Here is a 57,671-nt window from a genome sequence, read left to right as displayed (position 1 = left end):
ATCTTCCGCAGCCTCGCCTCCGACGGCGTCGAGGTGATCAACGGTGGCGGCGGCACCGACACGATCCTGCTTTATGGCACCGCGAACCCCGACACGGTCACGATCGGTCAGAAGCCCTCTGACTCCGGCATCCTGCAGGCGCTCGACGCCGATGGAAGCGGGTTCGAGGCCGACGGGGTGGAGGACCTGATCATCCACCTGCTCGGCGGCACCGATACGCTGACGGTCAATCCGCTCGGCCAGACCGATCTCAACACGATGCGGATCGATGACGATCTGGTCGTGGAATCCGCCGATCCCGCGAAGGACGTGGCCGAGATCGACGGCACGAGCGATGGTGTGGCCGATGCGGTGATCTTCAACGGCACCGGCGGCGTCGATACCTTCACGCTGAAAGCGGGCGCGGTGGCCGATCAGGAATTCATCCTCGTCGCCGCCTGGTCGACCGGCACCGTGACCGTCACCTTCGACGACACGATCCGCGCCAAGGGCGACACACTGCGCATCTCGGCGGCGGGCGGCAATGACAAGATCACTGCGGGCCCGGCCGTGGCGGCAGGCGATCCGACCAACGCGGCCCCGCTGACCCATGACCTGATCGCGCTGACGCTGGAGGGGCAGGGCGGCAACGACCGGATCATCGGCTCGATCTTCAACGACGTGATCGATGGCGGCGAAGGTTCGGATACCGTGACGGGCGGCGAAGGGCTCGATGTCTTCCGCGACACCGACGAGGCAAACGAGACCGACACGCTGATCGAGGTCTTCGCGGGCGAGGATATGGGCCTCTACGAGAACCTGTTCCTCGTCGGCAAGGTCTTCCAGGCGGACGGCTCCACAGCCTATGCGGACGGCACGACCGACAGCGCGATGGTGCCGGGCGACGCCGATCTGTGGAGCACCTCCGGTATCGGCGCGGGCCAGACCACGGTGGAACGTCTGAACGGCATCTTCGAGGCGGTCGATCTGACCGGCGGCGACGGCGTCAACAACACCTTCGTTGTCAACGACCTGAGCGGCTCGGTGACGGTGGGCGGTCTCGCGATCGGCGTCAGCGCCTTCAACGGCACCGTGACGCTCGACAATGCGGGCTCGGATGCGAGCGGCGATCTGGAGCATTACATCATCGCAGCCCCGCTCGGCTCGGGCTTCACCGTCCATATCGCGGACTCGAGCACGACCGACGCCGACAAGCTGGTCTATCTGGGCTCGCAGGGTGACGACTATGTCGCGATGTCGGTGGGCCTGATGGCCGCCTCGCGCTACACCAATGCGGCTGGCAAGGTGCTGGGCGCGGCCGCCGTCAGCATCGATCACAGCAATCTCGACGTGATCGAAGTCGATACCCGCGAAGGCGCCGACGTGATCGCGGTCACCGCGACCGATCTGCCGATCTACATCAACAGCGGCATCGGCGACGACGTGATCAACATCGGCTCCGCCGCCTCGTCCGAGCCGGGCACGGCCCCGCTGGGCGGCACGCTCTCGGGCATCGCCGCGCTGATCCAGATCGACGCCTATGACACCTATAGCGGCCCGATCCTCGCCGATCGTGGCAATGACACGCTCAACATCGACGACAGCGGCAATACCGGCGCGACCACCGGAGTGATCGGTCTGGAAGATCGCACCGCGGTCGAGGGCTTCATCTTCGTGGATGGCTTCACCGCTGCGACTGCGGGCATCCGATACATCGCGCTTGAGAACGTCAACGTGGATCTGGGCGACGGCGTGAACGACGTCACCCTCAAGTCGACCGGAAAGCGCGACGTGACCACGCTCGAGACCCGAGACGACGCCGACATCATCAAGGTCTTCGCGATCAACGGCCCGACCACGATCGACACCGGCGCGGGCGACGATGCGGTCACCGTCACCGATGACGATCCCGACACGCCGCTGGCCAATGACGGCACGCTGAACGCGATCCTCTTCGGCTACCTGACGATCGATGCGGGCGCGAACGATCCGGTCACCTACGAGGTCGACGGCACCATCGTGAACCATGGCGACACGCTGGTCGTGTCGGATGCGGGCGACACGCTGCCCGATCAGGGTGGCTATCTCAGCGGCACCGAGATCGTCGGCCTCGGCATGACGCTGGGTGTGGTCTACGCGGGCTTCGAGGAGCTGGAACTGTCGCTCAGCAACGGCAATAACGGCTTCCACGTCTCCGACACCCATGCGGGCATCACCACGCTGAACACCGGCGACGAGACCGCGACGGGCGATGCCACTTCGGATGCGATCACCATCGAGAAGATCTCGGGCCGCACCTTCCTCAACCTCGGCGCGGGTAACGATCTGGTGCAGGTCAACTACTACGCCGACGGCACCCAGACCTTCCTCAACGGCATCGACGGGTTCGAGCTGGATATTGACGGTCAGGCGGGCAGCGACCTCTATGACATCGGTCTGGCGAGCGCGGGCAACTCCACGATCCGCATCCTCGACACCGGCACCGCCTTTGACGGCATCGACCGCGCCGAGATCCGCGGCACGGACGGGCGCGACCTGTTCCTGTTCCGCGCCAACCAGGACCTCGATGTGGGCGTGGTCGCGGCGCTGCCGATCGCCGAGGACGGCACGATCCTCAACACCGTGGTCGAGCGGGTGGAATACAACTCCGCCATCGACGCCGATCTGCGGGTCTTCGGCCGCGCGGGCAATGACCTCTTCGTCTTCGACGACACGCTCGCGGGCGTTCAGGCCTTCGGCGATGCGGGCGACGACACGTTCCAGATCGGCCAGCTCTTCGCCTCCTTCCGCGACGAGCAGAACCCCTATAACGGCCTGAGCGGCATCGACTATTACGAGACGACGCAGGTCACCGTCGGCTTCCTGTCGAACGGCGTCAGCTTCGACACCACGATCCGTGGCGGCGACGGTGAGGACAGCTTCACCGTCTATTCCAATAAGGCCGAGCTGTTCCTCTATGGCGAGGCCGACGACGACACGTTCCAGGTCCGCTCCTTCGTTCGCGTCGACCCGAACGACCCGGCCGCGCCATTTACCAACATCAATGGCGGGCAGGGCGCCGACTTCATCCAATACGCGGTGAACGCGCCGGTGCGGATCGATGGCGGGGACGGCTTCGACACGATGACCGTGATCGGCACCGAGATGGGCGACGACTACGTCATCACCAAAGACGGCGTCTATGGCGGCGGGCTCTTCATCTCCTACACGGGGATGGAGAAGCTGGTGGTCGACGCGCTGCAGGGCAACGACACCTTCTTCATCGAGAGCACCTCCGAGGGCGTGCTGCTGGAGATCGTGGGCGGTCTGGGCTCGGATAGCGTGAACCTTGGCGGCTCCGATCTCGACGGTGTCACCGAGGGCGGCGCGATCACCGTCGTGTCGAACGGTCTCAACGGTCACAGCGGGTTGATCCAGACCACGGTCGACAGCACCGATCCGCGCTATCAGGCGATCTGGGCGCAGGATCCGGTCTCGCAGATCAAGGACAATGACGCGCCCGATCTGGTCTTCTTCAACGCCGATGGCGAGGCGGGCTCCAGCGTGCTGCGCGTCTTCGAGGCCGCGACTGCCGATCCGACCATGTCGGTCACCCGCTACGCGATCGCTCTGTCGCGCGCGCCGGACGAAGACGTCTACATCACGATCTCGCCGACGCTGGGCACTGAGGGCGATGTGGCCGCGGGCGCCGAGGGCGTGCTGGTCAACGGCTCGGCCTCGGGCACGGTGCTGCACTTCACGGCGGCCAACTGGGATACGCCGCAATACGTGACCGTCACCGCGATCAACGATCTGGTGGCAGAGGGTCGCGGCATCGTGCAACTGCGCCATACCGTGACCCAAGGCGACAGCCGCGCCGACGATACCGGCTTCGACAATCTTGCCGTGCCGAACATGCTGGTCGATGTGATCGACGATGAAGTGGCCGAGCTGCTGATCTTCCCGGTCGACAATTCCTCGGCCATCGATCTCGCGGGCGACACGATCGTGGCCGAGGCCGCATTGCTTGCCGCGAATGACCGCTTCGCCGTGATGCTGAGCCGCGCGCCGACCGGCCCGGTGCAGGTGAACTTCGCCGTCGATGGCAATGTGACGCTGTCCTCGAATGTCGTGAACTTCGACGGCACCGACTGGAATACCGCGAAATTCGTGACGATCACCGCAGTGAACGACAGCGCCGACGAGGGTGTGCATTACGCCCGCATCCAGCCCACGATCTTCGAAGACACCCGTGACGCCTTCCTCGGTGCGACCTATGCGGATGTGGCCGGCGGGGTCGCGGCGAATATCAACCGCGATATCAGCCAGCCGCGCAGCGCCGAGGTGCTCTATACCGCTGCCGATCTGACGATCCTGCGCCCGAATACGGCTGAGACCGAGCTCTACACGCTCACGCTGGGTGGCATCGACTATGTGGTCGGCGTCGGGATCGGCGAAGTGGTGGCGGACCTCTCGACCGTGACCGAGGGCACGATCGTGGTCGATGCGCGCCTCGATCAGACCGCGACTGCGACGGATATCGCAGATGCCTTCGCGACGCTGGTGAACGCGGACCCCGAGCAGGCTGCGACGATGACGGGCACGGGTGCCACGCGCAGCATCGCGGCAGCGGCGGGGGTCTCCTTCAAGCTGCTCATTGAAACCAGAGATCCCGCGTCCGGCTATCTCTTCACGCCCACCGGCGACATCTATGTCTCGATCTCGGGCGACGCGTTCGAGTTCTCGAGCGATGAACTGAGCGTCGATGCGGCCACCAGCAAGCGCGCCTATGACATCGTGGCCTTCCGCCTCGGCGCGTCGCTGGCCGACGGCACGCTCGCCGCCGATGGCACGCTGGTCGATGGCGCGACCTGGATCATCAAGCTCGACGGGCTGCAGGTTCAGGCGACCGCCGAGTTCGGCGACACCATGAGCGATATCGTCAACAAGCTGGTCGCGCAATTCGCGGGCGCCGATTACTCGGCCTCGGCGGGTTATCTGCAAGCGACGCTGCTGCCCTCGGTCGAAGGCGCGATCTACTCCAATGCCGGGGCGAAGACCTGGACCATCCTCGTCGATGGTCAGCTGATCAGCTACACCTCGCAATCGGGCGACGAGCTGGGCGGGATCGCGGGCATCTCCGACGAACTTGCAGCGCAGATCAACGCGGCCAATCTCGGGGTCACGGCGGTGGTCGATGCCAACGGCGCGATCACGCTGACCTCGGCCACGGCCTTCTCGCTGCTGCCGCTCGATAGCGAAGACGCTTCGATTGCAATCGCGAGCGATGCGAGCCTGACGCCGCCGAGCTACGATTTGGGCGAGATCTTCATCTTCCGCACCCCGGGCGCGGGCGGCATCGAGTCCTTCTCGATCGAAGTGCTGCGCAAGACGAGCCCCGACGCGGCGAACACCCGGACCGGCGGCGCCTATGTCAGCGCGGATGCGGTGAAGTCGCAGACCCATTGGCAGCTTGCCCGCATCGCCTTCGCGGCGCCGCTGACCCCGATCGTGATCCCCGAGGGCACGAGCCTCGCCTATGAGATCGGCACCAACATCACCAATGCCGAACTCGCGCAGCAGTTCACGCCCTACAGCTATGTCGTGGGCAGCAACGGCGACAATCTCGCGCCCGCGCCGCTCGACGTCACCGTGCTCGATGACGACGCGCCGACGGTGGAGATCATCCAAACCGGTGGTTCGACCGATCTGGCCGAGCGGGCGCCGGGCGATGTGCAGGTCGTGGACAGCTTCTCGGTCGTGCTGACCGGTGCGCTGAGCGGCGACAACACCGTCCGCGTCGATGTGACCCCGCTGCCGACCCGTACTTACAATTCGCAAGAGGCGTTCAACGCGGATGCGAACTTCGGCGAGAACGAACTCGTGCAGGTTCAGGTCGCTGCCCCGCTTGCAGCCCTGTCGCTGGCAGGGGAGGCGGTCGCGGGTGAGACGTGGCAGGTCACGCTGTTCGACGATGTGGCCCTGCGCGCAGGCGCCCAGACGGTCGGCTACACGGTTCAGGCGGGCGACGATCTGGATGCGGTGGCGGCAGGCCTGATCGACGCGATCAACGGGGTGTCCGGCTACAACGCCACGCTCACCGCCGATGGCGCGATCGAAATCTCGGTCGATGCCGCGGCGACGTTCACCCGCTTCTTCGTCGAGGTCGGCATCGCGGGCGACAGCAAGGGCAGCATCGACACCCGCACCGTGCAGGACTTCAACTTCGCCAATGTCCTCGAATTCGAGATGATGGGCGTGCCTGCGGCGGGTGAGGTCTGGACGGTCAACTTCGACGGCCAGAGCTTCTCGCATACCGTGAGCGCCGGTCAGTCGCTCTCGAACATCGCCGCTGCACTTGGTGCGAAGATCAACCTCGCGAATGATGCGAGCACCGCGAATGGCGATCCGCGCGCCTATGAGGTGATCGTCGATGGTCGCGTGATCTCCATCCGCGAACTGGCTGATCCGGCGGCGGATTACCAAGCCTCGGCTTCGGTCAGCGGCCAGAAGGCGGGCGAGATCGCGGCGCGTCAGTTCGTCGAGTTCGATAACACCAACTGGATGACCCCGCAGCAGATCACCGTGATCGCGATCGACGACACCATCGTGGATGGCGGCGACGCGCAGGTCTTCGGCGCCTTCAATGACCGCGTAAATTCGATCCGCGGCCCGGTCTCGATCATCGGCGGCGAGAGCGATACCGACGTGTCGCTGCGCGTGCCGGTGCTGCTGCCGGGCGAGACGAACATTCCGCTCGCCGATGGCGTGACCGGGACGGTGACCGGTGGCGGCACCGTGATCACCATCGATCCCGAAGAGCTGACCCATGTGAACGGCGATTACGGCGAGCGTCCGGGCTTCGATCCGCGCATCAACGACACCGCCACGATCTACGATATCGCGACCATCGACCCCGATGGCACGCTGAGCGGCCGTGTCGACGTCGCGAGCGTCTCGGAAGATATCCTCTCGCTCGTCAACGATGCGGGCATGACGCTCACGCTGATGGTCGGCACGCAGGATGCGGTCGAGGCGGGCTATGTCTGGTTCTTCGGCACCCCGGATCAGAGCGATCTGTCGCTGATCGACTGGCTGACGGCTTCGGTCGATCTGGCGGGCGACGTGACCGCCTTCGAGACCGTGACCGTGACGCTCGACGGCACCGACTTCAGCTACACGCCGGATACCGAGCACGCCTACCGCTCGATCGTGCTGCGCGAACTGGCCGCGCTGATCGACGCTTCGGCCGAATATGAAGCGGTGGCGACGGTGAACCTGCTGGGCGAGACCCGCCTGCATGTGAAGCGCGCCGATGCAGCCGCCTTCGATATCGCGGTGACCACCTATGCCGGTCTGACCTCGACCATCGGCGGCGCGCCGGTGCAGAGCCTCTACAACGACGCGAATATCCACTGGACCGCGGCCGCGTTCCACCTCATCCAGCCGCCGGCGAGTGGCGCGAGCTGGGCGCTGACGATCAACGGTGCGGCCACGCCGGCTTCGGTCACCTCCGATGGCAGCTTCGGCTCGGTCACCCAAGGGTTGGCGGCGCGGATTTCCTCGGTCTATGCGCCGGTCGTCTCGGGCAGCCAGATGGTGCTGGAGAGCACGCCGCCCGCCGACTTCGACACCGATCCGGGTGCGCTGATCACCTACGCTCCGGTCAATCCGAACCTGCGCGTGGACGAAGCCGAGCAGATCGACACGCTCACTGTCTTCAACAACGAGAGCCCGGCCATCGACAGCGGCGTGCTGACCGAGAACCATCTCTCGGGTCTGGGCATGGGCGGCGACACCTATATCGGCGGCGAGCTGATCGCGGGCGGTGTCAGCTATACCGGCCTCGAAGTGGTCGACATCCGTCTGGGCCGCAATGTGGATACCTTCACGGTCGAGAGCACCCATCGCGGCAAGACCATCATCGACAGCGCCGACGGCAATGACGTGATCTATGTGAAGACCACTGCCGGTCACACGATCATCCGCACCGGCAACGGCGACGATCAGGTCTATGTCGGCTCCGATCAGGGCGTGGTCGACCAGATCACCGGCCTGCTGATCGTCGACATGGGCGCGGGCGAGAACGACCGTCTGTTCCTCGATGACAGCGCCGATCTGAACGACAATGTCCTCGTGCTGGATGGCGCGCGCGTGGTTGGGCTCGATATGCCCTCGGTGGCGGAGCGTATCCAGATCGAGACCCGCGGCACCGGCGGCAGCTTCACGCTGGCTCTGCCGGATGGGACGCCGGTCACGGTGGCCTTCGATGCGGATGCCGCAGCGATGAAGACCGCGATCGACACGGTCTTCGCCGATTACGGCACCGATGCCGAGGTGAGCGTCGAGGCGACCGATAGCGGCTATATCTACACCGTCATCTTCGGCGGCCCGACCGGTGGCGTCGATCTGCCCGACCTGATCGTCGATGCGAGCGGGATCACCAGCGACGCGAACACCACCGCCAATATCGAGGTGACCGAAGTCATCAAGGGCACCACCGATCCGGGCCTGAACCAGATGCAGGCGATCACCATCGCAGCCGAGGGCGGGACCTTCACGCTGGCCTTCATGGTGCCGGATGTGCTGGGCAACATGGATCTGCGCATCTCCGACCCGATCGCCTATGACGCGACCGCCGAAGAGATCGCCGCGATCCTCGAGCCGATCCTGAACCCGAATAACAGCCGTCCGTTCCTGCCCTACACCAAGAACTTCGCGGTCGACCGCTTCGGTGACACGATCTACCTGACCTTCCAGGGCGCGCTGGCTCAGACCACGGTCGCCGCTGTCGATACGCGCGGTCTGACCGGCGATGTGCTGGAGGCGCGCATCGATATCGCCGAGCCGAGCGCGGGCGACACCTTCACCATTGATCTGACCGATCTCGCGACGCCGCTCTTCGACGATGCCTTCCCGGGCGACTTCGCGCTGTCCTCCTTCGCCTATACTGCGCTGGCCGGGGACACGGCGGCGGATGTGGCGGCGGCGCTGGCAGCCCAGATCATGGATGCGCAGGGCCCGAACATAATCGCCCATGTCGAGGGTACGGTGCTGGTGATCACCTCGCGCTCGGGCGAGCGGATCTCGGTCGTGGTCAATGGCGGCGACCCGGCGCTCGACTATCTGCTCGGCCCGCTGGGCATCCAGACCGATCTGGCCAAGCTCGAGACCCGGATGGACGGTGTCGACTACTACGGTGTCGAATATCTCGAGATCGGGATGGGCGCGGGCAATGACGTGATCAACGTGCGCGGCACCATGGCCCATACCACTCTGAACCTCGGCGCGGGCGACGAGCGGATCTATGTCTCCTCCGAGGCGGGCTTCGGGCTCGACACCGACACGACCTTCCTGACCGGGCATCTGCTGAACATCGAAGGCATGCTCAACATCGAAGCGGGCACCGGCCGCCACAAGCTGATGTTTTCGGATGAGGCGACGGTGCAGGGTGACGGCACCACCGATCTCCGCGCCGAGATCACCGATGACCGCGATGCCGCGCTGGCAGCCGCCACCGCCTGGGGCGACGATACCGAGCTGTCGAGCGTCAACGAGATCTTCGTCGTCGGCATCGCGCCCGCTCCGATCACCTATGGCGCGGATGCGGCGGGCAACTTCCTCGGCGGCATCACCTACTGGACCGGCTTCGGCGCGGATGCGATCGCGATCGACGGCACCCATGCGCGTGACATCGAAGGCGGTCGCGAGCTGACGGTTCTGAACACTGGCCTCGGCAATGACGATGTGACTGTCGATCTGCAGGCGGGCGAGGACGGGGCCTTCGTGCTCAACACCCAAGGCCCGCACGACGCCAATTACGCGCCCGATTGGGGCTATGCCCGCGACTATCTGGAATTCGCCGATGACGATATCGTCGATGCCGCCCTCAGCACGCTGCCGCTGATCATCTTCGGCGGGCAGGGCGATGACCGCATCATGTCCGGTCTGGCGAATGACATCGTCTTCGGTGATCGCGGCCGGATCGACTACCTCACCGCGGATGGCACGGGCTATGCGCTCAAGCTCGGCTCGGGCGGCCCGGATCACGTCAATGACGGCACCGATGTCGCGCCGACGCTGATCTACACGATCGACCCCACCATCGGCGGTGCGGACACGATCACCACGCTTGGCGGCGACGATATCGTGCTGGGCGGCGTCAACGGCGACACGATCACCACCGACGGCGCGACCGATAGCGGCAAGGATATCGTGATCGGTGACAGCGGCTTTATCGACTATGTCTCCGCCGATGCCGATCGTACCGATATCGACGAGATCGCCACCACCGCAGAGACCTATGGCGGCTCCGACCGGATCGTGACGGGTCTGGGCGACGATATCGTGCTCGCAGGCGAAGATGGCGAGACGATCATCGATGCGCTGATCGACGGCACCCGCTCGCGCGACCGCGAAACCATCGCAGCGACGTTCCTTGCCGAAGGGCAGCAGATCGCGGGTGACTATGTCGACGCTGGCCAGGGCGACAATATCGTGCTGGGCGACAACGGCCGGATCGTGGCCGCGACGGATGACGCTCCGCGCTTCGGCACGCAGCCGATTACGCTCGGCCGGATCGAGACGACCACGCCTGCGATCGGCGGCGATGACGTGATCCTTGCGGGCATCGGCTTCGACATCGTGCTGGGCGGCACGGCAGGTGACGTGATCCGCGTGGCCGAGGGCGAGGTCTATGACGTGGCCGTGGGCGATACGACCCTGCGCGATGCGGGCAATATCGTCCTTGGCGACAATGGCTATATCGACTGGGTCAAGGCGGATGGCGATGCTTCCGACATCGACGAGATCGCCTCGACCGCTGAGGCGATCGGCGGGGCCGACTGGATCGTGACCGGCGGCGGCGACGACATCGTCATCGCGGGTGTCGACGGCGGGGCTCTGAGCGTCGATTGGGGCGATGGCGAGACCGTCATCTCGGGCGATTACGTGAACGCGAGCCAGGGCGACAATATCGTGCTGGGCGACAACGGCCGGATCGTGGCCGCCGAGGACAACGCGCCGCGCTTCGGCACCCAAGCAATCACGCTGGGCCTGATCGAGACCACCGCGCCCGCGATCGGCGGCGATGACGTGATCCTTGCGGGCATCGGCTACGATATCGTGCTCGGCGGGGCGGGCGGCGATGCGATCAACGTGAAGATCGACGAGGTCTATGCCGCGACCGACACGGCGACCACGCTGCATGACGCGGGCAATATCGTGATCGGCGATACCGGCTTCATCGACTGGGTGGGCCTCGACAATGACGCCACCGATATCGACGAGATCGCGACCACCGAGGACCGCTATGCGGCGACCGGTGCGATGATCGGCGGCAACGATCTGATCGCCACCGGCGCGGGCCGCGACTTCATCATCGGCGGCACGGCGGATGACACGATCTTCGCGGGTGCGGGCAACGATCTGGTCTTCGGCGATCACGGCCGGATCGTGGCGCAGCCGGGTGGTGGCGTGGATGCCGACCTGCTGCCGCTGAACCTGACCGAGCTGACCACGCAGTTCGACTTCTACTCGATCCTGCGCAGCGAGCTGGACGGCGGCGGGCGCGACATGATCTTCGCCGAGGATGGCGCGGATATCGTGCTGGGCCAGCAGGGCGCCGAAGTGATCTATGGCGGCAACGGCGACGATGACCTGATCGGCGGCCATAACCGTCCGGGCGGCGATGATGGTGCGGACCGTATCGACGGCAACGGTGCGGTGCTGTTCGAGGATCGCCCGGTGATCAGCGCCTGGTTCGATCTGGACGCGCAGGCGCTCGACCCGAATGCGACCGACAATGACGTGATCCTTGGCGACAATGGCATCGTGATCCGCACTGATGCGGCCGAGAGCCTGCGCTTCCGGATGCTCGCCGATGGCACGCTGACCATTTATGACGCTGCCGATGACGGCACCGGCTCGAACGCAGGGACCACGGCGCAGGTCAATCCGACCGGCGTGGAAGAGCGGCTGATCGCCCTCTTCGACCACACCGACGCGACCGAGGCCAACCGGACCGACCTCTACGGTGCGGATTACCTCGCAGGCGGCGCGGACGACGACGTGATCTTCGGCCAGCTCGGCGACGATGCGATCCAGGGCGACGGCTCGGCCACGTTCCGCGGCCTTGCGCTCGCCACCGCCTATGACGCAACCGATAACGGCTACACCACGCGCCTCGCCGACGGCACGCTCAGCGTGAATCCGACCCGCAGCATCGACGCCGCGCGCGACGGCGACGACTATATTGAGGCCAATGGCGGCAACGACATCGTCTTCGGCGGGCTGGGGCAGGACGACATCATCGGCGGCTCCTCGGATCTCTACATCCATGATGCGCGCGCGACCGGCGAGGACTTCAGCCTCGATCTGCTGGCAACGGCGAATGTCGACGAGGCCTTCCGTCCCGACGGCGCCGATATGCTCTTCGGCGGGCAGGGCGATCCGGTGACGCTGAGCCGCAACGACTACGGTCAGAGTGGCGCCAATGCCCATGCTCGCGACGCCGATGTGATCCTTGGCGACAATGGCCGCATCCTGCGTCTGGTCGGCGCGACAGGGTTCCTCGGCTTCAACTACGACACGCTCGATCCGGCGCGGGCCTCGGGCACCTTCATCGGCGGCGCGGATCATTCCGACGCTTGGCTGGTGGTGCGCGCGGTCGAGCTGCTCGACTACCATACCGGCGGCCCGGATGTCTGGGGCGCGGATGCGCTGGCCGACAATGGCGGCGCGGATGAGATCCACGGCGAGGGCGGCGACGACGCGATCTACGGCATGCGCGGCAACGATGTGCTCTATGGCGAAGGTCAGGACGACGATCTGATCGGCGGCTGGGGTCATGACTGGATCTCGGGCGGCACGGGTCAGGACGGCGTGCTGGGCGACGATGGCCGCATCTGGACCTCGCGCAACGACCGTGGCTATGGCGAGCCGCTCTACGGTGTTCTGCCGGTCAGCCCGCAGACGATCTCGACCCCGGGCAAGATCCAGCAGGCCGATATCAACGTGCAGGGCGCGCTGAAGAAGGCGGTGAACCTGACGCCCTTCTTCTTGACCGCCGATGGCCAGACCGACGATCCGCTGCAGGATCCGGTCTATGCCGATGACATCATCTATGGCGGTCTGGGCGACGACTTCCTGCATGGCGGCGCGGGCGACGATCTGGTCTCGGGTGCAGAGGCGCTGGCCGAGGCCTGGTATCTCGCCTATCCGAACGACGCGCTGGCGCCGGGTGTGGCGGGCGTGCTCGTGCGCTCGGATTACACGGTTCCGTTCTGGTCCGCCGATCCCACGGCTACGCAGGGCAATGCGCTGGGCTACAACGCCTTCTACGGGGGCGAGTTCGCGGCCTATGACGAATACAATCCGCGCGATGTGATCGTGATCGACGCCGCTGGCCATTACGTCTCGCTCTCCGAGGCGACCGACGGCCTGGTGTTCTTCGCGAGCTTCGATCCGGCCGATCCGGGTGCGCCGCAGGTCGGCACGCTCGAGCAGGATGGCAGCCCGGTCTATAGCGACGGCAATGACGTGATCTTCGGCGATCTGGGCAATGACTGGCTCGTCGGCGGCACCGGGCGCGACCATGTCTATGGCGGCTGGGGCGACGATCTGATCGATGTCGATGACGATCATAGCCGCGATGCGGACGGCTCGGCGCTGGGCGCGAACGATACGCCCGACACCGCGTCGAGCTATGAGGACATCGTCTATGGCGGTGCCGGGCGCGACATCATGATCGGCAATACCGGTGGCGATCGCCTGATCGACTGGGTGGGTGAGTTCAACAGCTACATCGTGCCCTTCGCACCCTTCGGTGCCTTCACGATCTCCCGTGCGCTGGCCCCGCAGATCCAGGAGTATCTCTACGATCTCTCTGCCTCCGACGGTGCCGATCCGACCCGTGCGGCCGATACCGGCGATTACAACGCCGACCGTAACGGCGAGCCGTGGGGCGAGCTGGGGCTGGTGATGCAGAAGGACGATGCGTGGCAGGATCAGACCGGCGCGCCGAACGATCCGCAGCCGGGCAACATTCCGGGCGGTCGCCGTGACGTGCTGCGCTCGGCTGACTTCAACGGCAACGGTGGCGGCAATGACGCGCAGGGCTTTGCTGCCGATAGCGGGGTCTGGACGGTCGAGGGCGGCGCCTTCGCGGTGAGCCCGGAAACGCTCGGCGGCGATGCGGTCTCGGTCTTCTATATCGGCGACGCGCTGCCCAGCTATTTCGAGATGAAGGCGACCATTGTCGGCGGCAAGCCCACCGCGGGGCTGAAGTCGAACGCCTATCTGATCTTCGACTACCAGTCGCCGACCGACTTCAAATTCGCGGGCGTGAACATCTCGACCGACAAGTTCGAGATGGGCATCCGCACTGCCGATGGCTGGATCGTGCTGGAGCAGACCCCGGTTCAGGCCAAGCCCGACACGCCCTATAACCTGCTGCTCGCGATCAACGGGCTGACGGCGACGCTGGTGATCGACGGGCAGGAATATTTCACTCATGTCTTCGATGCGCGGGTCGATCAATACGGCGTCACCCACGGGCTGAACTCCGGCTATGTCGGGATCGGCGCGCAGAACTCGGTGACCAAGCTCGACAATATCGCGGTGCAGGTGCTGCCCCCGGAATTCACCCTCGATGAGACCGAGGACTTCTCGGACGGGATCGCGGATCGTTTCGCCACCGATACCGCCTGGCAGATCAATGCAGGCGCGCTGGATGCCCAGCCCACCGGTGTGCCCGCCATCGCGCTGTCCGATCTGGTGATCGCGGAGACTTCCGTCACGCGGATCGCGGCGCAGATTGAAACGAATGGGCGCGCGGGCTTCGTCTTCGACAGCTACACCGACGGGCGCTACAAATACGCTGTGATCGATGCCGCCAATGACCGCGTCTCGATCGGCTATTACACGCATCGCGACGGCTTCGTGGAAACCGCGAGCTACGACATCGCCATCGACGGCAGCCAGTCCAACAAGCTCGAGATCACGCTCGCCCGCAGCACGGTCAGCCTCGCGCTCAACGGCCATGAAGTTCTGGGCCATGCCTTCTACGCCCCGGTTGCGGATGGTGCGGTCGGTCTGATGGCCTTCGATGCGGCGAGCTTCGACGATGTGCGCCTCGCGACGAACGATCCGGCCTATTTCACGCCCGACACCGGCTCGCTGATCTACGACTACGCTTCCGCCGGTCCCATCGCGATTGCAGATCAGGGCGTGACGACGCAGAGCCTCTATGTCGGCTCGGATGTGGTGATCGCCGATCTCGACGTGACCCTCAGCCTGACCCATGAGCGGCTGAGCGACCTGACCGTGACGCTGATCGCGCCCGATGGCACGCGGATCGAGCTGTTCGCGGCGCTTGATGGCACGGGGATCGACACGCGCTTCGACGATGCGGCGGGCGAGAGCATCACCGGCGCCACGGCACCTTACGGCGTGACCTATCGCCCGGTCGGCGATCTGGCAGCGCTTGAGGGCAAGATGTCGGGCGGAGTCTGGACGCTGGAGATCGTGGACGGAGCAAAGCGCAAGACCGGCACGCTGGAAAGCTGGTCGCTGACGATCGAGGCGGCGCAAGCGCTTCATGCGGTCTCGGTCGCGGAAACGCCGGACGGTGCGGTGCTCGATGAAGACCTTCTGGCCGCAGCCCGGGCGCAGGCGCTCGAAGAGATCGCGCAAGAGCTGGGCCTGACCGCCGAAGAGATCGCCAAACTGGAAGCGGTGCAGATTTCCATCGCCTCGCTCGATGGCACGCTTCTGGGCTATACCGCCGAGGGCGCGATCACGCTCGATGCGGATGGGGCAGGGCATGGCTGGTCGCTCGATGGCAGCGAAGGGCTGAACCTCGTCGATGCGCTCAAGCATGAGTTCGGGCATATCCTCGGGCTGGCCGACGATAGCGACGCGGCCACCTGGATGGACCCGACCCTCGCGGCTCAGGACACCACGCCCGCGGCCAACCCTGTGCCGAACACCCCGAATGATACCGCTTCCGAGACGGCGACTGACACAGCCACGCAAGGCACCGCGCCCAGCGACACCACCGCAGCCCCGAGCCCTGCGCCGGTTACCGAGCCTGAACTGGCAACAACGACCCCGACTCGAGGCAATTCAGGCCAAACGGGTAAACAATCGCGCAATGCAAAAGGCTGACGCAGGGGCCAATGCGTTCAACTGCCTCGTTTTTTCTTGATGGAATCATGAACTGCTCGTTTACTTCGGGTAAGGGAGCGTTTTTGGCCGTTAAATCGGCACTTTCAGGGACATAGACGAACGGGAAGGGCGCTGGGGAGCACCCTCAAGGGAGCAATTTTGCAGCAACACGCAGGGACAGCGTCTGGCGAGGCGACGGGCTCGGTATTTCTGGATTCCGAAACCCTCGGCAGGCTGAAATCGGGGACAGACCGCGCGCAGGTGTCGCAGGCCTGGCTGGATGCGATGGCGCGTCAGGTGACGGGGCTGGAACAGGGGTTGGTGGTGCTGGCCGGGATCGGTCGCAGCCGGTTCGAGCCCGCCGCGATCTGGCCCGAAAGCGCCAAGCCGAAACGCGAATTGATGGCGGCCATCGACGGCGCGATCCATGCCGAGCGCATGGTGATCGAGACGCTGAGCGAGGGCGGCGCGGCCATTGCGGTGCCGATTCGTATGGAGGGCCAGCTCCGCGGTGCGGCGGCGATCCAGATCGGCACGCATCCGGAGGCGCGCACCGACCTTGCGATCGATCAGCTGCAATGGGGCTCGGGCTGGCTCGAGGCGTTCTTGCGCCGCAAGCAGGGCGGCTCGGGCGACAGCCTCGCCTCGGTGATCGAACTGCTCGCGACCAGCCTGCACCACGACCGGTTCATCGAAGCGGCGACCGCGGTGGCCTCTGAACTTGCGGGCGTTCTCAATTGCGAACTGGTCGCGATCGGCCTGACCCGTGGGCGCCACGCGCGGGTGCGGGCGCTGTCGAATTCCGCGAGCTTCGGCAAGCGGTCCAACCTCGTGCGTGCCATCGAGGCGGCGATGGACGAGGCGATCGACCAGCAGGCGGTGCTGAGCTATCCGCCGCCCGAGGACGGCTCGGAACGGGTGCTGCGCGCCCATGCGGCCTTGTCGGAAACCGAGGGCGGGGCGACGCTCTGCACGGTGCCGCTGACCGAGGACAAGAAGCTGGTCGGCGCGCTGGTGCTGGAACGCCCGGCGGGCGAGCCGTTCGGGCGCGATACGATCCAGATGGCGGAATATGCGGGCGTGCTGCTCGGCCCAGTTCTGGCGATCAAGCGGCGCGAGGACCGCTGGCTGCCCGCGAAGACATGGGATGCGAGCGTCAATACGTTCAAGGCGCTGTTCGGCCCCAATCATGCGGCGCTGAAACTGGCCGCGATTGCGCTGGTCGCTTTGCTGGCCTTCGCGTGGTTCGCCAAGGGCATGTATCGCGTGACCGCCGATGCGACCATCGAGGGCCGTATCCAGCGCGCGATCTCGGCCCCCATCGAGGGTTATCTCGCCGAGGCCGATGCGCGCGCGGGCGATATCGTGAAGGCGGGCGAGGTGATGGCCAAGCTCGACGACCGCGACCTGCGGCTCGAGCGGCTGAAATGGGAAAGCCAGAAGTCCAAGCAGACCCGCGAATATTCGCAAGCCATGGCCAAGCGCGAACGCGCCAAGGCGCTGATCCTTCAAAGTCAGATCGAACAAGCGGATGCGCAGATCGAACTGCTCGATCAGGAGATCGGGCGGATGGTGATCAAGGCGCCCTTCGACGGGGTCGTGGTCTCGGGCGATCTGACGCAGGCGCTGGGGGCGCCGATCGAGCGCGGCGACGTGCTGTTCCAGGTCGCCCCCCTCGATGATTACCGCGTGATGCTGCGTGTAGACGAGCGCGACGTGAAGGATGTGAAAGCGGGCGAGAGCGGTGCGCTCATTCTGGCCTCGCTGCCCGACACGCCTATCGAAGTGCAGGTCGACCGGATCACGCCGATCTCCAATGCCGAAGCGGGGGCGAACAAGTTCCTCGTCGAAGCTTCCGTGACCGACGGGCCGATCGATGCGCTGCGTCCGGGCATGGAAGGGGTCGCCAAGATCGAGGTCGAGGAACACCGCCTTGTCTGGATCTGGACCCGGCGGATCGTTCTCTGGGTGCGCATGACGCTTTGGTCTTGGTGGCCGTGACATGGCCACCTCGCTCTTCTCTCCGTCTTGGTATCGGGTGAAGGATCTCAAACCGCGCCTGCGTAGACATGTCGCGATCCATCGGCACGATTATCGCGGGCGCGTCTGGTTCGTGGTTCAGGACATTGCGACGGGGCGCTTCCATCGCATCTCGCCGGCTGCGTGGCGGCTGGTCGGGCTGATGAACGGCAAGCGCACGATGGACGAGCTGTGGAACACCACCAACGAGCAGCTTGGCGAGAAGGCCCCCACGCAGGATGAGGCGATCCGGCTGATGGGGCAGTTGCACGCAGCCGACGCGCTGATCTGCGACGTGCCGCCCGACGGGCGCGAGCTGTTCCGCCGCTACCAGCGCCACCAGTCGATGCAGATCAAGCAGAAGATCTGGTCGCCGCTCGCCATCCGGATCCCTATCTGGGACCCGGACGCTTTCCTGACCCGCACCATGCCCTTCGTGCGGCCCTTCTTCACCCGCACCTTCGCGGTGATCTGGGTGCTCGTCGTGCTCGCGGGCTTCATCTTCGCCGCAATCAATTTCGGCGCGATCACCGACAATATCGCGGACCGGGTGCTGACTCCGAAGAACCTCTTCGTGCTCTGGCTGGTCTATCCGGTGGTGAAAGCGTTTCACGAATTGGGCCACGGATATGCGGTGAAGAAGAACGGCGGCGAGGTGCATGAAATCGGGATCATGCTGCTGGTTCTGGTGCCGGTGCCTTATGTCGACGCCTCGGCAGCCTCAGCCCTGCGCGACAAGTATCAGCGGATGCTGGTCGGCGGCATCGGGATCATGGTGGAGCTGTTCCTCGCCTCGATTGCGCTCTTCGTCTGGCTCAATGCCGAGACCGGCGCGGCCCATGCAGTCGCCTATAACGTGATGCTGATCGGCGGCGTCTCTACGCTTTTGTTCAACGGCAACCCGCTCTTGCGCTTCGACGGCTATTACGTCTTCGCCGATTGGCTGGAGATCCCCAATCTCGGCCAGCGCGCGAACCGCTACTACGCCTATCTCGCGCAGAAATACCTCTTCGGGATGAAGGAGGCGGAGCCCGTCACCTCGCTGCCCGCCGAGAAGCGCTGGTTCCTGTTCTACGGGATCGCCGCCTTCATCTATCGCCTCTTCATCATGTTCGCGATCATCACCTATATCGCCGGCCGCTTCTTCTTCATCGGCGTGCTGCTGGCGGCATGGGCGATCACGACACAGATCCTCGTGCCCATAGGCAAATCCATGTCCTTTCTGTCTTCCAGTCCGAAACTCCGCTCCAACAGGCCGCGTGCGGTCCTTGTGACAAGCGCGATCCTTGCCGCGCTCTTCGTGATCCTGTTCGTCCTGCCCGCGCCGTATCGATCCGTCGTCAGCGGCGTGACATGGCCCTCCGAGCAGGCGCAGGTGCGCGTCGGCACCAGCGGTTTCGTGACCGAGGTGCCTGTCGCGACCTATGACGCGGTGCAGCCGGGCGAAGTGATGATCAAGCTCGACGATCCGCTGCTCAGCGCGCGGCTCGATGTGCTGGACTCGCAACTGGCAGGGCTGGAACTGCAGCGTCAGGCAGCGGTGCGCACCGACCGGGTCGAGGCTGAGATGATCGCGGCGGAGATTTCCGCGACCCGCGAGGACCGCAACCGGCTCGCCCAGCAGCTTGACGAATTGTCGATCCGCGCGCCGCGCGCGGGGCTTGCCGTGGTGCCCAATGGCGAGGATCTGCAGGGCAGGTTCGCCAAGCGCGGGCAGGTGATCTCCTACGTTCTGACCGAGGAAGACACGGCCGCCTTGCGCGTTGTCGTCGGTCAGGACGATGTCGATCTGGTGCGCAACGCGACGGGCCGCGTCGATGTGATGCCGGTCGAATATGGCGGCCAAAGCTATCCCGCCACCATCGTGCGCGAAGTGCCCGGCGGAATCCGCGACCTGCCGACGCCCGCGCTGGGGCTGCAGGGCGGCGGCACCGTTCCGGTCGATCCGGGCGACACCAAGGGGCTGCGCACGCTGCAACGGGTCTTCGAGTTCGAGCTGGAGATGGCCCCCGATGCGGCGCTGCCGCTGCTAGGTCGTCGCGTCGAGGTGCGTTTCTCGCATGGCACTCTGCCGATCGGGTTTCAGGCCTATCGCGCGCTGCGCCAGCTGTTCCTGAGGCTCTACGATGTCTGAGATGCTCGTCCAGCGCCCCGGTCTGCTGACCGCCTTCTACCCCGAGCGCGAGGATGAACGCCTCGGCACGCTCGACCGGGTGATGGCGAGCGCGGTGGGGCGGGTGTCGCAATTCTTCTCGATCAAATCGGCGGCAGGCGCGGGCTTTTTGCGCCGTGTCGCGAAGGAGGAAAAGACGCTGGTGAAGCTGGAGGCGCATGCCTTCAACGCGGCCCGCGTCGAGGTGGCGCAGAAGCTGCGGGTGAAGGGGCTGCGCGCCGATCTGGTGGCCCGCGCCTTCGCGCTGGTGCGCATCCAGTCCGAACGCTCGCTGCAGATGCGCCCCTTCGACGTCCAGCTTCTGGGCGGGCGCGCGATGCTGCGGGGCCGGATCGCCGAGATGGACACGGGCGAGGGCAAGACCCTGACCGCCACGCTGCCTGCCGCGATCATGGCGCTCTCGGGCGTGCCGGTGCATATCGTGACGGTGAACGATTTCCTTGCCGCGCGCGACGCGGAATGGATGGGGCCGCTCTATCGGGCTTTGGGTCTCAGCGTCGGCATTATCGTCGAAGGTCTGAGCCCCGAGGAGCGTCAGGCGGCCTATGCCTGCGATATTTGTTACTGCACGAACAAGCAGTTGGCCTTCGATTACCTCAAGGACCGGCTGGTGCTGGAGGGAGAGACCCGCGCGCTGCATATGGCGCTGGAGGGGCTGTCGAAGACCGATCCGAAACGGCAGAGGCTGCTGATGCGCGGGCTGTGCTACGCGATCGTGGACGAGGCGGATAGCGTGCTGGTCGACGAGGCGCGCACGCCGCTGATCATCACCCGGGCCGGCGATCATTCGGGGCTGGAGCAGACCTATCAGCGCGCCGTCGAGATCGGTCGCAAGCTGACGCGTCCGCGCGATTTCACGGTGCGCGAGAAGGAATGGAAGGTCGAACTGACGGACCTCGGTAAAGCGCGTCTGCGCCAGCTAAGCGCGCATTTCGGCGGCGTCTGGGCCACCGAAATTCACCGCGAGGAACTGGCGCGGCAGGCGCTCTCGGCGCTGCATCTCTATCACCGCGACAAGCATTACATCGTCGATGAGGCGGGCGTTCAGATCGTCGACGAATATACCGGCCGCGTGATGTCCGACCGCTCGTGGGAGCGCGGGCTGCACCAGATGATCGAGGTTAAAGAGGGGTGCGAGATTACGGGTCGGCAGGAGACGCTGATCCGGATTTCTTACCAACGCTTCTTCCGCCGCTACCTGACGCTGGCAGGCATGACCGGGACCGCGGCCGAGGTCTCGGGCGAGCTGCGCGCGGTCTATCGGCTGCGCACGAAACGCATCCCGACGAACCGCCGCTCGCGCCGCAAGAACCTCGGTGAGCGCCATTACGCGACCGCCGATCAGAAATGGCGCGCAGTTCTGGCCGAGGCCAAGCGCGTCCATATGACGGGCCGCCCGATCCTGATCGGCACGCAATCCATCGCCGCCTCGGAAGAGATCAGCGCGCTCCTGACAGAAGAGGGGCTGACGCATCGCGTGCTCAACGCCCGCGAGACCGAGCACGAGGCCCATATCATCGCCGAAGCAGGCGGGCATGGGCGGATCACGGTCGCGACCAACATGGCCGGGCGCGGCACCGATATTCGCATCGACCAACCGATGCGCGATCTCGGCGGGCTGCATGTCATCGCGACCGGCCGCCACGACGCGCGCCGCATCGACCGCCAGCTGTTCGGGCGCTGCGGACGGCAGGGCGATCCGGGGAGTTTCGTCACCTTCGTTTCGCTCGACGACGATCTGCTGCGGGTCTTCTACGGCACGCGGCTTTCCGGTCTGACCCGCATGTTTTCAAGCGGGAAGGGGCGCGTGCCTTGGCTGATCGGCGCGCCCGTGACCCGGCTTGCGCAACGCGCGACCGAAGCGCGCCATTCCGGCGTGCGAAAGGCGCTTCTGCGCGCCGACGACAATCTCGAAGACCTGCTCGCCTTCAGCGGCAGGGGCAACTGAAAGGGACCACCCATGCGGCTTACTTCCATCACCCTCCTTCTCGCCCTCGGTCCCGGCGCGGCGCTCGCGCAGGATCAGGAGCGCTTCGATTGCCTGATCGATCCGGGGCAGGTGCTCGAGATCGGCTCGGCGGTGGACGGGGTGATCGATCAGGTCTTCGTCTCGCGCGGGGATACGGTGAAAAAGGGCGACCCGATCGCGAAGCTGGAATCCAAGGCCGAAGAGGCGCAGCTGACCTATGCGCGAGAGCGTGCGCAGGACGAGGGGCCGATCGACATCGCGCGCTCCAAAGTGGCGCTGCTGCAAAAGGCCGCCGACCGCGCGACCGAGATGGGCAAGCGCAACGTGATGGCCGATGCGCAGGTGCAGGAGGCCCAGACCAATGCCGAAGTGGCCCAGTTGGAGCTGCGCTCGGCCCAAATGGACCAGCATCTGGCGAAACTCGATCTGCAGAGGGTGGAGGCGCAGCTGGCGCGGCGTGAGATCCGCTCGCCGATAGACGGGTTGGTGATCACGCGGATGATGGGGCCGGGCGAATATGTCTACTCGCAAGCGCCGATCGCGCAGCTCGCGCAGATCGACCCGCTGCATGTCGAGGTCTTCCTGCCGACGTCGATGTATGACCGCGTCAAGAAGGATCAGGTGTTGAAGGTCTATCCCGCAGCGCCCGTGGGCGGCGAATACGATGCGACGGTGAGCGTCGTCGACAAGGTCTTCGATGCCGCGTCGGACACGTTCGGGGTGCGCCTCGCATTGCCCAATCCAGAGGGCAAGCTGCCCGCCGGGATCGACTGCACCGTCGGCTTCCTCGCCGAGTGAGCGTCACACGGCCCTGTCACGGCAGGGCCGTCACTTAAAGCGCAGGGGCGGCGTTCAGCGCTGGAAGCAGCTTGCTTTCTTGCCGAAACCGGCGGGCGAGCAAATCCATTTGCCCTTACCGATGAACCGGGTCTGCACGACGCGCGGCGTGGCTTGCGCTTTGCTGGTACGCCCGGCGAGCCAGTCAAATTTTGCGCCGCCCTGACCGGCGGTGCTTTTGGCGGAAACACGGATCGGTTTGAGGTCCAGCATGCCGGCTTGTTGCGCATGGGCGCTGCTCAGCGGGGCTGCAAAGATCAGGCCGGCCACGACAAGGCGGGCCGCTTTCACGGATAAAAACGTCATCGGAACTGTAATCCTGTCTGCTCACGTTGCGGTCTGACCCCTCCCGTCTGCGCGGAAGAGGGCCGATTGCGTCCTCGTGCCAGCAGGATTGGTCGATCTCAGCCTACGGGTCAAGTTGGTAGGTGACGTGGCGGGAAGCAGGCGGATTTGTGGCGAAATGCAAAGAGGCTGCGCGAGAGAAATTCCCGCGCAGCTTCAATGTCTTGTCTAGCAGTGGTGTTGTAGGCGAAAAATCGCCACTACCTATGGTGGCTCAGGTCAGAACTTGGTTCTTGATTCGCCAATCCGGCGCGCCGAAGCCTTCGGGCCACGGGTAAACCTCGCGCTGGTTGAAGTAACTGACACCGACGAGGCTCGGATAGTCGGGCAATTCCTGACGCACCCGGTCGCGCCACATCGAGACATAGGACTGGTTCCCGACATAGCCGAGCTCGGCCACTGCCACCGGTTTGCCATAGGTTGCAGCCCGCGCGTAGCGGGGCGCGAAAATGTCGTCGAAGGTCTGATCGCGCCCGAACTTGGCCTGGTCCCAAGCCTGCAACCCGAAGACCGTGAGGCCGACGATATCGGCGTAATCGTCACCCGGGTAATAGTCGCCCATGTTCTCGTCGCCAAGCGGGGACCACATCAGGTTGATCTTCGGCGCTCGGTCGCGGGCGACGTCGGTCATCCGGCGATAGGCCGCGATGTAGTCGTCGGGGTTCCAGTCCGACCAGATAAACTGGCCGGATTTATCGTCCATCTCATGAGCGAAGCGCAGCGTGACCGGGCTTTGCAGAGTCGCCAGCACATCGGCCACCGCGATCATGTTGGCGTCGTATTCGCCTCGCTCGATGCCACGGCGCAGATATTGCGCCGTGTTGCGCTCCGAGCGCGACCATGTCCAGGGCTCCAGCGTCACCAGAAGCGCGCGGTTTCGTTCGAGCGCGTAGCTGTCGGCATCGTTCAGCGAGGGAAGGAAAACGTCCTCCCAGGGCAGGAACAGGTGCTCGATCACCACGCCCGAAAGATCCGCAAAGTCACCATCGGGATCATAGACCCCGAACGGCAAGGAGCCGGGCGGCACGCTGACATCCGCAGCGAAAGCCGGCCGCGCCGATACTGTCAGTCCCAACGCCGCGGCACCGGCCATCATCTCGCGACGGGTCATCAAATAATTAGCCATGTCAGTCTCCTCCTTTTCAGTGCGAAGCCCCGTCACTTCCAGCTCGGTTTGACGTGGAACTTCGCTTGTCCCGGAGCGCCCATGCCGGCCCCCGAGACGATGTATTCGACCTTTGCGAGCTGAACCGATTTCAGCCCGATCATGAGCGCGTAGACGCTTTCGCCGCCGCGGAGCCAAAGGGCTCCGAAACTCAGCGAGACGATGACGCTCAGCGTGCCCATCTGAACCGCCATATCGCGCGGCCAGCCGCGCCAATCGATCTGAACGCGGCGCGCGCGCGCGCCGAAGATCACACTCAGCAAGACGAAATAGAACGCGGCGTTGAACATGGAGAGGAGGTAAAACCCGCGCGCCTCGATGACGTTGTCCACCAGAAGAACCGGCAGCAAGGCCCCCAGGGCCAGTCCACCGTAAACGGCGATGATCCGCTCGGGTAGCATCGTCGAGGCGGCTTCGCCTTTCGGGGTGATCCGAAAATCGACGAATTTTCCCGACAGCCTGTCATAGACGGCCATGACGCATCCCCAGAGCACCCAAGGCCATTGCATCATCACGAAGAGTGCTTTCTCCCACGCGATGATCTTGGCGTCGTGCGGACGGAAGAACTGATCGCGCCGCAGCATGAAGGCGAATATCAGCGTCACCGTGCCTGCGGGCAGCACATGTCCGATAAAGGCGGGATAGGTCACGTCGGCAAAGCGCATGTCGAAGCTGATGGCGATGATCGGGGCGACATACATCATCGACATCGAGAGCGCGAAGAAGACATACCAGCTTTGGCAGAGCACGAAGAGGAACTTCAGCCGCCACGGCATCTTGCCGACATAGTCCGGCATGTAGCGCAGAAGGAGGCTCAGCAGCGAGCGCGACCACTGGAACTCCTGCGTGATCAGGTCGGTCACAGTCGCCGGGCCATCGCCGATCGCAATCGCGTCGATCGCGTGAACGCCGCGCCAGCCCGCCGCGTTCATCAGGAGCGTGGTCGAGTGATCTTCCGCGAGTTCGGGACCTAGACCGCCAGCTTCCTTCAGCGCGGAGGTGCGCACAGCGTAATGAGAGCCGATGCACATCGGCGCGAATACTGCAGTGTAGCCCGCTTGAAAAACTCCGTGGAAGGCTGCTTCGAAATAGAGCCTCGTGCGCGCGGCCCAGCTTTCCTTGGCATTGGACGCACAGATCGACGGCGCACTGACATACCCCACCGCATCATCGGCGAAGGGGCGCAGCATCTCGCGCAGGTATCCCGGTTGCGGGACGTGGTCGGCGTCGAGCTGGCTCACGATGTCATAGTCGCGATAGCCCCAATGGTCGTAGAAATAGGCGAGGTTGCCCTCTTTGCAGCGCGTCCGGCGCGGCCATTCCTGCCGGTGGTAAGCCTCGATGCCGTGGCGGCTGGAGATCTTCACGCCGTGGATCTTGCACCATGCGCGCGTCTCGGGCGAGGGCGCTTCGTCGGCGAGCCACGTGTCATGCGGATAGTCCTGCGCGAGCATCGCCTCCAATGTCCGACGAACGACCGAAAAGGGTTCGGATGGAGTTTTCGTCGTGATCATCGCGACGCGCCACCGCCCCGGCTCCGGAAGAGGCGACGAGGGGCGGACCGCCTGCAGGAAGATCACGAAGAAGTAGATCTGCATTGCCAGAAGCCAGATCAGCACACCCGTGAGTATCAAATAGGGAACCGTCGCAAGGATATGCGACGGTGTCAGCCACCAGCTCCAGAAATAGACCGTCGCGAGCATCCACAGCGCAAACAGCACCCGATAGCGCAGTGCCTGCCTCGGTGTGAGGATGGGCGCGAGGTGTCCGGCCTCGATCGCAGCGCGTATGTCGGGGCGCTGGATCATTCTGCGGCCGTTGCGGTTATCGGGGCGGTTGCGGTTTCAACGCCCGCTATCTCCGCCCGGAAATAGGCGATGGTCGGCACGAGACCGCTGCGCAGCGCGATCTCCGGACGCCAGCCCAGCCGGGTCTCGGCGCGGGTGATGTCGGGGCAGCGTTGCATCGGATCGTCGAGCGGCAGATCCGATACGACGAGCGGCGCGCGGCTCTCGCACATGTCGCGCACGATATGGGCCAGCTCGGCGACGGTATATTCGCCCGGATTGCCCAGATTGACCGGCTCGTGGCCGACCGTCTCGCTTTCCATCAGCGCGACCAGCCCGCTGATCAGATCGTCGACATAGCACAGCGAGCGCGTCTGCGTGCCGCCGCCATAGAGTTCAAGCGGCGTGCCGCGGATCGCTCGCGTCACGAAATTCGAGATCACGCGCCCATCCTCGGGGTCCATCCGCGGCCCGTAGGTGTTGAAAATCCGCGCGATGCGGGTGTCGATGCCGCGACAGGCCTGAAGGTCATGGAACAGCGTCTCTGCCGCGCGTTTGCCTTCGTCGTAGCAGGCGCGGGGCCCGGTGGTGTTCACCCGGCCGCGATAGTCTTCGCGCTGGGGCGAGATGTCCGGGTCGCCATAGACCTCGGAGGTCGAGGCTTGCAGGATGCGAGCGCCGGTCCGCTCTGCCAGGCTGAGAAGGTTCATCGACCCCGCGACGCAGGTCTGGAACGTGTGCAGCGGATCCAGCTGATATTTCGGCGGCGAGGCCGCGCAGGCGAGATTGTAGATCCGGTCGATCTCGCCATGCATCTGCAGCGGCGCGATGACGTCATGCCTGAGGAAGGTGAAATCGGGATGTCCCATGAGATGGGCGATGTTCTGTGTCCGCCCGGTCAGCAGGTTGTCGATGCAGATCACCGAGTGACCGGCCTCGATCAGCCGGTCGCATAGATGCGACCCCAGAAACCCGGCCCCTCCGGCAACGAGACAGCGCAACTGCCCCTTATGCCGGCGCGGCGGCGCCCAAGAGATATCTTGCGTCTCGAAACGTGGCAGATGCGTCATGTTCTCCCCCCACAGAAGAACGGCAACGACTGCCCAGTCCGGTTTGAGGTCAACTTTATCGCTCTGGGCCGGACCAGGCCCGTCGATCCCGATTACAGATATTTCAAAAGGGTAGGGGGCGATTTTCGGGCCGATCAAGCGAAAGCAAAGCATTTCGACCGAAATTCGGAAGGCCGAAAAAAATTGACCTTCCGATAGATGAAGTTTGCACGCTAAGGTTGAGTGGGGCGCTGCCGGCTCGACTTCTCGTCTTCGCGCCTATCCTTTGATTCGACTTGGACAATCGAGCCGAGAGAAGGGCAAAAGCGCCTTTTCTCAGAGGTCGGACAGGCCCGCCGTCAGGTTGTGCAGGCGCCGGGTCTTCTCAAGCAGGTCTTGCGCTTCATCCTCGGAGAAGGGGGCGCTGGACCGGGTGAACCCCGAAATCGAGCGCGAGCCGTTCTCCAGCACTGCGCAGGTCAGGCCATTATAAAGTCCGTGGGATTTCGCACCTTTCAGAACCCCCTTGGGGTCGTCAAGATCTTCCCACCGCACGATACCCACATGCTGCAAGCCCCACAGGACGACAGGGTCGTCCATCATCATGCCCTTTTCGCTATATTCGTCGATCCATGGCTCGGGATATGTGCGATAAAGGATGTTCGGGCGAGTGAAGCGGATATGCAGGGCAAATGCGAAACCAGTGTCGCAGGTTTGCCCGAGGTCCTCTAGCAGGCTGGCGATTTCCTTGCGGTTTGCTGTTTCCATCACGGGAATTCGTCTTTAGGTTGTTGGTACAAGGCTGCAGCGACGCGTGCGACGGTAGGCTGCGACCGCAGTGAGTGCAAGTGAATTGACCATCAGAATATGGAACTGAGGGATTGCGAAAAGCGATTGAATGAAATCGCCCCGGCCGGGTTTTACCTCGCGCTCAGGGTTGGATATGCATTTCCCGAAGCCGAACTCAACCGTCTGAACAGCGACTGGGTCGACATGTACACCCAGCACGGTCTGGTCGTGCAGGACCCTTCGATGCACTGGGTCTATCACAATGTCGGTTACGTGCGCTGGGTCGACCTGAAGGACGATCCCCGAGACGTCGTCGGCATGGCCCGCCGGATGGGGCTGACCTACGCCGCCACGATCTCTTACAACACGCCAAGCGATGCCGGGCGACGCAGCCACGCGGTCCTGTTCCGATCGGATCGCGATTTCACCGATGCCGAGCTTCATGAAGCTTTCGATATGCTCAAGGCCTTGCATGTCGACGCCTCGCAACGCTCGCTCACGGATGCCGAAATCGAGGCGATCCGCTTCCGCGCCGACGGGCTCTTGATCAAACAGATCGCCGCGGAACTCGCAATTTCCGAAAGCGGCGTCAAAGCGCGGCTGTCTTCTGCGAGCCGAAAACTGGGAGCGCGAAATGCGATTGAAATGCTCGCAATCGCGACTTCAAGGCGACTGATCTAGGTTTATACAACCTAAAAGAGTGAATTTTTCACAAATCCGTGGTTTCGATGGAGCTATCCAGAAGGAGGCTCCAATGCAAAACTGCACTTTCGAATTCTCGCAACTTCACCGCTTCGGCACCGCTTTTTACGACTTCCTGCGCCTGCGCAAGGAGGTCTTCGTCGACACGCTCGGTTGGGACGTGCCGCATAATGACGAAGTAGAAATGGATCAATACGATACGCCCTTGGCGCATTACTCGCTCGTGCTGAAAGACGGGCAGGTGGTGGGCGGGGCACGGGTCATGTCCACCGCGGCGATCTGGGGCGGCAATACCTACATGCTGCGCGACGCGCATTTGGGGAAGCTGCCCCATATCCCGCCGGAAATCCTGCCGACCGAAATCGCGAGCGAGAGGGTCTGGGAATGCACGCGGCTCGTGATTTCCGACGCGCTCACCACGCAGGCGGAACGCTCGACCTGTCTGCGGCTCATCGTCGACGGGCTGGTGGAGCGCGCCAGGGAACGCGGCGCGGACGAGTTGATCTGCCTCTCCTCGCTCGCCCTGATGCGCGCGCTGCGCCAGCTTGGCTACGATGTGAGCCGGATGGGCCCGACCTATCGCAACGACGAGGATGGGCGCCAATACGCGGCGCTGCGGATGCCTGCGGAATATTCCACGCAGCGGCGTCGCGAAATGGCCGAAGCCTGTGTGATCGCAGCTCAATCGGCTCCGCGCCAGTTGCACACCGCCGCCTGATCTAGGGCAGCCTGTTCCGGGGCCGCCTGATCCGGGCTCCGATAGAAAAAGGGCGCGCCCATCGTCCGGGCGCGCCCTTAGCTTTCGGCGTCGGTCGCGCGCTCAGCGCACGACAAAGACGCAGCAATTCGAGTGTCGCACGACCCGCGCGGCGTTCGGCCCGAGCAGGTAATCGCTGAGATCGGGGCGGTGCGCCCCGAGCACGATCATGTCCGCGCCGTCCTTTTCGGCCAGCGACAGGATCTCGTGATAGGCGGTGCCGACGCCCACGATGTGGCGCACCTTCGCGTTTACCTCCGGGCCGACCACCTCGGCGACGAAGTCATGCAGCAGCTCGCGCGCATGCTCCTTCGCCTTCGCGGTGTGATCGTCCGAGAAGAAGGCCCCGACCACCGCCGAGCCGTAATCGGGCACCACCGTGATCACGTCGAGCTGGGCGTCTTCCATCTTGGCCAGCCGCGCCGCCCATTCGAGCACTTTGCGCTCGGTCTTGGGGCGGTTCATGTCGATCGCGCAGAGAATGGTATTGGTCATGCCGGTTCTCCTTCAGCAAAGGCCGCGTCATCGTCTTCCTTGCGCCGATTTTGCAGGAAAGCGATGAGCGCGAGAAGGGCGAAGGCGGGGATGAACATCAGCTCTTTGGGAAGCTGGTCGTTCGGCACCTTCACGTTGGACAGGGTGACGGGATTGTCGCCATAGAAGTCGAAGCCCTGCAGTTTGGTCTGCAGCTCCGTGCCGAACATCGGCTCGTCCGCGACCATCTTGCCGTCCGTCTCGGTGAAGCTCAGGCCGAGCTTGTCGAGCCGGTCCTGACCCGTCGCGCCCTCGGGCACCTTGACCAGCACCGTCATGTCCTTCGGATCGCCCGTCGTGTAATCGGGCCCCGAGAAGACCAGCCGCAATTCGCGACCGACCGGCGCCTTGTCGAGACGCTGCGTGATATTGGCAGGCGGCACCTCGTTATAGGGCGGCTCGATCATGTTCATGAAATAGCCGGGACGGAACAGGGTGAACGCGATCAGAAGCAGCGCCACCGTCTCCCAGATCTTCGAACGGGTGATGAACCAGCCCATCGTGCCTGCGGTGAAGACGAGGATACCGATCGTCGCCACGATGAAGACGAAGATCGCCTGATACCAGGTCACGTCGATCAGCAGCAGGTCGGTGTTGAAGATGAACACGAAGGGCAGGGCGACCGTGCGCAGCGAATAGAAGAAGGCGGTGAAGCCCGTCTTGATCGCATCGCCACCAGAGACCGCCGCCGCCGCGAAACTCGCTAGCCCCACCGGTGGTGTCACATCTGCCATGATCCCGAAGTAGAACACGAACAGGTGCACCGCGATCAGCGGCACCACGAGGCCCGACTGCGCGCCCAGATGGACGACCACGCCCACCATCAGCGAGCTGACGACGATGTAGTTCGCCGTGGTCGGCAGGCCCATCCCGAGGATCAGCGACAGGATCGCCACGAAGATCAGCATCAGGATCAGGTTGCCGCCCGAGAGGAACTCGACGAAATCGGCCATCACCTGACCGATCCCGGTCAGCGAGACGGTGCCCACGATGATCCCGGCGGTGGCCGTGGCCAGACCGATCCCGATCATGTTGCGCGCGCCGTCGATCATGCCGCCGATCAGGTCGAGAACGCCTTCACGGAAGCGGCTCATGGGCGCGCTTTCGCCGCGGAACATCGCCTTGAGCGGTTTCTGCGTGAGCAGGATGAAGAACAGCAGGAACGAGGCCCAGAAGGCCGACAGGCCCGGCGACTTGCGCTCGATCATCAGGAAATAGACCAGCACGACGATCGGCAGCAGGTAGTAGAGGCCCGCCTTGTAGATGTCCTTGATCTCGGGGAGCTTCACGATCTCCGAATTCGGATCGTCCGGTTCCAGATCGGGGGCTTTCGCGGCGACCCAGACGAGCCCGAGATAGACCACGACGACGAGCAGGGCGAGAACCCAGGCCGCGCCCTCGGGCACCATCGAGGTGATGAGGCGCACCGGGAATTGGGTGGCGTAACACAGGGCCGCGAAGCCCGCGAAGAAGGCGAACATGCCAAAGGCGGTGCGCCAGACCGAGACCACGCGGTCGCCGATCGTCGGCATCCGGTTCTTCACCGCCTCGAGATGCACGATGTAGAACAGTGCGATGTAGGAGATGATCGCCGGGATGAAGGCGTGTTTGATGACCTCCAGATAGGAGATGCCGACATATTCCACCATCAGGAAGGCGGCGGCCCCCATCACCGGGGGCATGATCTGGCCGTTGACCGAAGAGGCCACCTCGACCGAACCCGCCTTCTCAGCCGAGAAGCCCACGCGCTTCATCAGCGGAATGGTGAAGGTGCCGGTGGTGACGACGTTCGCGATCGACGAGCCCGAGATCAGGCCGGTCGCGGCGGAGCCCACGACGGCGGCTTTTGCCGGGCCACCGCGCAGGTGGCCGAGCGCACCAAAGGCCATCTGGATGAAGTAGTTGCCCGCGCCGGCTTTCTCGAGAAGCGCGCCGAACAGCACGAAGAGGAAGACGAACTTGGTCGAGACGCCAAGCGCGATGCCGAATACCCCCTCGGAGGTGATCCACATATGCGACATGGCCTTGCGCAGGCTCGCGCCGGCCCAGCGGATCTGTTCGGGGAAGAACTCCGACGAGCCGAAGAAGACGTAGCACAGGAACACGATCGCCAGCAGGACCATGATCGGCCCGAGCGTGCGATAGGCTGCGATGAAGAGGAAGATGATGCCGAGGACCGAGATATAGGCGTCCTGCATATCCGCGAGCCCGCCATTGTCGACGATCTTCTGGTAGAAGAAATAGCCGTACATCGAGAGCAGCGCACCGCCGACCGCGAGGATCCAGTCATACCACGGCACATGGTCCTTGGGTGAAGATTTGAACAGCGGATAGGCCATCGCCGAGAGGAAGATGGCATAGGCCAGATGGATCTGGCGGGCGTTGTTGATCAGATCGCCCGGCAGCACATACGGCCCGATGGGCGAGGCCAGAAGTACCTGAAAGATCGACCAGCTCAGCGCCACCACGGCGACCATGAGCCCGACCCAACCTCTGGGGCTGCGCGCCCCGCTGTCAGAAGCCTGGACGAGCTCCTGTAATTCCTGTTCGTTCAAGGCGCGATTTTCCGCCATCGTTCCCCCTAGCGGCCCCCAGGGCCGTCCGCCTGTTCCGGCATGATCTTAAAGCTGAAACTAAAAAAGGCGGGCACGCAAGCGCGCCCGCCCAGGTATGTGCAGGGCTTATTTGATCCAGCCCTGCTCCTTATAGTACTTCAGAGCGCCCGGATGGATCGGAGCGGAGATGCCCTTGGTGACCATCTCTTCCGGCGTCAGATGCGCGAAAGCCGGGTGCAGCTTCTTGAACTCGTCGAAGTTGTCGAAGACCGACTTCACCAGAGCGTAGACGACATCATCGGGCTCATCGGCCGAGGTCACGAGGGTCGCGCGCACACCGAAGGTCTGGGTGTCGTCGGGGTTGCCGCGATACATGCCGCCCGGAATGGTGGCTTTCGCGTAGTAGGGGTTGTCGGCGACCAGCTTGTCGACCGCGTCACCCGTGACGTTCACGAGGGTCGCGTCGCACGAGGTGGTGGCTTCCTGGATCGAACCCGAGGGGTGACCCACGGTGTAGACCATCGCGTCGATCTGGTTGTCGCAGAGCGCTTTCGACTGCTCGGCTGCCTTCAGCTCGGTGGCGAGCGCGAAGTCCGAGGTTTTCCAGCCCATCGCGTCCATCAGCACTTCCATCGTGCCGCGCTGACCCGAACCGGGGTTGCCGATGTTCACGCGCTTGCCCTTGAGGTCGGCGAAGTTCTTGATGCCGCTATCGGCACGCGCGACGACGGTGAAGGGCTCGGGGTGGATCGAGAACACGGCGCGCAGCTTCTCGAACGGACCCTGATCGGAGAACTTCGAGTCGCCCTTGTAGGCGTGGTACTGCCAGTCCGACTGGGCGATGCCAAAGTCCAGTTCGCCCGAACGGATGGTGTTGATGTTGTAGACCGAACCGCCGGTGGATTCGACCGAGCAACGCACGCCGGTTTCTTTGTGGCTCTTGTTCATCAGGCGGCAGATCGCGCCACCGGTCGGGTAGTAAACGCCGGTGACGCCGCCGGTCCCGATGGTGATGAAGGTCTCGTCGGCTGCGTTCGCCGCGGGCGCGAACAGCGCACCGGCGACGGCCGCGATGGCCCCGAGTTTGAAGAACTTTTTCATTGAGTAACTCCCGTTGGTCGTTTTTGGGTCTCGGTTCAAAGATACGGTCCGCTTCGGTCAGCGCGCATAGACTTCGTCGAGAAGCCTGTTGCGCCGTTCGACCTCGGCGATCCGTTCGGTTGCGCGGGGTCCCGCGCGCTTCGCCACCAGCGCCAGAATTGCTTCGAGCAAGAACAGCGTGGCGACGTAACTCGTGTAGAAATGCGGGCTGTCGGTGGGCACGATGAAGGTCTCATCGGCCGCGTGCAGCGCCGGACAGGTGCGGCTGTCGGTAATAAGCGCGACATAGGCGCCCTGTTCATGGGCATGGATCGCGCTGCGGATGGTGGAGCGCGCGAAGGGCGGCTTGGTGATGACCAGAACCGCGTCGCGCTCATCGAGCCCGGCGAGCGTGGCGCCCAGAGACGAACCCGCCCGTGCGCCCAGCTCCCAGTTGTCGCCTAGGAAATTGGCGATATAGGCGGTGTATTCCGCGATCCCCGTCGAACCGAGCGCACCCAGAAGCACCACCCGGCGCGCGGCGGCGAGCTTGTCGGCCACGGCCTCGAGTCGTCCCGGCTCGATTGCGGCGGTTAGGGCTGCGATATTGTCCTGCGTGGCCGCGGCATAACGGTTGAGGAAGCTGCTCTGCGGATCGGCGGCATCCTTCTGCAGTCGATCGGCGCGGTCCGCGAAGGGGGACACACGGCGACCGATCTGGTCGCGCATGGTCTCGCGCAGCTCTTCGAAATTCTCGTATTCGAGCGCATGGGCAAGGCGGGTGAAGGTCGCGGGCGCAAGGTTCGATTCGCTCGCCAGCGTGCGCAGCGAACGGGTGGCGATGCTCACCGGGTTGTCTGCGATATAGTCTCCCGCCTCACGCAAGCGCGTGGAAAGGTTGCCATATTGCGCAGCCAATCGCTGTTCGAAACTGCCGGACAATGCTCCTCCCCAGGTTCCATCACCAGTTATCGCGTTGAGGTGACCGTTTCAATTGTTTCATATATTGTCAATGCGTAAAACATATGTTTCATGGGGTAATCAGCGATCCTCACGCATTCTTGTCCCGAAGGAGGGACCGATATGAGTCACGTATTCCCCCGCCACACGAAGTCCAATCCGCCCTTGGCGGTAAAGGGCGACGGTATCTACATTCTCGATGCCAACGGGAAGCGATATCTCGATGGGTCCGGGGGCGCGGCGGTGTCCTGCCTCGGTCACTCTGACGCTGACGTGACTGCCGCGATCAAGGCTCAGATCGACAATATCGCCTTCGCGCACACGAGTTTCTTCACCTCCGAACCCGCCGAACGGCTGGCCGATCGTCTCATCGCTCACGCACCGGGGAGCCTCGAGCGCGTCTATTTCACGTCCGGGGGATCGGAGGCGGTGGAGAGCGCGCTGAAGATGGCGCGGCAGTATTTCGTCGAGAAGGGCGAGCCGAGCCGGTCGCATTTCATCGCGCGCCGCCAGTCCTATCACGGCAACACGCTGGGCGCGCTGGCCGCTGGCGGCAATGCGTGGCGCCGGGAGAAGTTCAACCCGCTGCTGATCGACGTGAGCCACATAGCACCCGTGCATGAATACCGCTGGCGCGAGGAAGGCGAGACCGCCGAGGAATACGGTCTGCGCGTCGCCAATGAGCTGGAGGCCGAGATTCAGCGCCTCGGGGCGGAGAACGTGATCGGCTTCATCGCCGAGCCGGTCGTCGGCGCCACGATGGGCGCGGTGCCGCCGGTGAAGGGCTATTTCAAGCGCATCCGCGAGATCTGCGACCAATACGGCATCCTGCTGATCCTCGACGAGGTGATGTGCGGGATGGGCCGGACCGGCACGCTGTTCGCCTGCGAGCAGGATGGGATCGCGCCCGATATCGTCACCATCGCGAAGGGGCTCGGTGCGGGCTACCAGCCCATCGGGGCGGCGCTCTGCACCTCCGAGATTTACGACGCCTTCTTCAACGGCTCGGGCTTCTTCCAGCACGGCCACACCTATATCGGCCACCCGACCGCGACCGCCGCGGGCGATGCCGTGGTCAAGAAGCTGACCGAGGGCGGACTGGTCGCGCGGGCGGCGCAGCAGGGCGAAGTGCTCGACGCGGCGCTGCGCGAGGCCTTCGGCCAGCATCCGCATATCGGCGACATCCGCGGGCGCGGCATGTTCCGCGGGCTGGAAATCGTGGCCGACCGTGCCACGAAAGAGCCGATGGACCCGGCCAAGGCAATCAACAAGAAGCTCAAGGCGGCGGCTTTCGAGGCCGGGCTCGTCTGCTATCCGATGGGGGGCACGATCGACGGCCAGCGCGGCGACCACATCCTGCTCGCGCCGCCCTTCATCATCACCGACGACCAGATCGGGGAATTGGTGGACAAGCTCGGCACCGCGATCCGCGAGGTTCTCGGGTGAGCCTGCCGCATATCATGGTCGCGCCGAACGGGGCGACCAAGACGAAGACCGATCACCCGGCGCTGCCGATCACCTTGGACGAGATTGCGCAGACCGCGCTGGCCTGCCGCGACGCCGGGGCAGGGGCGCTGCATCTGCATCTGCGCGACGACGCGGGCGGGCATCTGCTCGATAGTGGCGCCTATGCCGAGGCGCTGGCTCATCTGCGCCCGCTTCTGGGCCAGATGGCGATCCAGATCACCACCGAGGCCGCAGGGCGCTACGAACCGGGGCATCAGCGCTATGTCGCGTTGAACTCGGGCGCGCAGATGGTCTCGGTCTCGGCGCGCGAGATGCTGCGCGACCACGAATTGCAGGCAATACGGTTTTACGAAGAGGCAGCGGAACGTGGGATCGCGATCCAACATATCCTCTATTCCCGCGAGGATGCCGAGGCGCTGGTGCATGTACTGCCGGATCGCCTGCTGCGCGATCCCGGGCTGCAACTGATCTTCGTGATGGGTCGCTATGTTGCGGGGCAGGTCTCGACGCCCGCGATGCTCGATCCGTTCCTCGACTGGATGCAGGCCGAGGCGATCACCCCTGACTGGGCGATCTGCGCCTTCGGCTCGGGCGAGACCGACTGCCTGCGCAATGCGCTCGCCAAGGGCGGCAAGGCGCGGGTCGGGTTCGAGAACTCGCTGGTGATGGCGGACGGCACCACCGCGCACGACAACGCCGCGCGCGTGGCCGAGATCGCAGCCCTTTAGTCGAGTGCCGGATGCCCTTTCTCGGGGCAATCGGAGAGGTCCGACCGGTCTTCCTCGGGAAGCTGCTTGGAAATTTCGCGCAGCGCGCTCCGCAGGCCTTCCTCCATCACCGGGTGATAGAAGGGCATCGCCAGCATGTCGAAAACGCTCATGCCCGACTGGATCGCGAGGCCGAAAAGATGCGCGAAATGCTCTCCCTCGGGCAGCGCCATCTCGCAGCCCAGCAGCTTGCCGGTTTCGGGCTCGGCATAGACGCGGAGCATGCCATACGCCTCTTCGGCCAGCCGGGCGCGCGATTGCGTCGCGAAATCCGCGCTGCCGATCAGGATGTCCTGCCCGTCGAGATCCTTGAAGCTTTGCCCCACGCGCACCGCATTGGGCGCGCTGAAGGCGATGGCCATCGAGGTCCGGCGGCGATAGCAGCGCGGGGTCTCGGCTACCGCGTTGCGCCCCGCGATATGTCCCTCGTCGGCGGCTTCGTGCAGGATCGGGCGGATCGCATTCGCGTCGCCCGCGAGGAACACCGGCAGATCGCCGATCCGGGTAGTGGTGGCGTCGACTTCGGGCATCCCGTGATCGTCGAGCGGCACGCCCAGCGTCTCCAGTCCGAGCCCAGCAATATTGGGGCGGCGGCCCATCGCGGCGAGTACGGCGTCGGCCTCGAATTCCGCGCCGCCCGCGCCTTTCACGATCAGGCTGCCCGCGTTGCCTTCGGAAATCTCCGCAGGCGCGCCCAGATGCAGCGGCAGCTCCGCCGCGATGGCGTCGCGCAAGACCGCTGCGACCTCCGGGTCGGTCATGCCGGCAACGCTTTCCAGCGCATCGAAGCCCGCGACCTCGATCCCCATCCGGGCCATCGCCTGCGCCAGTTCCACGCCGATCGCGCCCATGCCGATCACCGCGATCCGCTTGGGCAGATCGTCAAGGGTGAACAGCGTGTCGGTGGTCAGGATACGCTCGCCAAAGGTCTTCCACGGCCCCGGCAGCACCGGCGACGAGCCCGTCGCGAGGATGATCGCATCGGCGGTCACCTCGCCGTGGCCCGCGATCTCGATCCGGTTCGGGCCGAGGAGCGTCGCGCGGCCCGAAATCGCCTTGTCGCCAAGGGTTTTGGGAACCTTGCGCGGCGATTTCGTGAACCCGTCGCGCATCCGTTTCATCCGCGCCATCACGGAGGGCACATCGATGCGCAGCGCCTCGGTGCCGGAAATCCCGAAGGCCTCGAAATCGTGGCGGCGGTGGAAGGCGTTGGCGGCTTCGATCAGCGCCTTGGAGGGCATGCAGCCGCTTTCGGCACAGGTCGTGCCCCAATGGCCGTCGTTGACGATCAGGAAGTCATCGGTCGCATGGCGCACTTCGCGCAGGGCAGACAGCCCGGCCGAGCCAGAGCCGATGATAACGACACGCGCGTGTTGTGACATGAAACCTCCGCTGATCTGTCGTGAACCGAACCGTTCAGCGAGGTATACGTTCCAACCATTTGCGCGGTAAAGCCTGCGCCTCGCCGCGAACCCGCAGGCTGCGCATCGCCACGATCTGGCCGAGCGCGCGATGCGGCGCGATGGTGCGGAAGATATCGCGGATCATACGTGCGTCGGCGGCGACGCCTGCGCGCCAGTTGCCCAGCTTCGCGGATTTCATCGGGCTGTCGACGCCGGGCCAGGAGACGACGGCGATCCGGGCGCGCTCTGCGATCCACAGCCGGTTCATGAAGACTTCCAGCCCGAAGCGGGGCAGGGCGTTGAGCGCCTCCAGCCGTTCGCCCAGCATCTCGCGCGGGATCACCCGCTCGCCCGAGATGTAATCGAGCCCGATCATCCGCCAGATACGCGGCGCGTTGCGGCGCAGGCTGATCGTGACATCGGCCTCCCCGCTCGCCACCGGCGCGATCAGCGCGCCCAGATCGGCATGGGTCAGCCCCAGTAGATCGCTGTCGAGCAGCAGCAGGTGGCTGCCTGCGGCCTCCGCGATCCCGGCGGCCACGGCTGCGGTTTTCCCGCCGTTCTGCGCCTGCCGCAGCACCCGCAGATGCCGATGGGCGTCGCGATACCCCTCGGCGATCTCGGCGGTGCCATCGCTCGAGCCGTCGTCGATCACGATCACCTCGGCGATCTGGCGATGGTCCAGCACACGCTCCAGCACCGCGCCGATCCGCGGGGCTTCGTTATAGGCGGGCAGAATGCAGGTGATCGTCGTCATGTGTGCGACCTCTTGCGGCGATAGAACCAGATCGTGCCGCCGAGAATGATCACGACGAGCAGGATCAGCGAGCCCCTCGATAGCCAGCTGTCGATCTTCCCGATATGCGAGCCGAGCCAATAGCCGAGCGCCACGAAGGCCAGCGATTTCGGGATCGTCGCGATCAGGTTGGTCAGCATGAAGACCCAGAAATTCATCCGCGCGACCCCGGCTGCGACCAGCACCGGCGCGCCCGCCGAATGGGTCAGCTTGCCGAAGACCAGCGTCTTGACCCCTTTGTTCTGGAAGTGCCGCGCCGCACTCACGAGCCGCGCGCGGCTGAGGCCCAGCTTGTCGCGCCACTTCTTGGGCATCCGGTTCAGACCCCATCGGCCAAGCGCATAGAGCCCCAGATCGCCGACGAGATCGGCAAGGATCACGATGATCGCGACCGACCAGACCGAGAACATGTTCTGGCTGGCGAGCCACGCCGCGATCACCGTCACGATCGGCCCTTCGAGCACCGCAATCGGCGCCAGCACGGCGAGGCCGTGTTTCGCCATCAATACGGAGATCGTCTCAAGGCCGATCATCAGGTTACTCCGTGACGGGGGCATCGCTGCGGGCGACGTCCCGGTGGGTCATGTCATTGCCGCGCCAGGTGAAATCGCGCCCGAACCATGTCATCAGCCACAGCGCGGGCAACATCGCGTCGCGGATCGCGAAGCCCGCGATGTCGCGCGCCGAGGCGGGCCAGCCCGCGATCCGGGCAAGCAGCACTTCGGCACCGTACCACAGCGCCACCAGAAGCGGCAGGGCGATCCACGGCATCGCGCCCAACGCCGCCAGAGCAAGGGCGGCGAGGAAGGGCAGGAACGGGCCTTGCGCGATTTCGGCGGCGAAAATCATCACGAACCCGTCGCGGCGCACCTTGGACCAGCGCAGCTGGCGGTCCCAGACCTCCCGGGCCGCGCGCGTCCCGATCGGTTGCGCGAAAAGGTGCCGCGTCAGCCGCACCTTCAGGCCCTGACGGCGCACCAATTTGGTCGAGGCCACGTCCTCGGCCATGTTGCGTCCGAGCGCCGCGAAACCGCCACCCGCCATCAGGATGTCGCGCCGCCAGAACAGCGATTTGCCCTGCGCGAACCCCATCCCGATCATGTCGGCCGCCACCTGCCAGCGCGCCTGATTGGTGTTGAGGAAAGCGGCCTCCACCGCGCCCCAGAGATTGCCCGGGCGCTCGGCCACCGGCGGGGCGGACACGAGCCCCGTGCCGGGCCGCCATTCCGCCACCAGCCGTTGCAGGTAGTCGCGCGGCAAGAGCAGATTGCTGTCGGCCATCGCAAGCCACTCCGCCTCGGTCGCGGACAGCCCCTTGTGCAGATTGTTCAGCTTCGGATTGCCCGACACCGCGTCGAGCCCGGTCAGGAGCCGGGCGCGCACCTGCGGGTTATCTTCGATCAGGCGACGCACCAGCGCGCAGGCCGGATCGCGCTCGGAGGGCGCGCAGAAGATCACCTCGTAATTCGGATAGTCGAGGTTGAAGGAAGACCCGAGCGTCTCCGCGTCGAACGGATCGACCCCGCAGACCGGGCGCATCAGCGCGATGAAGGGCAACTCGTCGGGCACCGGCTTCGGCGGGCGGGACTCGCGCCATGCGGTCATCGCGGCGCTGAGAAGATGCGCCGTGAGGGTGATGCCCAGAAGGGCGGCAAGGGACAGCAGAACAATCGTCATGCGCGAACCTTTGCGACTGCGGGGCGGGTGCCGGTCTCCGGGACCGCTGCGGGCTCCGCGCCCCATTGAAGAAGTTGCAATGCGCCGGAACTATCCTCGGCCAAGGCGGTCAGGCTGTCCACCCAGTCGCCGCAATTGGCGTAGGTCATCCCGTCGACATCGCGCAACGCGGGCTTGTGCGAGTGGCCGCAGATGATCCCGTCGACCCCGGCCTCGGAGGCCAATGCGATCAGACGATGCTCGTACCCCGAGCCGCGCGCGATCAGGTGATTGATCCCTTCGATCGCGAGCTGGATCAGGGTGCGCTCGGTCTCGGAGACGTCGCGGCGGCGGCGCAGCCAGGCATCGATGCCGCGGAACAGCGCGTCCATCCGGCTCCCGAAACGGGTCATCGCGTGCCAGCGCAGGATGCGCGCATCGCATTGATCGCCATGCACGATGAGGTAGCGCTGCCCGTCCGCGCCGACATGCAACGCCGTTTCGGTCAGCTCGAAGCTGAGGAAATTCATCCCCGGCGAGCGCAGCGCCGCGTCATGGTTGCCGGGCAGATAGACGATGCGCGTCCCGGCCTCGGCATGGGCTTCGAGGGTCTCGATGATCTCGGCGTGAATGTCGCCCCATTGCACGGGCCCGCCATGCCAGAGATCGAGGATGTCGCCGACGAGGTAGATCGCGTCGGCCTGCACGCTTTGCAGGAAGTCGAGGATCGGGCCGGGGCTGCACCCCCGCGATCCGAGGTGGAAATCCGACAGGAAAAGGCTGCGGTAGCGTTGTTTGTTGTGATGGCGCGATCGGCTCATGTCACATCTCCGGTGGATCTGCAGGGAGGGGCAGGCAACCGGCGCCTGCGCGGAGAAGCGGAGCGGAAACAGTCGGGAAAATCACAGGCTGTATGTTGTTGCCCATAGGGTCCTTCCGCTCGTTGCTGCGCTGCCCATCGCCTTTCGACGTGACATGGATGTGACGGCTACGTGAACCTGTAATGTCACCTAGAGGCAGCTGTGCGGTGATCAACCATAAGCATGTGAAATACTAAGCAACTTCCGGTGAGCGCACGATATCTTGCGGTTTGTTTCACCCGAAAGCATAGTGATCGCGGTCTCGACGATTGGCGAAGGAGAACGCGATGGCAGGATATCTGACCACCCATGTGCTCGACACGGCACGGGGATGCCCGGCGGAAGGGCTCAAGATCACGCTCTTCGCGCTCGACGGGGGCGACCGTGAGGTGCTGGCCGAAATGGTGACGAATGCCGATGGGCGCACCGACTCGCCGATCCTGCCGGTGGAGCGGTTTCGCACCGGCCAGTTCGAGCTGGTTTTCGCCGCGGGTGATTATCTGAGGGCGAGCGGGCAGGGGGCGGTAGAGCCGCTTTTCCTCGATGAAATCCCGATCCGCTTCGGCATGAATGACGCCGAGGCGCATTACCACGTGCCGCTTCTGCTCTCGCCTTACGGTTATTCGACCTATCGCGGTAGCTGACCGCAGGCCCTCCATCTGCTTGCGATTTGAGCATCCGGACAAAATTCGGGCGGTTCCGCCGCGCCATCGCTTGCGCTCGGGCGTGGCTTGGGAAACTCTGAGCGCAAAACGAGGGATGACGGATGGATTACACGTTTTTTCTGGAATGGGTGCAGTTCGCGGTGCGCTGGCTGCATGTGATCACCGCGATCGCGTGGATCGGGTCGTCCTTCTATTTCATCGCGCTTGATCTGGGGCTGGTGCCCGAGCCCGGTTCCCCCAAGGGGGTGCATGGCGCGGCGTGGCAGGTCCATGGCGGCGGCTTTTACCATATTCAGAAATACCTCGTCGCACCCGCGCAGATGCCCGACCGGCTGACATGGTTCAAATGGGAAAGCTACATGACGTGGCTTTCGGGCTTTGCGATGATGGTGGTTCTGTATTGGACACAGGCGCAGTTCTACCTGATCGATCCGCGGGTGATGGAGCTGCCGGTCTGGGGGGCGATCCTGATCTCGATCGGCTCGCTCGCGCTGGGTTGGCTCCTTTATGATCTGATCTGCAAGTCGAGCTTTGGCGAGAACAACACGCGGCTGATGCTGGGCCTCTACGTCATTCTCGTCGCGATGGCCTGGGGCTACACGCAGGTCTTCTCAGGCCGCGCGGCGCTGCTGCATCTGGGCGCCTTCACCGCGACGATCATGACCGCGAACGTCTTCCTGATCATCATTCCGAACCAGAAGATCGTGGTCGCCGATCTCATGGCGGGGCGCACGCCCGACCCGAAATACGGCAAGATCGCCAAGCAGCGCTCGACCCATAACAACTACCTGACGCTGCCGGTTATCTTCCTGATGCTGTCGAACCATTATCCGCTGGCCTTTGCCAGCGCGTATAACTGGCTGATCGCCTCTCTGGTGTTCCTGATGGGCGTGACGATCCGGCATTTCTTCAACACCCATCACGCCCATAAGGGCAAGCCGTGGTGGACCTGGGGCGCGACCGCGGCGCTGTTCGTCGCGATCGTTTGGCTATCCTCGATTCCGAAAGCGGATGCCGGCGAGGATATGGAGGACAGCGCGATGCTTACTCCCTTCGAACAACGCTTCGCTGCGGCGCCTGGCTTCGACGAGGTGAGCGGGATCGTCATGGGGCGCTGTTCGATGTGCCATGCGAATGAGCCCGGCTATGAAGGGATCGGTCACGCGCCGAAGGGCATCAAGCTGGAGACGCCGCGCGAAATCGCCGCCGCCGCACGGCAGATCTATGTGCAAGCCGGGCTGACCGATGCGATGCCCCCCGCGAATTTGAGCTACATGGAGCCGCAGGAGCGCGCCGCCATCCGGGCTTGGTTCCGTGCGGGCGAGGCCGGGACGCAAGGAGCAAGCGAGACGGATCGGGCGGAGGCCGCGATTGCGGTGCCTCATCCCAACGCGTCCTGATTGGCGTCCCGCGTCAATGCGTTCTGCAAGTTCCTTCGTCGGTTAAAAATCCTCCCAATCGTCATCTGTGGGCGGAGGTGGCACCGCCAGCGCGGTGTTGCCCGACACGCTGACCTGCTGAGCCGATTTGGGGCGGGCTGATTGGTGCGGCGCGGATGCTGTGGGCCCGGATGTTTCGGGGGAGGTTTCTGCCGCAGCCACTTTTTCTGCAGGCGATGTACTATCGGCCCCCTCATCCGGAGCGGCCTCGCCGAGTTTGAATTGCCCCATTGCCGCGCCGAGTTCCATCGCTTCGCGTTCGAGGACCTGGCTCGCGGCGAGTGCTTCTTCGAACATGGCCGCGTTGTGTTGGGTGACCTGATCGAGCTGGGTCACCGCGGAGTTGATTTCGGTCAGGCCTGCGCTTTGCTCCTGCGTCGCATTTGCGCTGTCCGCAACATAGGCGAGGAGATCGGAAACGGAGGACTGGATCCCGCCGAGCGCATCGCCCGCTTGGCCGACGAGGCCGACGCCGCGCTTCACCTGCGCCGAGGAGTTCGCGATCAGTTCGGCGATCTCGCGTGCGGCATCCGAGGAGCGTTGCGCGAGAGCGCGCACTTCCGAGGCGACGACGGCGAAGCCGCGCCCGGCCTCGCCAGCGCGGGCGGCCTCCACCCCGGCATTGAGGGCGAGCAGGTTGGTCTGGAAGGCGATCTCGTCGATGACGCTGGTGATCCGACTGATCTGCTCCGAGCTTTGCTCGATTTCCGACATGGCCTGCACGGCTTCTGACACGACATGGCCGCTTTGTTCGGCGCTGCGCCGGGCGGTCTCGACGAGGTCGTTGGCGCGACCGGCGGCGTGGGCGGCGGCCTCGACAGAGGCGGTGATCTCGTTGAGCGCAGCGGCGGTTTCTTCCAGCGTGGCTGCCTGCCGTTCGGTGCGCCGCGCCATATCGTCGGAGCTGGACGAGATCTGTCGCGCCTCGGTGCGGATCGATCCGGCATTGTCGAGCACCTTGCGCATCGCGCCCCGCAAATCGCCGATCGCGCTGTTGAAATCGCTGCGCAAAGCCTTGTAGTCGCCTTCGAATTCGGTGGTGATCTCGGCCATGAGATCCCCGGCGGAGAGGCCGGCCAAGGCCGATTTCAGCGTCTCCACGATGTTCTGTTGGGCGGCCATCATCGCGCTGCGCTCGGCCCGCCGGGCGTCGGCTTCGAGATGTTGTTGCGTTCGGTCGCTCGCAAGAACGCTGAACATGACCATCTTGCCGTCCGTGTCGAGGATCGGATTGACCGAGCCTTCGAGCCAGGCCTGACGGCCATCGGCGCAGCGCAGCACGAGCATGCCCGCAAAGGGCTGCGGATCGCGCTGGAGGATTTCGCAGACTGGCTGCCCTTCGAAGGTGATCTGACCGGCGACGGACATTCCCTCCATCTCTGCGCGCGGCGCGCCGAAGACCTCGGCAAATTCGTCGTTCACATTGTCAATCGTCACGTCAGGGCGCAGGTCGACCCGTAGCAGGTTGGCGTCGATCGCGGAAATCAGAGAGGCGTTTCGCTGTTCTTCGGTGATGTTGCGCCATTGCGAGACATGGCCGATCTTCTCCCCGGCCTCGTCGATGACGGGGCTGACGAGGGCGAGAATCGCCCCGGCACGCATCCGTCCTTCGAGCGCGAGTGTGTCGCGCGCGCCATCGTCGAGGGCGGCGGCGGTCGTCGTGCCGGCCGGCAAGATGCGATCCGCGCGCGTCCCCAAGAGCTTGTCGGGATCGAAATCCGGGTTGTGGGCGCGGATTTCCGCGGCGAAGGGGCGCAGCAATTCCGCGGCCGCCTCATTGGCGAAGGTGATGACGTGGTCGTTGTTGGTAAGAATGATCGCGACCGTGGCGCTTTCGAGGGCGGCGCTATGCATCCGTGCGGCACGGTTATGCGATTCGGCGGTCGCGAGCTCGGACTGGAAGGTCCCCAGAGCGCGGGCGATCGCGCCGATTTCGTCGCGTCGACCGGTAGCGGGGATGTCCGTATCGAGCTGTCCCCCGGCCACGGAGCGCATCGCCTCCGTCACTCGGGTGAGGGGGCGGGTGATCAGCCAGCGTACGCCCAGCATCACACCGCCGAGAATGCCCGCGAAAATCATCGCGGTGAAAGAGAGGTTGCGCACCATGTCCTTCTGCGCGCGAGCGATGGCGGGGGCCGGACTCCAGCGCAGGGCAATCGCGGCGATCGGCGGATCCTCCGGAGAGATGCGCAGCGGAATCGCCTCGCTCAGCCCATCTGCCGAGATCGCCCTGTCGTTGGCTTCAAGCGCGCTTTGCGCCAGAGCGATAAGCGCGGGATCGGGCGCGCCCGCCTCGGTCATAACGGCGCCGCGTCTGTTGAGCGCGATTGCGGATTGGCCAGCGCCGTCCGAGCCCGCGAGCACGTTCTCTAGCTCATGCGTCGCATCCGCGATCCGCCCCGTGATCAGCGCATCCGTCACCGAATCGCCGAGCATCGGCAGGATCTGGTCGAGATGTGCCCGCGCTGCCTCATTGGCGCGACGATAGTTCGAATTGATCGTGAGCAGCGTCATCAGCGTCGCGAACACGAACCCCGCGATCGCGATCAGGATCAGCAATTTGAGCATCACGGTGTGCCAGGCGCTTGCGCCAGCCTCGGATTTGGACATGTCCGCCTCATTTTTCCACACGGGCGCATTCCCGCAAAATCGCCGACACGCTACGTCCAGACCCTTTCCATGCGATTAACACACACCCGCCGAGGGCCAATATTTGCGCCGCGGCAGCCCTTCGCGCGGGGTCAGCGCCCTTGAAGGTCCCCGATGCGGTCACTAAGACTTCTGTAAAGATCACACGCTATGAACAGCGTCGAACGACCAGGAAGGGCCGAGATGAAAGATCCCCACGAGTTTTACATGAACACGCTGGTGCCGATGGTGGTCGAGCAGACCTCGCGCGGCGAGCGTGCCTACGACATCTACTCGCGCCTGCTGAAAGAGCGCATCATCTTCCTGTCGGGGCCGGTCCATGACGGCATGTCGACCCTGATCTGCGCGCAGCTTCTCTTCCTCGAGGCCGAGAACCCGAAAAAAGAGATCGCGATGTATATCAACTCGCCGGGCGGCGTGGTGACGAGCGGTCTCTCGATCTACGACACGATGCAATACATCAAGCCGAAGGTCTCGACCCTGGTGATTGGGCAGGCGGCGTCGATGGGCTCGCTGCTGCTGACCGCGGGCGAAAAGGGAATGCGCTTCTCGCTGCCGAACTCCCGCGTCATGGTGCACCAGCCCTCGGGCGGTTATCAGGGTCAGGCGACCGACATCATGATCCACGCCCGCGAGACCGAGAAACTCAAGCGTCGCTTGAACGAAATCTACGTCAAGCACACTGGCAACGACTACGACACGATCGAGGCCGGTCTCGAGCGCGACAACTTCATGTCCGCCGAAGAAGCGAAGTCCTGGGGTCTGATCGACGAGATCCTCGAGAGCCGCGTCAGCGACGACGGAGAAAAGTGATCCTCCCGCTTAACTTCGGGGCGATTTTGACATTGAGGTGACGGTTGGCCTGTCCTAGTCTTGATGGGACAGGCCAATTCACGAAGCCCGGGGGCAGCCCGGGCAGCAGAGGTAAGAGATGGCGAACTCGAACGGCTCCGACAGCAAGAACACGCTCTACTGCTCGTTCTGCGGCAAAAGCCAGCATGAGGTCCGCAAGCTGATCGCGGGCCCGACCGTGTTCATTTGTGACGAATGCGTCGAGCTGTGCATGGACATCATCCGCGAGGAGACGAAATCGGCCGGGCTGAAATCCACCGATGGCGTGCCGACCCCGCGCGATATCTGCCAGGTGCTCGACGACTACGTGATCGGTCAGGAACATGCCAAGCGCGTGCTCTCGGTTGCGGTGCACAACCACTACAAGCGCCTCAATCACGGCACGAAGACCGACATCGAACTGGCGAAGTCGAACATCCTGCTGATCGGCCCGACGGGCTGCGGCAAGACACTTCTGGCCCAGACGCTTGCGCGCATCCTCGATGTGCCCTTCACGATGGCGGATGCGACCACGCTGACCGAAGCCGGTTACGTGGGTGAGGATGTGGAGAACATCATTCTCAAGCTGCTTCAGGCCTCGGAATACAACGTCGAGCGGGCGCAGCGCGGCATCGTCTATATCGACGAGGTCGACAAGATCACCCGCAAGTCGGACAACCCGTCGATCACGCGCGACGTGTCGGGCGAGGGTGTGCAGCAGGCGCTTCTGAAGATCATGGAGGGCACCGTTGCCTCCGTGCCGCCGCAGGGCGGGCGCAAGCATCCGCAGCAGGAATTCCTGCAGGTCGACACGACGAATATCCTGTTCATCTGTGGCGGCGCCTTTGCGGGCCTCGACCGGATCATCGCGCAGCGCGGCAAGGGCTCGGCGATGGGCTTCGGTGCGGATGTTAAGGATAGCGAAGAGCGCAATATTGGCGAGCTGTTCAAGGAGCTCGAGCCCGAAGATCTGCTGAAATTCGGCCTGATCCCGGAATTCGTCGGTCGTCTGCCCGTCATCGCGACGCTCACCGATCTCGATGCCGAGGCGCTGGTGACCATCCTGACCGAGCCGAAGAACGCGCTGGTGAAACAGTATCAGCGTCTCTTCGAGATCGAGGGCGTGTCGCTGACCTTCACCGACGATGCGCTGACCGCGATCGCCAAGAAGGCGATCGAGCGGAAGACCGGTGCACGTGGCCTGCGTTCGATCATGGAAGACATCCTGCTCGACACGATGTTCGAACTGCCGGGCATGGAAGAGGTCGAAGAGGTCGTGGTCAACGAAGAGGCCGTGACCCAGAGCGACGCCAAGCCGCTGCTGATCTATGCCGAAGCCAAGAAAGAAGGCAAATCGGCGAGCTGATCGCGGTCCTGCCACGAATTAGACAAGGGGCGAGCTTCGGCTCGCCCTTTTGTTTTTGCCGTGTGTTTCACGTAGGCCGTGTTGCTTCGAAGAGGCTTCGCTAGACCTCCCATAGACAGGCGTGTGGGAGCGTATGGCTCATTGCGGACGGCCGCTCGACGATGCGATTTTTGCACCGTGCTGTGCTGGAGGTACCAAATTCCGCCTCGCAGACGCCCTGATCCCCGCACGGGCACTGGACCTCGACGCCCCAGCGGATATAACAGGCGGGACGCATTGCGGAGGTTGCCCCATGAAGTTTCTGCTTCGAATTCTCACCTGGTGGAACGGCTCGACCGTCGGCACGCAGCTTTTCACCGCGCGTAAGGGCGTGAAAGTTGGCGAGGACGAGCAAGGCAATATCTATTACCGCACCAAGGACGCCAAGCGCCGCTGGGTGATCTATAACGGTGAAAGCGAAGCGAGCCGTATCCCGCCGGATTGGCATGGCTGGATGCACTTCACCTATGACGAGCCGCCGACCGACAAGCCGCTGGCCCACAAGCCTTGGGAAAAGCCGCATGAGGCAAACCACACCGGCACCGAAGCGGCCTATGTGCCGCCGGGGTCGATTCGCCTCGCGCATCCGGTCGAGCGCCGCGATTACGAGGCTTGGCAGCCCGAGTAAGGCCAACCCGCTATGAGCGAAAACCGCACCGAGATCATCACCGGCGCGATCGTGCTGGTCGTGGCCCTGGGCTTTCTGGTCTGGGCAGGGCGCGGCATGGGCATCGGCGCCGATGGCGGCTCTTACCCGCTGCATGCCTCCTTCCGATCGATTGGGGGCGTCGTGCCCGGCACGGACGTGCGGCTTGCGGGCGTGAAGGTCGGGACGGTAACGAACGTCGCGCTCAACCCGAAGACTTTCTTCGCCGATACCACGATTTCGGTGAAAAACGGCGTCGCGCTGCCCGAGGATACGGTTATCGCGGTGACGCAAGACGGGCTTCTGGGCTCGAATTATATCGACTTGATCCCGGGCGGGGCGATCGACGACCTCAAGCCCGGCGATGAAATTCTCGACACGCAAAGCGCGGTCTCGATGCTGAACCTGATGCTGAAATTTGCAGGTGGCGGCAGTGGCGACGGCGCAGGGGAGGGGGCGCAATGATCCGCGCTTTGGTTTTGATCGCGGCGCTCGTTCCCGGGCTCGCTGCGGCGCAGGACTTCACGCAAACGACGCCGGACGACCAGATCCCGCAGGATGAGCCTGCGAAAGGGCTGGCCGACGGTACGGGCGCGATGCTCCGCGGGCTCGACAAGGTGTCGGGCATCGCCTCGGACATCAATTTGAATGTCGGGCAGAGCGTCAAATACGGGTTCATCAAGGTGACGCTGCGCGAATGCCGTTACCCGGCCGACGATCCGTCCTCGGATGCCTATGCCTATGTGACGGTGACCGAAGAGGACAAGCCGCAGCCTGATTTCTCAGGTTGGATGATCGCTTCCAGCCCCGCGTTGTCGGCGCTCGATCACCCGCGTTACGACGTCTGGGTCATCCGCTGTAAAAGCGACTGAGGCGCGGGGATCGCGCCTTTCGTGAAATCGCATTCCCGCGTCAGCGCCTGAGCCAGACGCGCGCGATATTCGATCCGGGTCACTTCGATCGCGCCCATCGAGGCCAGATGCGGCGTGATGTATTGCGTGTCGAGCAAGGTGAACCCCGTCTGGCGCAGCCGGTCCACCAGATAGGTCAGCGCCACTTTCGAGGCATTGGGACGGCGCGAGAACATGCTCTCCCCGAAGAACGCGCCGCCCAATGTGATCCCGAAAATGCCGCCCGCGAGCTCACCGTCCTGCCAGACCTCAAGGCTATGCGCAAAGCCCGCGGCGTGGAGTTGGTCGTAGAGCGTGAAGAGCGGGCCGTTTATCCACGTCTCGTCACGATCTGCGCAGCCTTCGACCACACCCCGAAATGCCGCGTTTGTTGTAATACTGTAATCGCCGCGCCGGATCACCTTCGCGAGAGAGCGCGAAATGTGGAATTTGTCCAAGGGCACGATCCCGCGCAGCGCCGGGTCGAACCAATGCAATTGCGGATTGTCGCGGCTTTCGGCCATCGGAAAGATGCCCTGCGCATAGCCCGCCAAAAGTAGTTCCGCGCTCAACCTGTCCGTCATTATCTTGCCCGGTTTTCCCGTTACGCCTAGGCTCGCCAACAAGATGAACCAGAGCGGGGCCGAGCGCAAATATGGGTTTCTACGATTTCCTCCCCGAGATCGACCGATACGCCGAAGATCCCGGCACGGTGGAGCGGATGAACCTGCGCCACAAGATGATCATCAAGCCGCTGGAGCGAGAGATCGCGGGCAAGCGCGTGCTCGATCTGGCGGCGCATGATGGCCGCTGGGCCTATGCTTTCGCGGCCGCAGGCGCCTCGGAAGTGGTGGGAATCGAAGGGCGGCAGGAGCTGATCGACCGCTTCGACCAATTCCCCCGCGCGCATCTGCGCGAGAAGGTGAAGCTGATCTGCGACGACATCTTCGACGGGATGCAGAAGCTGATCGACGCGGGCGAGCGCTTCGACGTCGTGGGCGTTCTCGGTATCCTCTACCACGTCATGGATCATTTCCGGCTGTTCCAGCTGGTGCGCCAACTGGGGCCGGAACTGGTGATCGTGGACAGCGAATTCGCGCAGCGCCCCGGCCCGGTGATCCTGTTGATGCGCGAGCGCACCGACAACGAACTGAACTCGATTCCGCAGATCGAGGGCCAGGAAAAGGCGTTGATCGGAATCCCGTCTTTCCCGGCGATGAGTGCGATGGCCGACGTGCTCGATTACGACTGCCACTGGCTGGACTGGGACCAGATCGGGCAGGGGCAACGCAGCCATATTGGCGACTACTATCGCCCTAAAGACAAAGAGAAAAAGCGCGGCACCTGCCTGCTGACCCCGAAATGAAAAACGCCCCCGAAACCGGGGGCATTTTCGTAGATCTCGAACCGATCAGAGGTTCTTTTCGAGCCACCGTTCGAGCCAGTGGATCGAGTAGTTGCCGCTCTGGATGTCGGGCTCTTGCAGGAGCGCGTTGAACAGCGGCACGGTGGTGTCCACCCCGTCCACGATCAGCTCGCCAAGCGCGCGATGCAGACGCTGCAACGCCTCGTGGCGGTCGCGACCATGCACGATCAGCTTGCCGATCAGGCTGTCGTAATAGGGCGGGATCGAATAGCCGTCATAGAGCGCGCTATCCATCCGCACGCCAAGCCCGCCGGGCGCGTGGTAATGGGTGATCTTGCCGGGGCAGGGCGCGAAATTCGGCAGCTTCTCGGCATTGATCCGCACTTCGATCGCGTGACCGCGGATCGAGAGCGTGTCCTGATCGAATTCCATCGGCTCGCCGGCTGCGACCTTGATCTGCTGGCGCACCAGATCGACGCCGAAGATCGCCTCGGTCACCGGGTGTTCGACCTGAAGACGGGTGTTCATCTCGATGAAATAGAACTCGCCATCCTCGTAGAGGAACTCGATCGTGCCCGCACCGGAATAGCCCATCTCACCGATCGCGTCGGCGCAGATGCCGCCGATGCGCGCGCGCTCTTCGGGCGTGATCGAGGGGCCGGGGGCCTCTTCGAGCACCTTCTGGTGGCGCCGCTGGAGCGAGCAGTCGCGCTCGCCCAGATGGACGCCGCGGCCCTTGCCGTCGCCGAAGACCTGCACCTCGATATGGCGCGGCTTCTGCAGGTATTTCTCGATATAGACTTCGTCATTGCCGAAGGCGGCTTTCGCCTCGGAGCGCGCGGTGCGGAACGCGACCTCGAGCTCTTCTTCGGATTTCGCGACCTTCATCCCGCGGCCGCCGCCGCCGGCGGTGGCCTTGATGATGACGGGGTAGCCCATATCACCGGCGATCTGCTTTGCGGCCTCGGTATCGGGCACGCCACCGGCAGAGCCCGGAACGACCGGAATGCCAAGGTTCTTCGCGGTTTCCTTCGCGGTGATCTTGTCGCCCATGATGCGGATATGGGCGGCCGACGGGCCAATGAAGGTGATGCCGTGATCCTCGAGCACCTGCACGAAGGCGGCATTCTCGGACAGGAACCCGTAGCCCGGGTGAATCGCCTGCGCGCCCGTGATCTCGCAGGCCGCGACGATGGCGGGCACCGAGAGATAGGATTGCGTCGAGGAATTCGGGCCGATGCAGACCGATTCATCGGCCATGCGCACATGCATCGCGTCCGAATCCGCCGTCGAATGGACCGCGACCGAGGCGATCCCCATCTCGCGGCAGGCACGGATCACGCGCAGCGCGATCTCGCCCCGGTTGGCGATCAGGATCTTGTCGAACATACCGGCCCCCTTATTCGACGATCATCAGGGTCGAACCGTATTCGACCGGCTGACCGTCATCGACGAGGATGCGCTTCACGGTGCCCGATTTCGGGGCGGGGATGTGGTTCATGGTTTTCATCGCTTCGACGATCATCAGCGTCTGGCCTTCCTTGACCTGATCGCCGACCTTCACGAAGGCCGATGCGCCCGGCTCGGGCGAGAGATAAGCGGTGCCCACCATCGGCGACGCCACGGCGCCGGGATGATCGGCGGGGTCTTCGACGGGTGCGGCTTGCTCGGCGGCTGCGGATTGCGCCGCCGGGGCCGCTGCGGGCGCCGGAGCGGGGGCCGCTGCGGGCGCGGGCGCTGCAGCCTGCACGATGTTGGTCTGTTTCGACACCCGCACTTTCAGGCTGTCATCTTGCGCGTAATCGCGCGTCACGGCGATTTCCGTCAGCTCGTTCGAATTGAGCAGTTCGGCAAGGGCCTGAATGAAGGCCACGTCGTTGTCACGGGTATTTTTGGTCATGCGGTCCTCGAAGGGTGCTTTGAAATGGAGCCCATTCTGCGGGGCTCTTTGGTGCTGGAGGCGGTTATACGCGAGGTAACGCGCGGTGAAAAGGCGCATCGGCCGTCCTGGCGTCAGGGTTTCGCGATCTCGTGATTGCCCGATAATTGAGCACGGGTGGGGTAGAGGGCGCTGAACTACCGGGCAATCGGGCGGGAATTGGCGACCCGCCGCGCTGCGGCATATTTTACCACTTGATAAAATTCAATCCTGTGCGAGCGTAGGGAACAAGAAAAACCGACAGGGAGCCCGCAAGTGTCCAATAGCCAGCTCACCGAAGGGATCGTGCCAGCACGGCTCGACCCGGAAAGCTACTGCACCAATTTCGCCGATCACGCGCCGCCGCTGGGGACGCAAGAGGCCCGCATCGCGGCCGATCGCTGCTATTTCTGCTATGATGCGCCGTGCATGGAAGCGTGCCCGACCGCGATCGACATTCCGCTGTTCATCCGGCAAATCTCGACCGGAACGCCGGAAGCCGCGGCGAAGACGATCTTCGATCAAAACATCATGGGCGGCATGTGCGCCCGTGTCTGTCCGACCGAGAACCTCTGTGAAGGCTCCTGTGTCCGCATGGATTCGGAAGGCGAGCCGGTCGAGATTGGCGCGCTGCAGCGTTTCGCGACAGATACGCTGATGGCCAAGCAAAGCCACCCCTACACCCGCGCCGAGCGCAGCGGAAAATCGGTGGCGGTCGTGGGTGCCGGGCCTGCGGGTCTCGCCTGTGCGCACCGTCTCGCGATGAAGGGTCACGAGGTCACCGTTTATGATGCGCGCTCGAAGCCGGGCGGGCTCAACGAATACGGGATCGCCAGCTACAAGACGCCGGGCGGATTCGCGCAGGCGGAAGTCGACTGGCTGATGCAGATCGGTGGCATCACTATCGTCGAGAATTGGCAACTTGGCCGCGTCGGGGATGGCGATCTGGCCGAGCTGCTGGGCGATTACGATGCGGTCTTCCTCGGGATGGGGCTGTCGGGCGTGAACGCGCTGCGCCTCGAGGGTGAGGACAAGGACGGCATCCGCCCCGCGACCGAGTTCATCGCGGAACTGCGTCAGGCCTCCGATCTGGCCGAACTGCCGATCGGGCGCGACGTGGTCGTGATCGGCGGCGGCATGACGGCGGTCGATGCCGCAGTGCAGTCCAAGCTGCTGGGCGCGCTCAACGTGACGCTCGTCTACCGTCGTTCGCGCGCCGAGATGCCCGCCAGCACGGTCGAGCAGGAGCACGCATTGACCCATGGTGTGAACATCATCGAGAACGCCGCCCCCATTGCCATCCACGGCAACGGCGCGGTGCGTCAGGTCGAGTTCGCCTACACGAAGAAAGGCCCCGACGGTCTGGAGATGACCGACGCGACCTTCAAACTATCCGCGGATCAGGTCTTCAAGGCCATCGGTCAGACGCTGGGCGACATGCCGCCGAAGGTCGAAGTCGCAGGCGGCAAGATCAAGGTGGACGGCGCAGGCCGCACCTCGGTCGAACGGGTCTGGGCGGGGGGCGATTGCACCCATGCCGGCGAAGACCTGACCGTGACGGCGGTCGCGCAGGGGCGCGATGCGGCTGAAGAAATCCACCAATTCCTGATGGAGGGCTAAGAGATGGCCGATCTGACTTCTGAATTCATCGGTATCAAATCCCCCAACCCGTTCTGGCTCGCCTCCGCGCCGCCGACGGACAAGGAATACAATGTCCGCCGCGCGTTTGAAGCCGGTTGGGGTGGCGTCGTGTGGAAGACGCTGGGCTCGGAAGGTCCGCCCGTCGTCAACGTCAATGGCCCGCGGTATGGCGCGATCTATGGCGCGGATCGCCGTCTGCTCGGTCTCAACAATATCGAGCTGATCACCGACCGTCCGCTGCAGACCAACCTGCGCGAGATCAAGGCGGTCAAGCAGGACTATCCGGACCGTGCGATCATCGTCTCGCTGATGGTGCCCTGTGACGAGGAAAGCTGGAAAGCGATCCTGCCGCTGGTCGAGGAAACCGGCGCCGACGGGATCGAGCTGAACTTCGGCTGCCCGCACGGCATGGCCGAGCGCGGCATGGGCTCTGCGGTGGGGCAGGTGCCTGAATATATCGAGATGGTCACCCGCTGGTGTAAGCAATATTGCAGCCTGCCGGTGATCGTGAAACTCACGCCCAACATCACCGACATCCGCCGCCCGGCGGAGGCCGCCAAGCGTGGCGGGGCCGATGCGGTCTCGCTGATCAACACGATCAACTCGATTACCTCGGTCGATCTGGACGATTTCGCGCCGGAGCCGACGATCGACGGGAAGGGCACCCATGGCGGCTATTGCGGTCCGGCGGTGAAGCCGATCGCGCTGAACATGGTGGCCGAGATCGCGCGCGATCCCGAAACGGCCGGTCTGCCGATCTCGGGTATCGGTGGCGTGACCACCTGGCGCGATGCGGCAGAGTTCATGGCGCTCGGGGCTGGCAATGTGCAGGTCTGCACGGCGGCGATGACCTATGGCTTCAAGGTCGTGCAGGAAATGATCTCGGGCCTCAGCGATTACATGGATCGCAAGGGCTTCACCTCGACCTCCGAACTGGTGGGCCGCGCGGTGCCGAACGTGACCGATTGGCAGTATCTCAACCTCAACTACGTCACCAAGGCCGAGATCAATCAGGACGATTGCATCAAATGCGGTCGCTGCTACGCCGCCTGCGAAGATACCTCGCACCAGGCGATCGCGGTGACCGAAGACCGCGTCTACTCGGTCAAGGACGAGGAATGCGTGGCCTGTAACCTCTGCGTCGAAGTCTGCCCGGTCGAGTGCATCACGATGCGCAAGATGGACAAGGGCGAGGTGGATCCGCGCACCGGCGAGACGGTCGGCGACTACGCCAACTGGACGAGCCATCCCAACAACCCCTCGGCTGCAACAGCAGCCGAGTAAGGGCAGGGGCCTAGCGGGTCACGTCGAGGTTCGGCGCGACCTGCGGGGCAACCTGAGACCATCCCTCCTGCGACGCGCCGCTCCGATGATCGGAGGGCGCGTCGTTTTTGTCTTCCGTCTGCGGCGCAGGCTCGGCACGCGCCTCCTTGGCGGTGTCGGGCGCTTTGACCTCCGCAGGCTCCTCCGTCGATGTGTCGGCAGTCTGGACCGTGTCGGTGGGCTGCACGGGCTCCGGGGCGGGGGCGTCCGAGGTGTCCACAAGGTCCGGCGCAGCCCAGAGCGCAGCGGCCTGTGCCTCGAGCGGCGTGACCTCGAATGTCGGTATCGGGCCGGTCAAGGCGTCGGGGTCGGGGCGTGCACCCCCATCGCGGCTGCCAAGAGTACGGGCCGATTGGCTTGCATCCTCCGTGCCGCGATCCTGCCCTTCCTCCTTCAGCGCGCTGGCGCCGCGTGCCGCGCGCGCTTCCAAGGCGCGCACTTGCTGCGCGCGATTCTGCGACGTTTGGGTGTCTACATTCGCGCCAAGGCCGCCGTTGGTATTGGCCGCATTGGCCGCCGCCTCCACCGTGCTGGCAGGCGCTGTCTTCGGGGCCGCCACCGTCAACAGAGGCGACCACCCGACCTGAGGCATCAACCCCGAAATCCGGTCCATCCCGAGCTCCATATTCCTGCGCCCCCACGCATCCTCAGACTGCGCCGGGGGCGTTACCGGACCGTTAAGATCAGGCAGAAACTTCGGGGATAGTTACGGAAGGCTTAACCGCTTACGGGGCGAGCAGCCGCGCGAATAGCATATCGAGGAACGGCGCGGCCCCTTCGATCGGGTCCTTGCCCGGGCCGAGCACCGCACGCACCTGCGTATCGAAATCGGCGTAATGCTGCGTGAGCGCCCAGATCGAGAAGATCAGATGATGCGGATCGACCGGCGCAAGACGCCCCTCGGCGATCCAGCCCTCGATCACCTTGGCCTTCTCGTCCACCAAGGTCTTGAGATCAGTGGACAATCCCGCGCCCATCCGGGGCGCGCCCTGCAAGACCTCGTTGGCAAACAGGCGGCTTTCGCGCGGCATCTCGCGGCTCATCTCGAGCTTGCGGCGCATGTAGCGCATGATTTCCTCGCGCGGCTCGCCCGCAGGGTCAAT

The 57,671-nt window shown here is 64.3% G+C and carries 39 protein-coding genes (2 of these 39 only partly in view); 19 read left to right on the top strand and 20 right to left on the bottom strand.

The features are described 5' to 3' along the window. The 5 genes from BMI85_RS02595 to BMI85_RS02575 all read left to right on the top strand — a co-directional run. Positions 1-16,125, top strand: partial view of a matrixin family metalloprotease gene (locus BMI85_RS02595; RefSeq protein ID WP_143594964.1) — the end only. 23,178 nt of this gene lie to the left of the window's left edge; only the last 16,125 of its 39,303 coding nucleotides appear in the window; the start codon falls outside the window, past its left edge; its stop codon occupies positions 16,123-16,125. 261 nt (positions 16,126-16,386) lie between these two features. Next, a complete protein-coding gene (locus tag BMI85_RS02590) occupies positions 16,387-18,126 on the top strand; it encodes an HlyD family efflux transporter periplasmic adaptor subunit (RefSeq protein WP_210402297.1) in 1,740 nt (579 codons plus the stop codon). Between the two features lies 1 nt (position 18,127). Further along, positions 18,128-20,278 carry a hypothetical protein gene (locus tag BMI85_RS02585; protein ID WP_078599401.1) on the top strand — a complete coding sequence of 717 codons (2,151 nt, stop codon included), beginning with the start codon at positions 18,128-18,130 and terminating at the stop codon, positions 20,276-20,278. Next, positions 20,271-22,265, top strand: a complete 1,995-nt coding sequence (locus tag BMI85_RS02580; protein ID WP_078599400.1) for a preprotein translocase subunit SecA — start codon at positions 20,271-20,273, stop codon at positions 22,263-22,265. The genes BMI85_RS02585 and BMI85_RS02580 overlap by 8 nt, the downstream gene beginning before the upstream one ends. Positions 22,266-22,277: 12 nt before the next feature. Further along, on the top strand, positions 22,278-23,084 hold the full coding sequence (locus BMI85_RS02575) for an efflux RND transporter periplasmic adaptor subunit (protein ID WP_078599399.1): 807 nt from the start codon (positions 22,278-22,280) through the stop codon (positions 23,082-23,084). A 54-nt stretch (positions 23,085-23,138) separates the two neighbouring features. On the opposite strand, the gene BMI85_RS02570 is transcribed toward BMI85_RS02575, so the two are convergent. From BMI85_RS02570 to BMI85_RS02550, 5 genes are all read right to left on the bottom strand, one after another. Next, positions 23,139-23,393, bottom strand: coding sequence for a hypothetical protein (locus BMI85_RS02570; RefSeq protein WP_146683994.1), 255 nt, complete (start codon positions 23,391-23,393; stop codon positions 23,139-23,141). Between the two features lie 289 nt (positions 23,394-23,682). Beyond that, entirely contained in the window at positions 23,683-24,594 is a 912-nt protein-coding gene (locus BMI85_RS02565; RefSeq protein ID WP_093476858.1) for a glycosyl hydrolase, read from the bottom strand. Between the two features lie 32 nt (positions 24,595-24,626). Then, positions 24,627-26,336, bottom strand: a complete 1,710-nt coding sequence (locus BMI85_RS02560) for a glycosyltransferase (RefSeq protein WP_246832489.1) — start codon at positions 26,334-26,336, stop codon at positions 24,627-24,629. A 101-nt stretch (positions 26,337-26,437) separates the two neighbouring features. Continuing rightward, positions 26,438-27,490: a UDP-glucuronic acid decarboxylase family protein gene (locus tag BMI85_RS02555; RefSeq protein ID WP_078599397.1), complete on the bottom strand. Its 1,053-nt coding sequence runs from the start codon at positions 27,488-27,490 to the stop codon at positions 26,438-26,440. Between the two features lie 315 nt (positions 27,491-27,805). Next, complete coding sequence (locus tag BMI85_RS02550) at positions 27,806-28,237, bottom strand: autoinducer binding domain-containing protein (RefSeq protein ID WP_078546411.1); 432 nt, start codon at positions 28,235-28,237, stop codon at positions 27,806-27,808. Between the two features lie 126 nt (positions 28,238-28,363). On the opposite strand from BMI85_RS02550, the gene BMI85_RS02545 reads away from it, so the two are divergent. After that, positions 28,364-28,939: a LuxR C-terminal-related transcriptional regulator gene (locus tag BMI85_RS02545; RefSeq protein ID WP_168173940.1), complete on the top strand. Its 576-nt coding sequence runs from the start codon at positions 28,364-28,366 to the stop codon at positions 28,937-28,939. Positions 28,940-29,012: 73 nt separating this feature from the next. Further along, on the top strand, positions 29,013-29,678 hold the full coding sequence (locus BMI85_RS02540) for an acyl-homoserine-lactone synthase (protein ID WP_078599396.1): 666 nt from the start codon (positions 29,013-29,015) through the stop codon (positions 29,676-29,678). 102 nt (positions 29,679-29,780) lie between these two features. On the opposite strand, the gene BMI85_RS02535 is transcribed toward BMI85_RS02540, so the two are convergent. From BMI85_RS02535 to BMI85_RS02520, 4 genes are all read right to left on the bottom strand, one after another. Continuing rightward, the gene (locus BMI85_RS02535) at positions 29,781-30,212 is read right to left on the bottom strand and encodes a universal stress protein (protein WP_075776036.1); all 432 of its coding nucleotides are present in this window, start codon (positions 30,210-30,212) and stop codon (positions 29,781-29,783) included. Then, positions 30,209-32,824, bottom strand: coding sequence for a TRAP transporter permease (locus BMI85_RS02530; RefSeq protein WP_143594963.1), 2,616 nt, complete (start codon positions 32,822-32,824; stop codon positions 30,209-30,211). Before BMI85_RS02530 ends, BMI85_RS02535 begins: the two co-directional genes overlap by 4 nt. A 108-nt stretch (positions 32,825-32,932) precedes the next feature. After that, on the bottom strand, positions 32,933-33,907 hold the full coding sequence (locus BMI85_RS02525) for a TAXI family TRAP transporter solute-binding subunit (protein WP_078519556.1): 975 nt from the start codon (positions 33,905-33,907) through the stop codon (positions 32,933-32,935). A gap of 57 nt (positions 33,908-33,964) precedes the next feature. Next, positions 33,965-34,828, bottom strand: a complete 864-nt coding sequence (locus BMI85_RS02520; protein WP_246832468.1) for a MurR/RpiR family transcriptional regulator — start codon at positions 34,826-34,828, stop codon at positions 33,965-33,967. A 141-nt stretch (positions 34,829-34,969) separates the two neighbouring features. Between BMI85_RS02520 and BMI85_RS02515 the strand changes: the two genes are divergently transcribed. Further along, on the top strand, positions 34,970-36,292 hold the full coding sequence (locus BMI85_RS02515; protein ID WP_078599394.1) for an aspartate aminotransferase family protein: 1,323 nt from the start codon (positions 34,970-34,972) through the stop codon (positions 36,290-36,292). Beyond that, a complete protein-coding gene (locus BMI85_RS02510; RefSeq protein ID WP_078599393.1) occupies positions 36,289-37,041 on the top strand; it encodes a 3-keto-5-aminohexanoate cleavage protein in 753 nt (250 codons plus the stop codon). The genes BMI85_RS02515 and BMI85_RS02510 overlap by 4 nt, the downstream gene beginning before the upstream one ends. Here the strand turns inward: BMI85_RS02510 and BMI85_RS02505 are convergent. Genes BMI85_RS02505 through BMI85_RS02485 form a run of 5 tightly spaced genes read right to left on the bottom strand, consistent with a single transcriptional unit; the run spans position 37,038 to position 41,756 of the window. Continuing rightward, the gene (locus tag BMI85_RS02505; protein WP_078599392.1) at positions 37,038-38,462 is read right to left on the bottom strand and encodes a dihydrolipoyl dehydrogenase; all 1,425 of its coding nucleotides are present in this window, start codon (positions 38,460-38,462) and stop codon (positions 37,038-37,040) included. The genes BMI85_RS02510 and BMI85_RS02505 overlap by 4 nt on opposite strands. Before the next feature lie 34 nt (positions 38,463-38,496). Continuing rightward, positions 38,497-39,240 carry a glycosyltransferase gene (locus BMI85_RS02500; protein WP_078599391.1) on the bottom strand — a complete coding sequence of 248 codons (744 nt, stop codon included), beginning with the start codon at positions 39,238-39,240 and terminating at the stop codon, positions 38,497-38,499. Then, entirely contained in the window at positions 39,237-39,812 is a 576-nt protein-coding gene (locus tag BMI85_RS02495; protein WP_078599390.1) for a VTT domain-containing protein, read from the bottom strand. Before BMI85_RS02495 ends, BMI85_RS02500 begins: the two co-directional genes overlap by 4 nt. Positions 39,813-39,816: 4 nt before the next feature. Then, complete coding sequence (locus tag BMI85_RS02490) at positions 39,817-40,956, bottom strand: ceramide glucosyltransferase (protein ID WP_143594962.1); 1,140 nt, start codon at positions 40,954-40,956, stop codon at positions 39,817-39,819. Beyond that, the gene (locus BMI85_RS02485; RefSeq protein ID WP_078599389.1) at positions 40,953-41,756 is read right to left on the bottom strand and encodes a UDP-2,3-diacylglucosamine diphosphatase; all 804 of its coding nucleotides are present in this window, start codon (positions 41,754-41,756) and stop codon (positions 40,953-40,955) included. Before BMI85_RS02485 ends, BMI85_RS02490 begins: the two co-directional genes overlap by 4 nt. 326 nt (positions 41,757-42,082) lie before the next feature. Between BMI85_RS02485 and uraH the strand changes: the two genes are divergently transcribed. Both uraH and BMI85_RS02475 read left to right on the top strand, forming a co-directional pair. Continuing rightward, positions 42,083-42,439, top strand: coding sequence for a hydroxyisourate hydrolase (gene uraH, locus BMI85_RS02480; protein ID WP_078599388.1), 357 nt, complete (start codon positions 42,083-42,085; stop codon positions 42,437-42,439). Between the two features lie 122 nt (positions 42,440-42,561). Continuing rightward, positions 42,562-43,860, top strand: a complete 1,299-nt coding sequence (locus BMI85_RS02475; RefSeq protein WP_078599387.1) for a urate hydroxylase PuuD — start codon at positions 42,562-42,564, stop codon at positions 43,858-43,860. A 42-nt stretch (positions 43,861-43,902) separates the two neighbouring features. Here BMI85_RS02475 and BMI85_RS02470 read toward each other — a convergent pair whose 3' ends face one another. Next, entirely contained in the window at positions 43,903-46,509 is a 2,607-nt protein-coding gene (locus tag BMI85_RS02470) for a methyl-accepting chemotaxis protein (RefSeq protein ID WP_078599386.1), read from the bottom strand. Between the two features lie 222 nt (positions 46,510-46,731). On the opposite strand from BMI85_RS02470, the gene BMI85_RS02465 reads away from it, so the two are divergent. The 5 genes from BMI85_RS02465 (at position 46,732) to BMI85_RS02445 (ending at position 50,302) form a co-directional block, all read left to right on the top strand. Continuing rightward, positions 46,732-47,361, top strand: coding sequence for an ATP-dependent Clp protease proteolytic subunit (locus BMI85_RS02465; protein WP_078519545.1), 630 nt, complete (start codon positions 46,732-46,734; stop codon positions 47,359-47,361). A gap of 118 nt (positions 47,362-47,479) precedes the next feature. Then, positions 47,480-48,745 carry an ATP-dependent Clp protease ATP-binding subunit ClpX gene (gene clpX / locus BMI85_RS02460; protein ID WP_078519544.1) on the top strand — a complete coding sequence of 422 codons (1,266 nt, stop codon included), beginning with the start codon at positions 47,480-47,482 and terminating at the stop codon, positions 48,743-48,745. 292 nt (positions 48,746-49,037) lie between these two features. Further along, positions 49,038-49,412, top strand: coding sequence for an NADH:ubiquinone oxidoreductase subunit NDUFA12 (locus BMI85_RS02455; protein WP_078519542.1), 375 nt, complete (start codon positions 49,038-49,040; stop codon positions 49,410-49,412). Between the two features lie 12 nt (positions 49,413-49,424). Next, complete coding sequence (gene mlaD / locus BMI85_RS02450; RefSeq protein WP_078519541.1) at positions 49,425-49,895, top strand: outer membrane lipid asymmetry maintenance protein MlaD; 471 nt, start codon at positions 49,425-49,427, stop codon at positions 49,893-49,895. After that, positions 49,892-50,302, top strand: a complete 411-nt coding sequence (locus BMI85_RS02445; protein WP_078519540.1) for a DUF2155 domain-containing protein — start codon at positions 49,892-49,894, stop codon at positions 50,300-50,302. The genes mlaD and BMI85_RS02445 overlap by 4 nt, the downstream gene beginning before the upstream one ends. Here the strand turns inward: BMI85_RS02445 and aat are convergent. After that, positions 50,266-50,904 (bottom strand): leucyl/phenylalanyl-tRNA--protein transferase, encoded by a 639-nt coding sequence (aat, locus tag BMI85_RS02440; RefSeq protein ID WP_078599385.1) that lies wholly within the window; start codon positions 50,902-50,904, stop codon positions 50,266-50,268. The two genes, BMI85_RS02445 and aat, sit on opposite strands and share 37 nt — an antisense overlap. Positions 50,905-50,975: 71 nt before the next feature. Between aat and BMI85_RS02435 the strand changes: the two genes are divergently transcribed. Then, positions 50,976-51,686 carry a class I SAM-dependent methyltransferase gene (locus BMI85_RS02435; protein WP_078599384.1) on the top strand — a complete coding sequence of 237 codons (711 nt, stop codon included), beginning with the start codon at positions 50,976-50,978 and terminating at the stop codon, positions 51,684-51,686. A gap of 45 nt (positions 51,687-51,731) precedes the next feature. Here the strand turns inward: BMI85_RS02435 and accC are convergent, their stop codons facing one another. Both accC and accB read right to left on the bottom strand, forming a co-directional pair. Beyond that, positions 51,732-53,075: an acetyl-CoA carboxylase biotin carboxylase subunit gene (accC, locus tag BMI85_RS02430; protein ID WP_078546441.1), complete on the bottom strand. Its 1,344-nt coding sequence runs from the start codon at positions 53,073-53,075 to the stop codon at positions 51,732-51,734. A gap of 10 nt (positions 53,076-53,085) precedes the next feature. Next, a complete protein-coding gene (gene accB / locus BMI85_RS02425) occupies positions 53,086-53,586 on the bottom strand; it encodes an acetyl-CoA carboxylase biotin carboxyl carrier protein (protein ID WP_078599876.1) in 501 nt (166 codons plus the stop codon). A gap of 294 nt (positions 53,587-53,880) precedes the next feature. On the opposite strand from accB, the gene BMI85_RS02420 reads away from it, so the two are divergent. Together BMI85_RS02420 and preA are read left to right on the top strand one after the other, a co-directional pair. Further along, positions 53,881-55,224 (top strand): NAD(P)-dependent oxidoreductase, encoded by a 1,344-nt coding sequence (locus tag BMI85_RS02420; RefSeq protein ID WP_078599383.1) that lies wholly within the window; start codon positions 53,881-53,883, stop codon positions 55,222-55,224. 3 nt (positions 55,225-55,227) lie between these two features. Beyond that, the gene (gene preA / locus BMI85_RS02415) at positions 55,228-56,529 is read left to right on the top strand and encodes an NAD-dependent dihydropyrimidine dehydrogenase subunit PreA (RefSeq protein WP_078519535.1); all 1,302 of its coding nucleotides are present in this window, start codon (positions 55,228-55,230) and stop codon (positions 56,527-56,529) included. Between the two features lie 10 nt (positions 56,530-56,539). Here the strand turns inward: preA and BMI85_RS02410 are convergent, their stop codons facing one another. Both BMI85_RS02410 and BMI85_RS02405 read right to left on the bottom strand, forming a co-directional pair. Continuing rightward, positions 56,540-57,181: a hypothetical protein gene (locus BMI85_RS02410; RefSeq protein ID WP_078599382.1), complete on the bottom strand. Its 642-nt coding sequence runs from the start codon at positions 57,179-57,181 to the stop codon at positions 56,540-56,542. Positions 57,182-57,293: 112 nt separating this feature from the next. Beyond that, positions 57,294-57,671, bottom strand: partial view of a TetR family transcriptional regulator C-terminal domain-containing protein gene (locus BMI85_RS02405; RefSeq protein WP_176535974.1) — the 3' portion only. Its footprint extends 273 nt past the window's final position; only the last 378 of its 651 coding nucleotides appear in the window; the start codon falls outside the window, past its right edge — the gene reads right to left on this strand; its stop codon occupies positions 57,294-57,296.

The sequence above is a fragment of the Thioclava sp. DLFJ4-1 genome (assembly GCF_002020145.1).
GTDB lineage: Bacteria > Pseudomonadota > Alphaproteobacteria > Rhodobacterales > Rhodobacteraceae > Thioclava > Thioclava sediminum.
The sequence above is the reverse complement of the archived record's forward strand: the minus strand, read 5'-3'. Positions and strand labels throughout refer to the sequence as shown.

What these genes read in the sequence shown, in the direction of transcription:
- BMI85_RS02585 (WP_078599401.1), top strand. Translation starts at nt 18,128, where the DNA reads ATGGCCACCTCGCTCTTCTCTCCGTCTTGGTATCGGGTGAAGGATCTC.
- BMI85_RS02580 (WP_078599400.1), top strand. Translation starts at nt 20,271, where the DNA reads ATGTCTGAGATGCTCGTCCAGCGCCCCGGTCTGCTGACCGCCTTCTAC.
- BMI85_RS02575 (WP_078599399.1), top strand. Translation starts at nt 22,278, where the DNA reads ATGCGGCTTACTTCCATCACCCTCCTTCTCGCCCTCGGTCCCGGCGCG.
- BMI85_RS02565 (WP_093476858.1), bottom strand. Translation starts at nt 24,594, where the DNA reads ATGGCTAATTATTTGATGACCCGTCGCGAGATGATGGCCGGTGCCGCG.
- BMI85_RS02560 (WP_246832489.1), bottom strand. Translation starts at nt 26,336, where the DNA reads ATGCTCGCGACGGTCTATTTCTGGAGCTGGTGGCTGACACCGTCGCAT.
- BMI85_RS02555 (WP_078599397.1), bottom strand. Translation starts at nt 27,490, where the DNA reads ATGACGCATCTGCCACGTTTCGAGACGCAAGATATCTCTTGGGCGCCG.
- BMI85_RS02550 (WP_078546411.1), bottom strand. Translation starts at nt 28,237, where the DNA reads ATGGAAACAGCAAACCGCAAGGAAATCGCCAGCCTGCTAGAGGACCTC.
- BMI85_RS02540 (WP_078599396.1), top strand. Translation starts at nt 29,013, where the DNA reads ATGCAAAACTGCACTTTCGAATTCTCGCAACTTCACCGCTTCGGCACC.
- BMI85_RS02535 (WP_075776036.1), bottom strand. Translation starts at nt 30,212, where the DNA reads ATGACCAATACCATTCTCTGCGCGATCGACATGAACCGCCCCAAGACC.
- BMI85_RS02530 (WP_143594963.1), bottom strand. Translation starts at nt 32,824, where the DNA reads ATGGCGGAAAATCGCGCCTTGAACGAACAGGAATTACAGGAGCTCGTC.
- BMI85_RS02525 (WP_078519556.1), bottom strand. Translation starts at nt 33,907, where the DNA reads ATGAAAAAGTTCTTCAAACTCGGGGCCATCGCGGCCGTCGCCGGTGCG.
- BMI85_RS02515 (WP_078599394.1), top strand. Translation starts at nt 34,970, where the DNA reads ATGAGTCACGTATTCCCCCGCCACACGAAGTCCAATCCGCCCTTGGCG.
- BMI85_RS02505 (WP_078599392.1), bottom strand. Translation starts at nt 38,462, where the DNA reads ATGTCACAACACGCGCGTGTCGTTATCATCGGCTCTGGCTCGGCCGGG.
- BMI85_RS02500 (WP_078599391.1), bottom strand. Translation starts at nt 39,240, where the DNA reads ATGACGACGATCACCTGCATTCTGCCCGCCTATAACGAAGCCCCGCGG.
- BMI85_RS02495 (WP_078599390.1), bottom strand. Translation starts at nt 39,812, where the DNA reads ATGATCGGCCTTGAGACGATCTCCGTATTGATGGCGAAACACGGCCTC.
- BMI85_RS02490 (WP_143594962.1), bottom strand. Translation starts at nt 40,956, where the DNA reads ATGACGATTGTTCTGCTGTCCCTTGCCGCCCTTCTGGGCATCACCCTC.
- BMI85_RS02485 (WP_078599389.1), bottom strand. Translation starts at nt 41,756, where the DNA reads ATGAGCCGATCGCGCCATCACAACAAACAACGCTACCGCAGCCTTTTC.
- uraH (WP_078599388.1), top strand. Translation starts at nt 42,083, where the DNA reads ATGGCAGGATATCTGACCACCCATGTGCTCGACACGGCACGGGGATGC.
- BMI85_RS02475 (WP_078599387.1), top strand. Translation starts at nt 42,562, where the DNA reads ATGGATTACACGTTTTTTCTGGAATGGGTGCAGTTCGCGGTGCGCTGG.
- BMI85_RS02470 (WP_078599386.1), bottom strand. Translation starts at nt 46,509, where the DNA reads ATGTCCAAATCCGAGGCTGGCGCAAGCGCCTGGCACACCGTGATGCTC.
- BMI85_RS02465 (WP_078519545.1), top strand. Translation starts at nt 46,732, where the DNA reads ATGAAAGATCCCCACGAGTTTTACATGAACACGCTGGTGCCGATGGTG.
- clpX (WP_078519544.1), top strand. Translation starts at nt 47,480, where the DNA reads ATGGCGAACTCGAACGGCTCCGACAGCAAGAACACGCTCTACTGCTCG.
- BMI85_RS02455 (WP_078519542.1), top strand. Translation starts at nt 49,038, where the DNA reads ATGAAGTTTCTGCTTCGAATTCTCACCTGGTGGAACGGCTCGACCGTC.
- mlaD (WP_078519541.1), top strand. Translation starts at nt 49,425, where the DNA reads ATGAGCGAAAACCGCACCGAGATCATCACCGGCGCGATCGTGCTGGTC.
- BMI85_RS02445 (WP_078519540.1), top strand. Translation starts at nt 49,892, where the DNA reads ATGATCCGCGCTTTGGTTTTGATCGCGGCGCTCGTTCCCGGGCTCGCT.
- aat (WP_078599385.1), bottom strand. Translation starts at nt 50,904, where the DNA reads ATGACGGACAGGTTGAGCGCGGAACTACTTTTGGCGGGCTATGCGCAG.
- BMI85_RS02435 (WP_078599384.1), top strand. Translation starts at nt 50,976, where the DNA reads ATGGGTTTCTACGATTTCCTCCCCGAGATCGACCGATACGCCGAAGAT.
- accC (WP_078546441.1), bottom strand. Translation starts at nt 53,075, where the DNA reads ATGTTCGACAAGATCCTGATCGCCAACCGGGGCGAGATCGCGCTGCGC.
- accB (WP_078599876.1), bottom strand. Translation starts at nt 53,586, where the DNA reads ATGACCAAAAATACCCGTGACAACGACGTGGCCTTCATTCAGGCCCTT.
- preA (WP_078519535.1), top strand. Translation starts at nt 55,228, where the DNA reads ATGGCCGATCTGACTTCTGAATTCATCGGTATCAAATCCCCCAACCCG.
- BMI85_RS02410 (WP_078599382.1), bottom strand. Translation starts at nt 57,181, where the DNA reads ATGGACCGGATTTCGGGGTTGATGCCTCAGGTCGGGTGGTCGCCTCTG.